The organism is Pseudooceanicola marinus, from assembly GCF_002786295.1.
Classification (GTDB): domain Bacteria; phylum Pseudomonadota; class Alphaproteobacteria; order Rhodobacterales; family Rhodobacteraceae; genus Pseudooceanicola; species Pseudooceanicola marinus.
This window is the reverse complement of sequence record NZ_PGTC01000013.1, coordinates 62,084-117,594: the sequence shown is the minus strand read 5'-3', so window position 1 is coordinate 117,594 and position 55,511 is coordinate 62,084. Positions and strand designations below refer to the sequence as shown.

Here is a 55,511-nt window from a genome sequence, read left to right as displayed (position 1 = left end):
CTCCACCACCTCGGCGATCTGGCGTTCGACGGTCAGCACCGGGTTCAGGGCCGTCATCGGCTCCTGGAAGATCATCGAGATCGCATTGCCGCGCAACTCGCGCATGCGGGCGGGTTTGGCGGCCAGAAGGTCCTCGCCCATCAGGTTGATCGACCCGCCTGAGACGGCGAAGCGGTCAGGCAGAAGGCCCATGGTCGACAGCGCGGTCATAGACTTGCCGCAGCCCGACTCGCCTACCACGCCCAGGGTCTTGCCGGGGGTGAGTTTCAGCGACACGCCATCCAGCACGGACTGCACCTGGCGGCCGGTGTCCACGCCGACCTTCAGGTCGGTAATTTCCAGAACGGGATCCATCAGCGCCTCCGCAGCTTGGGGTTCAGGGCGTCGTTGATGCCGTCACCGACGAGGCTGATCGCCAGGACGGTGATGAAGATCGCCACGCCGGGCAGGGTCACCGTCCACCAGGCGTCCAGCAGATAGTTGCGGTTCTGGCCGATGATCAGGCCCCAGGACATGGTGTTGGGATCGCCGAGGCCCAGAAAGGACATGCCGGCCTCGAAGAGGATCGCGGCACCCACGGCCAGGCCTGCGGCGACCACCAGCGGCGGCAGGGCGGCGGGCAGGATCACGCGGAAGATCAGGTAGGCGTCGCGGGCGCCGGCGGTGCGGGCGGCCTGCACGTAGTCCAGTTTCCGGATCTTCATGAACTCGGCCCGGGCCAGGCGGGCGACCTGCGGCCAGCTGACCGCGCCGATGGCGATGGTGATCGTCACCAGCGTCGCGCCGAAGATCGTCACCAGCACCATGGCCAGCAGCAGTGTGGGCAGGATCTGGAAGAACTCGGTCACCTTCATCAGCGCCGCGTCGATCCAGCCGCCGAAATAGCCGGCGAGCGATCCGATCAGGATGCCGATCACCACCGAGATCACTGCGGCGGCAGCCCCCACGGCGAGCGTCGCGCGGCCCCCTTCGATGATCCCGGCCAGCATGTCGCGGCCCAGGTAGTCGGTGCCAAGCGGCGCATAGTCCCCGCCCGGCGCGACGAAGGGCATGTCGACCATGGAATAGGGATCCACGTCGTAGAAGACCGGGCCGAGGAAGGTGGTGCCCAGCACGATCGCCAGCAGGATCAGCCCGATGATCGCGGACTGGTTGCGGGCGAAGGCGCGCAGGAACTCCAGCGCCGGATGCGCGGGTTTCGGCCCCGTGGCCTCGGGCGCAGCGGTGGTGCGGGCGGAGGTCGTCTCCGTCATTGGGCCGCTCCTTTGGGTTTGGAGGGTTTGCGGCGGCCGCCCCCGATGCGGGGGTCGATGCGCCCGTAGGCCAGGTCGGTCAGGATGTTGGCGACCATGACGAGGATGGCGGAGAAGAAGAGGATGGCCAGGATCGTCGGATAGTCGCGGCGCAGGATGCTTTCATAGGCCAGCCGCCCGAGGCCCGGCCAGTTGAACACCGTTTCCACCAGCACGGCACCGGCGAACAGCTGGCCGAATTGCAGACCCACCATGGTCACGACGGGGATCAGCCCGTTGCGCAGGGCATGGCCGAAGATCACCCGGCGTTCGTTCAGCCCCTTGGCCCGCGCGGTGCGGATATAGTCGGATCCCAGCACGTCCAGCATGGAGGCGCGCGAGAGGCGCGAATAGGTTGCGATGTAGATCGAGGCCAGCGTCACCGAGGGCAGCACCAGGTGGTGCAGCACATCCAGGACGGCACCGATCCAAGTCTCAGACCCGCGCACGTTCTGCATCCCCGAGACCGGGAAGATCGGAAAGACCGAGGCGAAGAGGATCAGCAGCATCAGCCCGGTCCAGAAGACCGGCGCGGCATAGCCCACGAGGGAGAAGATGGTGACGAAATGCGACAGCAGACCTTTCGGTTTGCGCGCCGAATAGATCCCCATCAGCGTACCCACGACCACGGCGATCATCAGTGACGACACGACCAGCAGGATGGTGGCGGGCAGCCGTTGCAGGATCAGGCTCAGCACCGGCTGGTTGAAGTAGTAGGAGTAGCCGAAATCGCCGGTGACGACCTTCGACAGGTAGAGGCCAAGCTGTACGATGACCGGCTTGTCGAGACCGTATTCGGCGCGCAGCCGGGCGATCAGCTCTTCCGAGGCGCCGCCCATCTCGCCGACGATGACCTCGACGGGATCACCCGGCGCCATCTGGATCAGCAGGAAGTTCAGCACCAGCACCGCGACCAGCAGGCCGATGGCGGAGGCAAGGCGTTTGACGAGGGGAGGCATGAAAGCACCTCTGGCAGGGGGAGAAGGCTGGAGTGAGGCACCCGGCCCGCGGGGGAGCAGTCGCGGGCCGGGCAGGGAGCGGGCTTATTCAGTCCACTCGACTTCGTCCCAGGGCGACACGGCGCCCCAGATGGTCTGCGGCAGCCCGGTCAGCCCGTCATTGTAGGCGGTGTAGAAGGGCACCTCGTTGATGAAGAGGATCGGCGCGTCGGCCACGACGATCTGCTGGAACGTCTTGTAGAGTTCCGCGCGGGCCTCCGGGTCGGTTTCCACGGCGGCCTGTTCCAGCAGGGCGTCCACCTCCGGGTTGGAATACCGCTGGGTGTTGGACCAGATCACGCCCTCGCGGATGTTCGAGGTCAGGTAGGTGCGGTGCACCCCGATCACCGGGTCGCCCCAGTTGTAGACGCTGTCCTCGGTCATGTCGAAATCATAGGATGCGATGCGCTGGGCCCAGGTGGGGAAGTCCGGCGCGGTGCGCACCTCCACCTCGATGCCCAGGGGCCGCAGCTGAGTACGCATGTATTCCGCCATGTTGCGGCCCATCTCGGCCATGCCGGGGATGAAGTCCATCGTGGCGGTGAAACGCACGCCGTCGGCGTCGGGCGCCAGGCCGGCCTCATCCAGAAGGGCGGCGGCCTTTTCCAGGTCGAAGTCGTAGGCTTCCACCTCGTCGGTGGCCATGGGCGAGGTCGCGGTGATCGGCCCCACGGAGTCCTTGGCCACGCCGCCCAGCAGGCGTTCCAGGATGAAGTCCTTGTTCATCGCATAGCCGATGGCCTGGCGCACGCGCACGTCGTCGAAGGGCGGCTTCTGGGTGTTGAAGGCGATCCAGTTCAGCGGGCCGATGGCATCGTAGCCGTCATCGGAAACGCTGACGCCATCGGCCTTTTCCAGTCGCTGCACGTCGCGGATGGCGGACATGAAGGGCACCATGTCGACGTCACCGCGTTCGGCCGAGAGGGTCAGGTTGGCCTGGTCGCCGATGATCTGCACGATCACCTCGTCCATCTTCGGCAGACCGTCGAGGAAGAAGTCCTCGTTCTTCTCCAGCCGGTAGAAATCCCCCTGCTGGTATTCGACGAACTTGAACGGACCCGATCCGACGGGCGACAGGTTGGCCGGGTTTTCCTGGATGTTTCCTTCGCCATAGACGTGCTCGGGGATGATCGGCATCAGCGCGGGCGACATGGCCAGCATCAGCGCCGGGTGCGGGTTCGCCAGGTGGATCACCGCGGTCAGGTCATCGGGGGTCTCGACCTCGGTCACCGGGGCCAGCATGGTCTGGAACGGGTGGTTTTCCTTGATCGTCTCGATCGAGAATTTCACATCCGCCGAGGTCAGTGGCTCGCCATCGTGGAAGGTCACGCCGTCGCGCAGGTGCAGGGTGACCGACAGGCCATCCTCGGAGGTTTCCCAGCTTTCGGCCAGGTAGGGTTCGGGGTTCCATTCGGCATCATATTTCAGCGGCGAGGCGAAGACCTGCGCGGTGGCCATGAAGGTGGCGATGCCGGATTGGATGGCGCCGTTGAAATGGCGCGGGGTCTGGGTGGTGCCGACGACCAGCGTGTCGGCGAAGGCCGGGGTGAAACCGGCGCTCAGGCCCAGGGCAAGGGCCCCGGCGAGAGTGGATGTCTTGAGGAGTTTCATGGCTGCGTTCCTGTTGGGAGAGGTTTGTTATTTGGTTTCTTGATTTTAGAGAAGACCCCCGATCCCGCGCAGGGCGGTCACGGCGGCGGTGATACCCAGCAGGCCGATGGCGGCCAGCCGGTATCCGCCCTCGCCCAGCCGGGCGAAGGCACGGCCCCCCGCCCAGGTGCCGACCAGCAGGGCGGGCAGGGCGATCAGGGCCTGGGTGAAGACCTGCACGTCGATATTCTGCGCAAGCCACAGCCCCGGAAGGGCCATCAGGGAGGTCAGGAAGAAGAATACCATGGCCGAGGCGCGGGTGTTCTTCGCGGGCGTGTCGGTGCCAAGGAAATAGGCGATGGCGGGCGGCCCGGGCATGGCGGCGAGGCCCGAGAAGACGCCGGCGGTCAGGCCTGCACCGATGGCCGGGCCGGGCCCGCTGGGCAGGCGGATCTTCAGCAGCAGGGCGGCCAGGCCGATGGCCACGATCACCGCCAGCACCACGCGCATCACGTCCGGCGACAGCTGCGTCAGCCCCCAGAGGCCGAGGGGCGTGCCGACCACTGCGCCGATCGCCATGATCCCAAGCGTGCGGTACATCACCAGCCCCCGTGTGCTGAGGATGTCGCGCAGCCCCACCATGCATTGCAGCAGGATCGCGATGGTCACCGCGCGGGCGGGCGGCAGGAAGAGGCTCAGCGCCGGCACGGCGGCCAGCGCGAAGCCGAAGCCCGTCAGCCCCCTCAGGACCGCGGCGGCGAAGGTCGTCGCGCATATGAGGGCGTAGACCTCCATCAGTCGAAGTTCATCACGATGGTTTTCGACCGGGTGAAATGCGCCAGCATCGCCTCCAGAGAGGCTTCCTTGCCCAGGCCCGACCGCCCGAAACCGCCGTAGGAGACGTTGGGCTGGATGGTCAGGTTCTGGTTCACCTGCACATAGCCCGCGTTCAGCCGCGCCGTGCTGTCCAGCGCCACCGACAGGGATTTTGTCCAGACCGAGGCCGCCAGCCCGTAGTGGGTGGCGTTGGCCTTGGCGATCACGTCCTCGTAGTCGTCCCAGGCGGCGATGAAGGCGACGGGGCCGAAGATCTCGTTCATCACGCAGGGATGATCCTCGGGCAGGTCCAGCAACAGGGTCGGCTGCATGAAGAGCTCCGGCGCCAGGTCCGCGCCCTCGGGCGCGGTGCCGCAACGGATGACCTTCGCGCCCGGGGTCGCTTCGGCCTGCGCCACGTAGTCGGTGATGACCTTCGCCTGCTTGGCGTTGATGATGGTGCCTACGTCCGTTGCCTCGTCCATCGGGTCACCGATCACCAGCTTGTCCAGCTCGGCGGTTAGTTTCTCCATGAAGGCGTCCATCAGGGAGGCATGGACGTAGATGCGGCTGGCGGCGGTGCAGCTTTGCCCCTGCCGGGTGAAGCGCATGCCGGAGATGGCGCCCGCAACGGTTTTGTCGAGGTCTGCATCCTCGCAGATGATCATCGGGGACTTGCCACCCAGTTCCAGCGACACGGGGATGATCTTCTTCGCGGCGGCCTCGTAAACGGTCTGGCCCACGGCCTCGGAGCCGGTGAAGGTGATCTTGGCGACCTTGGGGTGTGCGCAGAGCGGCGCGCCACAGGCCGGGCCGGTGCCGTTGATGACGTTGACCACGCCTGCGGGCAGGTGGCGCGAGAGGATCTCGATCATCGCATAGGTGGCATAGGGTGCCTCTTCCGAGGCTTTCACCACCACGGTGTTCCCGGCGACCAGGGCGGGCGCGATCTTCAGCATCATCAGGACCAGCGGCACGTTCCAGGGCAGGATCGCGCCCACGACACCCAGCGGTTCGCGGGTGGTCATGGTCAGGGACCGGGGGTGGAAGGGCACCGTCTCGCCCTTCAGCTCGGAGCCCAGGCCGGAGTAGAACTCCAGGATGTCGATGGCGGTCTTCACCTCGCCCCGGCATTCGGTGCGGATGGCCTTGCCGGTTTCTCGGGCCAGGGCCTGGGCGATCACCTCGGCCTCTGCCGTCATGGCGCGGGCGGCGGCGCCGACCAGCTTGCCCCGCTCACGCGCCGGCACCTGGGTCCAGGCGGGGAAGGCCGCGGCGGCCACCTCGACGGCGGCGGCGGTTTCCTCGGCCGAGGACGCGGCGGCCTGGCCGATCTCGGCCCCGGTGGCGGGGTTCAGCACCGCCAGGGTGGCGGCGGTGGCGCGTTTCTCGCCGCCCACCAGGTTCACACCGGCGTAGGAGGCGATCAGCGCCTCGGGATCCTGGGGCAGAAGGGGTGTATCGGTCATTCTTTCGTTGTCCTTGGGTCATCTGCCCCCGGCTTGGGCCAGAGGGCGGCATTGCATGGGGCCACGCGGGGCGAAAATGAAAACCGGATGGGGCCAGAGGCGCAATCCGGGGAGTTATTGTCCTGTTTTCAGCGGCTTGCCAGAGAGAAGTCCGGTCAGGTCCAGATCGGGCTGGGTGCCGATGCCGACCAGGTGCGTGCCTGATTCCTGTGCATCTGAACCGGGGATCAGCTCCCATCGGCCGGCGACCCATTGCAGCAGGGCGGGGCCTTCGCCGGTGATGTCCACCCAGCCTTTCAGCCGCAGCAGATCTGCGGGCAGGGCGTCCAGCGCGGCCTCCAGCGCGGGGCGGGGCAGGGGGGCGGTGTCGACCCGGTAACGGTGAAAGACATGATCATGGGCCATCGGATCGCCCTGCGGGGCCGACAGCAGCGACAGGGTGGAACCGGCCAGCAGCTCCATCGGCAGGGCGGCGCGGGTGGTTTCGGCCACGGTCTTGCCCGGGGCAAGGCGGCGCAGGGCGGCGCGGGCCTCGGCCAGGCGGGCGTCACCGGCGGCATCCACGTGGTTCAGCACCACCAGGTCGGCGCCGTCGAACTGGCGCGCCACGGTGTCGCCGATCAGAGGGTCATCAAGCTGCGCCGCCAGCTCCACCGCGTTGGCCATGGTCACCACCATGTCCAGTTTCAGCCCGCGTTCCAGCAGGGCGAATTCGGCCACGCGGCGCGGTTCGCCCACGCCCGAGGCCTCGATCAGGATCTCGTCGGGGCCCTTTTCCATCGCCGCGACCAGGGCGGGTCCGATGCCCTCGGCCATCGAACAGCAGATGCAGCCGCCCGACAGCTCCAGTGTCAGCCCGTCGTCCGAGCGGATCAGCGCGGCATCCACGTTGATGTCGCCGAAATCGTTGACCAGCACGGCGATGCGGGTGGTGGCGGCCGCCAGGATCCGGTTGACCAGCGTGGTCTTGCCGGAGCCGAGGAAGCCGCCGATCACGGTGACCGGGATCAGGCCGGGCGCGGGCCGGGCGGCGACGTTCAGGGGTGGCGTCATGCGGGCACCGGCGCGTCGGGGATCGTGACATCAGGCACCGGCGCCTGATCCAGGGGGATCGCGCTTTGGTACCACTGGCCCGCGCTGATGGTGCCCAGAACACGCACCTCGCGCAGTTTCATCGGCTCCACCTCGGCGGGGTCGCTGTCCAGCACGGCGAAATCGGCGAACTTGCCGACCTCGATCGAGCCCACGAGGTGGTCGAGCTTCAGCTGGTAGGCGGCGCCGATGGTGATCGCCTTCAACGCCTCCTCGACGGGCAGGCATTCCTCCGGCCCCATGATGCGGCCCTCACTGGTCAGCCGGTTGACGGCGCACCAGGCGGTAAACAGCGGGTTCAGCGGCGTCACTGGCACGTCGCAATGGACCGAGAACTGCACCCCTTCAGCCAGGGCCGTGCCGCAGGCATCCATGCGCCGCGCCTTGTCGGGTCCCATGGTGAGCGCATAGTGCTGTTCGCCCCAGTAGAAGATGTGGTTGGCAAAGAGGTTGGCCGAGAGGCCAAGCGCCTTCATCCGCCGGAACTGCGCCCGGTCCGCCATCTGGCAGTGCTGCAGCACGTGGCGGTGGTCCGGGCGCGGGGCCTTGGTCAGCGCCTCTTCCATCACGTCGATCACGAACTCGGACGCCTGGTCGCCGTTGACGTGGCAATGCATCTGCATGCCGGCCTCGTGGTAGGCCAGGATCATCGCCTTCAGCTGCGCCGGCGGCACGTTCCATAGCCCGTTCGGCGCCCCGTTGTGATAGCCCGGCCATTTCAGTCGTCCGGTGAAGCCCTGGATCGAGCCGTCGGTCATGATCTTCACCAGCCCCATGTAGAGCCGGTCATTGCCCTGCGTCTTCAGCTCCCGCGCGCGGGCGATGCCCTCGTCCAGCGCCCACTGGATGGCGCCCAGGGCGGGCACGATGCGGATGGGGAAATCCGCCTCCCTGGTGACCGACAGGAAGGCGGCCAGCGAGTCGTCGTTCAGGCGCTGGTGCAGGTCGGTGGTGGTGGTGACGCCGGCGTTGACGGCGGCGCGACCATAGGTGCGCAGGGTGTCGGCATCGACATCGCGCACCGCCATCGCCTCGCCCACCACGCGGGCGGCCATGTTCATCGCCGCCATTTCCTGCAGCTCACCCGTCTCCACGCCCTCGGCGTCGCGCAGGATGCCCTCGACGTTGCTCTGGCCCAGCATGTTGCCGCGTTCCATGACCGGCGTGTTGACGTTCAGCAGGTGCAGCGAGGCATGCATGATGACGATCGGACGGGTGGCCGAAACGGCATCCAGGTGTCTGCGGGTCATCCGCTCGCTGTAGTAGATCGGGTCGAACCCCCAGGCGACCAGCGCCTGGTCGGGATCGGTCAGCTTCGCCTCCTCTTCCTTCAGCTTCTCGACCACGGCCTCGATGCTTTTCAGCCCGCCCTCGACATGGCCATTGGGCGCTGTGCGCTCGAAGTAGCCGAGGAACAGGTTGTTCCAAAGAGAGCCTTCCATGGTGTGGCCATGGGCCTCGACGAAGCCGGGCATCAGGGTGCGCTGGGCGAAACGCTCATCCAGGGTGCAGTCCCAGGTCGCCTGCCAGGCGGCGCAATCGGTGGCATCGCCCACGGCCAGGATGCGGCCGTCGCGCACGGCCACATGGGTGGCCAGCGCCCGGTTGGGGTTCATGGTGCGGATGCGGGCCGCCTTGAAGATGGTCACGGCGGAGGATGTCGCTGGGGAGGAGGTCATGGGGAGAGAGTCCTGTTGGTCGATTTTTTCTGCAACCTAGGCAGGGGAGGCTGCGCCAGACAGGGCCAGCCCGGTCCCATGGGTTGGGCCAGCGCAAATCCGTTTCATGTCAGGGGTGTGTGCGGATCACAGATCGCGCACGGCGCGGCCCAACTCGGCGAGCCCTGCATCGATCTTGCGCTCGTCGATGTAGGAGATGCCGAGTCGCAGGAAGCGACCCGCCTGGTCCTCGGGCACGAAGGGGTCGCCGGATTCGAACAGCACCCCGCGCGCACAGGCGGCGGTGAACAGGGCCCGGGCGTCGACACCGGGCGGGCATTCCAGCCAGACAGAGGACCCGCCGTGGGTGCCCGCGCGGCGGAAATTGGGCAGGTAGCGGTCGCAGCCCTCGACCACCTTGGTGTGGCGATGGTCCAGCGCGGCCCGCAGGGAGCGTTGCAGGGCCAGGTAGTGCCCTTCGGCCAGGAAGATCCCGGCGGTGCGCTGGTTGTTCAGCGGGGCCGAGCGGTGGATCAGCCGGCGCAGCCAGCGGGCCTCCTCCACCAGGGCGGGGGCGGCCACCATGAACCCCAGGCGCACGCCGGGCGCCAGCACCTTGGACAGCGTGCCCAGGTAGGCGACATGGCCGGAGTTATCGAGGCTTTTCAGCGTGGTCTGGTCGCCGGCGCTGGCCGTTTCGCCCTCGTAGTCATCCTCGATCAGCACGGTGCCATCGCGGCGTGCCCGCGCCAGGGTCGCCAGGCGGCGTTCGGGGGACATGGGCACCATCGTCGGGCAATGATGCGCCGGCGTCAGTACCGCCAGGTCCAGCGGGGTGTCGGGCAGGCGAGCGCCCTCGCCGTCGATGGGCAGGTCGGTGATGTCAGCGCCTTCGGCGGCCATGATGTTGCGGCTGTCGGGATAGCCCGGCATTTCACAGCCCACGCGGGTGCCGGGGCGTGCGAGCAGGCGGGCCAGCAGATACAGCCCTTCCTGCGTGCCCAGGGTGATCAGGATCTCCTCGGGCTTCGCGTAGATGCCTCTCTGCGGCAGGATCTGGGTGCGGATCTGCTCGACCAGCAGCGGATCATCCTCCACCGCGCGGTCGGCGGTCCACCAGTCGATGGCCGACCGGCCAAGCGCGTCGCGGGAACAGGTGCGCCAGGTGTTGATCGGAAAGAGCGAGGGATCGACCTGCCCGTAGACGAAGGGAAAGGCGTAGTCCTGCCAGTTCGAGGGCTTGATGATATGGCGCAGCCGCGAGGGGCGCTGTTTCAGCCGCGCCTCCCAATCCGGGCCGGTGCCGGGGGCGGGCTCGGGCTGGTTCGCCGGTTCGGGCGGCAGGTCGCGGGCGACGAAGACCCCGCGCCGCGGCACGGAATCGAGGTAGCCGCGCGCCACCAGCTCCTCGTAGACCGCCGTGACCGTGTTGCGCGCGATGCCAAGCTGACCGGCCAGCTGCCGCGAGGGGGGCATCTTCTGTCCCAGCTGCATCTGCCCTGAGTGGATCGACTCGACGATCCGGCGCCTCAGCTGCGACTGGATCGGCTCTTCGCTTTCCCGGGTGATGATGGTTAGCATGGGTGTTGGTCCTATCTCGCCGGATCATAGCCGGTGCGGAGGGACATGATACATGACGTTTCGCGCGGGGAAGTTCGCCTGCCAACGGTTTCGCCCAAGATCCGGGCGTGGACAAGTCCGTGGACCCATGTATTCGTGTCGGCTGGACCTGTCGCGAGCGCGCGGCACGCGGCTTTGTGACGGTAAGGACCCAACCGGGAGTTATATTCATGTACGACAACGACATCAGTGATGTGGTGGCCGCCGACAAGGCCCATGTCTGGCACCACCTGACCCAGCACAAACCCTTTGAAACCTCCGATCCGCGCGTGATCGTCGAGGGCAAGGGCATCCATGTCTGGGACGCCAAGGGCACCCGTTACCTCGATGCCGTCTCCGGCGGGGTCTGGACCGTCAACGTGGGCTATGGCCGCGAATCCATCGCCGATGCCGTGCGTGAACAGTTGGTGAAGCTGAACTATTTCGCCGGTTCCGCGGGCTCGATCCCCGGCGCGTTGTTCTCGGAAAAGCTGATCGAAAAGATGCCGGGCCTCAGCCGCGTCTACTACTGCAACTCTGGGTCCGAAGCGAACGAGAAGGCCTTCAAGATGGTGCGCCAGATCGCGCACAAGCGTTATGGCGGCAAGAAGACCAAGATCCTGTTCCGCGAACGCGACTACCACGGCACCACCATCGCCGCCCTGTCGGCCTGCGGCCAGCCGGAACGCCACATGCAGTACGGCCCCCTGACGCCCGGTTTCGTCGAGGTCCCGCATTGCCTGGAGTACCGCAAGCAGTGGGACGTCGAGAACTACGGCGAGCGCGCGGCTGACGCGATCGAGGAGGTGATCCTGCGCGAAGGCCCCGACACCGTCGGCGCCATCTGCCTGGAACCCGTGACCGCCGGCGGCGGCGTGATCGTTCCGCCCAAGGGCTACTGGGAGCGGGTGCAGGAGATCTGCAAGAAATACGACGTGCTGCTGCACATCGACGAGGTGGTCTGCGGTGTCGGCCGGACCGGCACCTGGTTCGGGTACCAGCACTACGGCATCAAGCCCGACTTCGTGACCATGGCCAAGGGCGTCGCCTCTGGCTACGCCGCCATTGCCTGCTGCGTAACCACCGAAGAGGTGTTCAACCTGTTCAAGGACGATGCCGAGGATCCGCTGAACTACTTCCGCGACATCAGCACCTTCGGCGGCTGCACCGCCGGCCCTGCTGCCGCGCTGGAAAACCTGGCGATCATCGAGCGTGAGGGCCTGCTGGAAAACACCACGGCCATGGGCGACTACTGCCTGGAGAAGCTGGAAGAGCTGAAGGACAAGCATGCCGTCGTCGGCGACGTGCGCGGCAAGGGCCTGTTCCTGGGGACCGAGCTGGTCGCGGATCGCGGCACGAAGGAGCCGGTGGCCGAGAAGCTGGCCCAGAAGGTCGTGGCGGAATGCGGCGCCCAGGGTGTGATGATCGGGGTCACCAACCGCTCGCTGCCCGGGTTCAACAACACGCTTTGCCTGTCGCCCGCGCTGATCGCCACGAAGGACAACATCGACGAGATCGTGGGCGCCATCGACGTGGCCCTGACCCGCGTCTTCGGCTGATCCATCCGGGGCTGCGCCCTGTGCTTCGCCCTCCGGCCCTGACGGGCCGGGGGGCTTTTTGCTGCCCGCTCTGCCCCTGCGCAGGGGGCAGGCGCGGCTGGCACACGCAATTCCCCATGGCGGCGGGCCGCGTTTTGCGCGACCCTGCGCGCGACCCCGCCTGACGCGGCACCCGGTCCCGACAGGTCCGGCCACTGGACGCAGGTCCCGAGGGAGAGAACTCACGACACGAGAGGACCGAGATGGCGAACGAGCAAACCCCCGTGACCATCGAACGTATCCGGCATGAGCTGAAGCGGCGCCCGCTGACGCTGCTGGAGAAGGAAGAACTGACCCCGCACATGCTGCGCCTGACCTTCGGCGGCGCGGACCTGGCCGATTTCGCCTCGCCCGGCGTGGACGATCACGTGAAGCTGATCTTCCCCGCGGAGGGCGAGGAGGCGCCGGTGATGCGGGAATACACTCCGCGCAGCTACGACAATGACGCGCAGCGACTGGTGCTGGATTTCGCCGTGCACGAGGCCGGCCCCGCCACCGCCTGGGCCATCGCGGCGCAGCCGGGTGACGAACTGACCGTGGGCGGCCCGCGCGGCAGCCAGGTGGTCAGCGGCCCGCAGGAGTGGCTGCTGATCGGGGATGAGACTGCCCTGCCGGCCATCGCGCGCCGGATCGAGGGGCTGGAGGCGGGCCAAAAGGTTACCGCGCTGATTGCAGTGCCGGGCGCGGCGGACGAACAAAGCTTTGACAGCGCGGCGGAGGTGGAGATTCGCTGGATCCACCGGCCCGAGGACCAGGCGCATCTGGTCGATCCGATTCTGCCCGCCCTGGCGGAGGTCGAGCTGACCGAGGGGCTTTATGCCTGGATCGCCGCCGAGGCGACGGTGGCCCGTGCCCTGCGCAATGTGCTGGAAGAACGGGGTCACCCGCTGACCCGGATGAAGGCCGCGGGCTACTGGACGCGCGGCGTGGCGGACGGGTCGGACAAGAGCATCGCCTGAGCGTCAGCACCTTGGAAAACTGGCGAAGGGCAGGGGGGTATCTCTGCCCTTTTTCGCTGGTGCGCGGGCGCTGTAGACAACAAAAAGCCCCGCGAAACCAAGGGCTTCACGGGGCTTTGAGTAATGGTGCCCAGGAGAGGACTCGAACCTCCACGTCCATACAGACACTAGCACCTGAAGCTAGCGCGTCTACCAATTCCGCCACCTGGGCCGGTGTCGTGAGGGGCGATATATGGGGTGTGTCCGGGGGTGTCAACGAGGTTTTTGAGCATTTTGTGAAAGTGATTTCGACAAAGCTGCCAACCGCCTTGTGTGCAAGGGAAAGCGGGGCTAGGAACGAGAGGAATTCGATCAGCCGGAGGTACGTCCATGCCCAAATCGAAGCTTGTCACCATTTTCGGCGGGTCGGGATTCGTCGGCCGTTACATCGCCCGGCGCATGGCGCAGCAGGGCTGGCGCGTGCGCGTCGCCGTGCGCAACCCCGCGCTGGCGGGTTTCGTGCGCCCCTATGGCGCCGTGGGCCAGGTGGAGCCCGTGTTCTGCAACATCCGCGACGATGCCTCGGTCGAGGTCGCGATGCGTGGCTCTGACGCGGTGGTGAACTGCGTCGGCACCTTCGCCGCCAAGGGAAAGAACAACTTCGACGCCGTGCAGGCCGAAGGGGCAGGGCGAATCGCCCGTGTCGCCGCGGCGCAGGGCGTGGCCAGCCTGGTGCATATCTCCGCCCTGGGTGCCGATGCCGAGGGGGAAAGCGGGTACGCCCGGTCCAAGGGCGAGGGCGAGGCCGCCGTGTTGGCCGCCTACCCCGAGGCGATGATCCTGCGTCCCTCGGTGATCTTCGGCTACGAGGACAAGTTCTTCAACCGGTTCGGCAAGATGGCCAGCCGCGCGCCCGTGGTGCCGGTGATCGGAGCCGACACCAAGTTCCAGCCGGTCTGGGTGGATGACGTCGCCGCCGCCGCCGTGATGGGTGTGCTGGGTCAGGCTCCGGGCGGCATCTACGAGCTGGGCGGCCCGGAGGTGAAGACCTTCCGCGGCTGGATGAAGGAGATGTTCGGCGTGATCCACCGCCGCCGCGGCGTGCTGGCGCTTCCCTTCTGGGTCGGCAGCGTGATGGCCAGCGTCCTGGGTCTGGTGGAATCGATCACCCTCGGCCTGGTGACCAACAGCGTGCTGACCAGCGACCAAGTGAAACAGCTGCGCCACGACAACGTGGTGACCGGCGAGGCCAAGACCTTTGCCGATCTGGGGATCGACCCGGCTGCCCCCGAAGCGGTGCTGCCCGACTACATGTGGGCCTACCGTCCCTCCGGTCAGTACGCGGCGATCAAGGACTCGGCCCAGAACCTCAAGGCCTGATCTGAACGCCTGAACGCGCCAGCGTTCCGACGACATGCGAAAGCCCGGCCACTGGCCGGGCTTTTCCGTTGGCGGGCCGGGGTGGCGTCAGGCGTAGGCCCACCACAGCAGGAAGCTGCCCAGGGCGAGACGGTAGATCACGTAGGGGGTGAAGCTGACCGACCTCAGCAGCCGCATCATCAGCGTCAGGGCCACCAAGGCCGAGAGGAAGGCGAAGACGGCGGCAATGGCGCCGCTGATCGCGGCCTGGCTGTCGGCGGTGGCGATCACCTCGCCCGACAGGTAGGCCGCGCTGGCCAAGATCATCGGGATCGACATCAGCATCGAGATCTTGGCCGCCGCCTGACGCTCGAAGCCGCCGAACAGCGCCCCGGTGATGCAGATGCCCGACCGCGAGGTGCCGGGGATCAGGGCGATGGCCTGCCACAGCCCCAGGACGATCGCATCCTTCAGCGTCCAGTCCGCTGCAGGACGCCCGCTGTCGCCGCGCCGGTCAGCGATCCACAGCAGCACGCCGAAGCCCAGCATCGTCCAGCCGATCACGGCCGCCGAGCGCAGCAGATCGTCAATCCCGGTCATCGCCAGGAACAGGCCGAAGAGGATGCCGGGGATCGTCGCCACGATCAGAAGGAAGGCCAGCCGGCTGCCCGGCGTGTCGGTCCGGCCGCGTATGAGCAGCGGTAGCCCGCCGATGGCGTCGCGGACATCTGCCCAGAAGTAGAGCACAACCGCGCCGAGGGTGCCCACGTGGACCGCCACATCGATCACCTGCCCCTGGTCCTGCATGCCCGACAGCGCGGGCAGAAGAATCAGGTGACCGGAGGAGGAGATGGGAAGAAACTCGGTAATACCCTGAATAATCGCGAGAAGAAGGAGCTGAAGCAACGGCATGGGAAATCCTGGGGAGTACAATCAAGGACAGGATTAACCCGCTGTAAGTGAATGGAAAGCTGTTAAATAGGTCCGGATGTATACCCAATAGAACCTGTCAGATGCGCGCTCGTCCTGCTGAAAGCGCCGTTTGCGCATTAATAGGTCACTAGTTCTGACTTTTCACGCCGCGATCCGTGCTGTAGAAGGCCCCGGAACAAGGTAGCGAAAAGCGTAACGAGGAGTTGGCCGTGGCGAAGCAACCGATGCTGAAATTCGTCTCCGTCGAGCGGGAAACCCCGGAAAAGCGGGATGCGGATGTCCGTGCCCATGACTTCGACGAAATCTATGCGGAATATGCCCAGGCCAAGGCCGAGGAGCAGGCGAGCCGGTGCAGCCAGTGTGGCGTGCCCTACTGCCAGTCCCACTGCCCGCTGCACAACAACATCCCCGACTGGCTGAACCTGACGGCGACGGGCCGTCTGGAAGAGGCCTATGCGATCAGCCAGGCCACCAACACCTTCCCGGAGATTTGCGGCCGCATCTGCCCGCAGGACCGTCTGTGCGAAGGCAACTGCGTGATCGAACAGTCGGGCCACGGCACCGTCACCATCGGCGCGGTGGAGAAATACATCACCGATACCGCCTGGGAAAAGGGCTGGGTGAAGCCGCCCGCGCCCGCGCAGGAGCGCGAGGAAAGCGTCGGCATCATCGGCGCGGGCCCCGGCGGCCTGGCCGCGGCCGACATGCTGCGTCGTGCCGGCGTGCAGGTCACCGTCTATGACCGCTACGACCGCGCCGGCGGCCTGCTGACCTACGGCATCCCCGGCTTCAAGCTGGAAAAGGACGTCGTCATGCGCCGCGTCGAGCAGCTGGAAGCGGGCGGCGTGGAATTCGTGCTGAACTGCACCGTGGGCGACGACATCTCCTTCGATGCGATCCGCGGCAAGCATGACGCCGTGCTGATCGCCACCGGCGTCTACAAGACCCGCGAGCTGACCGGCCCCAATGCCGAGGCCGAGGGCATCGTGCGCGCCATCGACTACCTGACCTGTTCCAACAAGGTCAGCTTCGGCGACGAGGTCGAGGAATATCTGAACGGCGAGCTGAACGCGAAGGGCAAGAAGGTCGTTGTGGTCGGCGGTGGCGACACCGCGATGGACTGCGTCCGCACCGCCATCCGCCAGGGCGCCGAGTCGGTCAAATGTCTCTATCGCCGCGACCGCAAGAACATGCCGGGTTCGCAGCGCGAGGTGCAGAACGCCGAGGAAGAGGGCGTGGAGTTCGTCTGGCTGTCGAACCCCGTCGGGTTCACCACCGGGGTGATCGAACCCGAGGGCGCGGGCGCCGGCGCGGGCCGCGTGCGCCAGGCCTTGGTGCAGCGCATGCGCCTGGGCCAGCCCGATGCGACGGGCCGCCAGTCGCCTGAGGTGATCGAGGGCAGCGACTATGCCGAAGAGGCCGACATCGTCATCAAGGCGCTTGGGTTTGAGCCTGAGGATCTGCCGAAGCTGTGGAACGCCGACGGCCTGGAAGTGACCCGCTGGGGCACCATCCGCGCCGATTTCGGCACCGGCCGCACCTCGCTGGACCGGGTCTATGCCGTGGGCGACATCGTGCGCGGTGCCTCCCTGGTGGTCTGGGCGATCCGCGACGGGCGCGATTGCGCCGCCGCGATCCTCGAAGACCTGGCTGCCCCGGCCTCCGTCGCCGCCGAGTAAGCAAGAGCTCGCAACACCCCGGGCGCGCGTCCCCGCGCGTCCCCCCTTCCCAGCATTTCCCGCGAGGCCCCGAAAGGGCAGGACATGGCAGACGCACTCGACATCACCCCGGTTTCGGACAGCGAGACGCTGAAGGTCTGGCTGTACCGTGGCACCAGCACCCGCCTGGTGCTGTCCTTCTGGGACAGCGAGGAGGGCGGTGCGCCGCTGGCGGCCTTTGCCCATGCGGCCAGCCATGGCGGGCGCGACAACGTGCTTTTCTTCGCCGATCCCGGCAACACCTGGCTGAACGGCGAGGGCCTGATCGAGGAAATCGTCGAATGGGCCGCCGCCTATCGTCGCGAATGCGCCGCCGAGACGGTGATGGTGCTGGGCCAGGGGATGGGCGGTTTCATGGCGCTGGCCATGCCGGCCTTCCTGGAGGTCAAGGTGGCCCTGGCGCTGAGCCCGCTCTTCGCCATGCCCGCCCGCGCCATTCCCGAGGGCAAGGGCCTGGAGGATCTGCGCCTGCACAACCTGGGCGAGGTCCTGGGCCGGTCGGCCGACTACTATCTGATCCACGGCGAGGCGCCGGGCGAGGCCGCCCACCTGGAAAGCTTCCCGTTGCAGCCGAACATCCATCAGTTCGTGCTGCCCTCGGGCGACAAGACCGTGCCGCAGCTGCTGGATGATGCCGGACTGACCGGCGCCGTGCTGGAACGCGCCTTCCTCAACCAGGCGCGCAAGCTGCGCAAGACACTGGAACCGCTGGGCGTCTACCGCCGCGAAGATGCGCTGCCCGAAGAGGGTGGCGAAACCGAAGAGATGACCGGAGAGCAGGGCGCATGACCGCCCCCGCTTTTCCCCGCAACACCGCCATTTCGGCCAAGGGAGACCTGACCATGACCAAGATCGACGCGAATTGGGCCGCAGCCGAGAAAGCCAAGCGCCAGTGGATGGAGGAAAACGGCCTGTTCCGCGAGGAGCATGAGCATTCCTCCTGTGGCGTGGGCCTTGTCGTTTCCATCGACGGGAAGCCGTCGCGCAAGGTGGTCGAGGCGGGGATCACCGCGCTGAAGGCGATCTGGCACCGCGGCGCCGTGGATGCCGACGGCAAGACGGGCGACGGCGCGGGGATCCACGTGCAGATCCCGGTCCCCTTCTTCTATGACCAGATCAAGCGTACTGGCCACGAGCCGCGCGAGGATGAGCTGATGGCCGTGGGCCAGGTCTTCCTGCCGCGCACCGATTTCGGCGCCCAGGAAACCTGCCGGACCATCGTCGAGGCCGAAGTGCTGCGCATGGGCTACTACATCTACGGCTGGCGCCACGTCCCGGTCGAGATCGACTGCCTGGGCGAAAAGGCCAACGCCACCCGCCCCGAGATCGAGCAGATCCTGATTTCCAACATCAAGGGCGTCGACGAGGAACAGTTCGAGCGCGAGCTGTACGTGATCCGTCGCCGGATCGAGAAGGCCGCCGCCGCCGCCGGCATCACCGATCTGTATCTCGCGTCGCTGTCCTGCCGGTCGATCATCTACAAGGGCATGATGCTGGCCGAACAGGTCGCCGTCTTCTACCCCGACCTGATGGACGAGCGTTTCGAGTCGACCTTCGCTCTCTACCACCAGCGCTATTCCACCAACACCTTCCCGGAATGGTGGCTGGCGCAGCCCTTCCGCATGCTGGCCCACAACGGCGAGATCAACACGCTGAAGGGCAACGTGAACTGGATGAAGAGCCACGAGATTCGCATGGCCTCCTCGGCCTTCGGGGACATGGCGGAAGACATCAAGCCGATCATCCCCGGCGGGTCTTCGGATTCCGCCGCGCTGGATGCCGTCTTTGAGGTGCTGGTCCGCGCGGGCCGCAACGCGCCCATGGCGAAAACCATGCTGGTGCCCGAGTCCTGGTCCAAGCAGGCCGAGGAACTGCCCGAAGCCTGGCGTGACATGTATTCCTACTGCAACTCGGTGATGGAACCCTGGGACGGCCCCGCCGCCCTGGCCATGACCGACGGTCGCTGGGTCTGCGCCGGCACCGACCGCAACGGCCTGCGCCCGATGCGCTATGTCGTGACCGGCGACGGGCTGCTGATCGCGGGCTCCGAGGCGGGCATGGTGCCGACGAACGAGGCCACCGTGCGCGAAAAGGGCGCCCTGGGCCCGGGTCAGCTGCTGGCCGTGGATACCTTCGAGGGCAAGCTCTACCACGACGTGGAAATCAAGGACAAACTGGCCGCCGGTCAGCCCTTCGGCGAATGGGTCGGCAAGATTTCCGAGCTGGACGAGGCCTTGGCCCAGGTCGAGGAGAAGCCCCTGTTCGAGGGCGGTGAGCTGCGCAAGCGGCAGATCGCGGCGGGCTATTCCATCGAAGAGCTGGAGAACATGCTGGCGCCCATGGCCGAGGACGGCAAGGAAGCCATCGCCTCGATGGGTGACGATACGCCCTCTGCCGTGCTGTCCAACAAGTATCGCCCGCTGTCGCACTTCTTCCGCCAGAACTTCAGCCAGGTGACCAACCCGCCGATCGACAGCCTGCGCGAATTCCGCGTGATGAGCCTGAAGACGCGCTTCGGCAACCTGAAGAACGTGCTGGATGAGAGCAGCGCGCAGACCGAGATCCTGGTGCTGGATACCCCCTTCGTGGGTAACGCCCAGTTCGACGAGCTGCGCAATCACTTCAACGCCGAGATGGTCGAGATCGACTGTACCTTCCCCGCCACCGGCGAACGCGGCGCTCTGCGCGAGGCGCTGAACCGCATCCGGCGCGAAGCGGAGGACGCGGTTCGGTCCGGCGGCGGTCACATCATCCTGACCGATCAGCATCAGGGCCCCGACAAGGTGGCCATGCCGATGATCCTGGCGACCTCCGCCGTGCACAGCTGGCTGACCCAGAAGGGCCTGCGCACCTTCTGCTCCATCGGGGTGCGCTCGGCCGAATGTGTCGATCCGCATTACTTCGCCGTGCTGATCGCCTCCGGCGCGACCATCGTGAACGCCTACCTGGCCGAGGACAGCATCGCCGACCGCATCAAGCGGGGCCTGCTGGACGGCACGCTGACCGAGAACATGAAGCGCTATCGCGATGCCATCGACCAGGGTCTGCTGAAGATCATGGCCAAGATGGGCATCTCGGTCATTTCCTCCTATCGCGGCGGCCTGAACTTCGAGGCCGTGGGCCTGAGCCGCGCCATGTGCGCCGAGTTCTTCCCCGGCATGCTGTCGCGGATCTCGGGCATCGGGATCTACGGCATCCAGAAGAAGATCGAGGAAGTGCACCGCCTGGGCTGGAAGAACGGCCAGGACGTGCTGCCGATCGGTGGTTTCTACAAGGCGCGCAAGTCGGGCGAGACCCACGCCTGGGAAGCGCAGACCATGCACATGCTGCAGGCGGCCTGTGACCGGGCCAGCTACGAGATCTGGAAGCAGTACAGCGCCCGGATGCAGGCGAACCCGCCGATCCACCTGCGCGACCTGCTGGCGATCAAGCCGCTGGCCAAGTCGATCCCGATTGAAGAAGTCGAATCGATCACCTCGATCCGCAAGCGGTTCGTGACGCCGGGCATGTCCCTGGGCGCGCTGTCGCCCGAGGCGCACAAGCTGCTGAACGTCGCGATGAACCGCATCGGCGCCAAGTCCGACAGCGGCGAGGGTGGCGAGGATCCGGCGCACTTCGTGCCCGAACCTAACGGCGACAACCCGTCGGCCAAGATCAAGCAGGTGGCGTCGGGCCGGTTCGGCGTGACCGCCGAGTACCTGAACCAGTGCGAAGAGCTTGAGATCAAGGTGGCCCAGGGCGCCAAGCCCGGTGAGGGGGGGCAGCTGCCCGGCATGAAGGTCACCGACCTGATCGCCCGCCTGCGCCATTCGACCAAGGGCGTGACCCTGATCTCGCCGCCGCCGCACCACGACATCTACTCGATCGAGGATCTGGCGCAGCTGATCTACGACCTGAAGCAGATCAACCCCACCGTGAAGGTGACGGTGAAGCTGGTGTCGTCCTCCGGCGTCGGCACGATCGCCGCCGGTGTGGCCAAGGCCAAGGCGGACGTCATCCTGATCTCGGGCCACAACGGCGGCACGGGTGCCTCGCCCGCGACCTCGATCAAGTTCGCGGGTCTGCCCTGGGAAATGGGTCTGACCGAGGCGCACCAGGTGCTGGCAATGAACAAGCTGCGTGAGCGGGTCACGCTGCGCACCGATGGGGGCCTGCGCACGGGCCGCGACATCGTCATGGCCGCGATGATGGGGGCCGAGGAATACGGCATCGGCACCGCCGCCCTGATCGCCATGGGCTGCATCATGGTCCGTCAGTGCCAGTCGAACACCTGCCCGGTGGGCGTCTGCACGCAGGACCCGGCGCTGCGGGCCAAGTTCACCGGCACGGCGGACAAGGTGGTGAACCTCATCACCTTCTATGCCCAGGAAGTGCGGGAGATCCTGGCCGAGATCGGCGCTCGGTCCCTGGACGAGGTGATCGGCCGCGCCGACCTGCTGCACCAGGTGTCGCGCGGGGCGGAACACCTCGACGACCTCGACCTGAACCCGCTGCTGATCACCGTCGATGGCGCCAAGGACATCCACTACGACCGTCTGAAGCCGCGCAACGCGGTGCCGGACACCCTGGATGCCGAGATCGTCCGCGATGCCGCCCGCTTCCTGAAGGATGGCGAAAAGATGCAGCTGTCCTACGCGGTGCAGAACACGCACCGCACCGTGGGCACGCGCACCTCTAGCCACATCGTGCGCGCCTTCGGCATGCGCAACGCGCTGCAGCCCGACCACCTGACGGTGAAACTGGAAGGCTCCGCCGGTCAGTCCCTGGGCGCCTTCGCGGCCCCGGGCCTGAAGATCGAGGTCTCGGGCGAGGCCAACGACTATGTCGGCAAGGGTCTGTCGGGCGGCACCGTGGTGGTGCGTCCCTCGATGCAATCGCCGCTGGTGGCTGCCGAAAACACGATCATCGGCAACACCGTCCTTTATGGTGCGACTGACGGCTACCTCTTTGCCGCGGGCCGCGCGGGCGAACGCTTCGCCGTGCGGAACTCGGGCGCCAAGGTGGTGATCGAGGGCTGTGGCTCGAACGGCTGCGAATACATGACCGGAGGTATCGCGGTGATCCTGGGCTCCATCGGCCCGAACTTCGGTGCCGGCATGACCGGGGGCATGGCCTACCTCTATGACCCGGACGGCCGCGCCGAGACGCTGATGAACACGGAAACCCTGGTGACCTGCCCGGTGACCGTGGATCACTGGGAGCAACAGCTCAAGGGACTCATCGAGCGTCACGTGGCCGAAACCGACTCGCGCAAGGCCCGGGACATCCTTCAGCACTGGGATCTGGAGAAGGGCAACTTCCTTCAGATCTGCCCGAAAGAGATGCTGCAACACCTGTCTCACCCCCTGTCGGAGGAAGAAGTCTCTGTTCCTGCGGAATAATTTCCGCCCTAGAAAACGTCACAAAACTTTCAAGAGGGTCTGCCGCTGCGGGCTCTCTTTTTTCGTTCAACCACCCTCAGACAACTTTTTTGAGGCAAAACTAAACTTCTGAGTACTGGGTTTTGTTCAATGAATGAATTGTAAAACATATTAAAATCAAATGGTTGCAGGGCCTCTCATGTTTGTGAGGGCACGATATGCCTCAATGAACCGAGACCTGTGCATAGATGCACTTCCAATGACGGCTCGCCGGGCCTATATCTCTCTCATCGCAAGGACGCAGACAGAAACACACAGCGTCTGAAGCAAAACAAACTAGAGATCTTAGGAGACCAACAATGAAAACCCTCAAAGCACTCGGCGTCGCCGCCCTCGTCGCAGCTTCCGCAACCTCCGCTTCGGCTCAGTTCTTCAACGGCTACAGCGACGACGACGCACGTTCGGGCCTGAACAGCGTTCAGTCCGCACAGCAGGACGTGACCCGCAACTACACCGACACCAACTCGCTGGCCGCTTCCGGCAACGCCGTCGTGGACTACAGCGATGACGACGCTCGCTCGGGCCTGAACGGCACGAACGCCTACGTTCTGCCCGAAGCCAAGTAAGACCGGGGTTCGTTACCTACGCTCCCCGTGGTGACGACCCAGGCATCGGCACCGGCACCAGAAATGGCGCCGGTGCCGTTTTCTTTCAAGATCGCAAGCCCGGCTTCCGGGAGGTGTCCATGACGACCCGCACTGCTTATGTCCCCGCTCTCATCCTGGCCGTCGCCCTGACGGGGGTTGCCCCCGGAACGTCACAGGCGGATTCCGATGAGGGGCCCACCATCCTGTCCAGCCTGCGCAATGCGGCGCGGTCCTCCCGGCTGGAGGATGAATACCGCCGCGATACCTTTGACCTGCACTCCGGCTTCGGGGCCATCGGGGCCGACCGGGGGATGTCTGGCAACAGGATCCCGGGGGCAAGGCGCCCCGATATCTGGCCCGCCGACTGGGCGGGGCAACGCGATTGAATGAAACCGGCCCTGGTGCCGGTTTTTTCTTGCCTGCCAACCGGAAAGGGGCCTGGCAATGACTTTGCTGCCCCGGCTGTCACGCGTATAGCTGGACTCGTGGCAAAGCAGACGAAACCCAAAACGAAGACGCGCAAGACGGCCTCCCGCAAGGGAAAAAAGGCCGCGCGCGGTGGTCCGCAGCCCCTGCGCTGGCTGCGACGCTGGATTTTGCGCGGGCTGGCGGTCGTGGTGATTCTCTTTGCCCTCGTCGTGACCTCTCATTCGGTGATCCGCCCCTGGGGCGGTGCCTACATGCTGCGGGAACGGTTGCGCCTGGGTGAGATAGACCGGCAATGGATTCCGATGGAGGAGATCGCCCCGGTGATGGCGCGCTCGGTCGTGGCGGCCGAGGATGCCAATTTCTGCCTGCACTGGGGGATCGACATGTCCGCGATCCGCGATGCCATTGCCGACGGCGCGGCGCGGGGCGGGTCGACCATCTCTCAACAAGTCGTGAAGAACGTCTATCTCTGGCACGGGCGCAGCTACGTCCGGAAGGCGCTGGAGACGCTGATTACCCCGCTGGTGGAGCTGACCTGGTCGAAGCGCCGGATCCTGGAGGTCTATCTGAACGTGGCCGAGTTCGACGAGGGCGCCTTTGGCATCGAGGCCGGCGCCTGGCGGTATTTCCAGGCACTTCCGAAGGATCTGTCGGCGGATCAGGCCGCGCGCCTGGCGGCCGTGTTGCCCTCGCCGCAAAGCTGGTCGGCCAGCGCGCCGGGTGAATTCGTCTCCCGCCGGTCGGCGGCAATCCGCGACGGGGCCGCGACGATCGCACGGGATGGGCGGGCCGCCTGTTTCGAGGATTGAAATTCCGGGCCTCAGGCGGCAAGACAGGTGACATTTCAGGCCCCGGGGCCCGTTGGCCCGCCGCGCCGTCGTGCGCCAGGCCATTCGTACCAGGACACAACGATGACTTCAGCAGAGCTTTACCACGTTCCCCTGTCTCCCTTCTGCCGCAAGGTGCGCCTGTCGCTGGCCGAGAAGAAGATCGAAGTGAAGCTGATCGAAGAGCGCTACTGGGAGAAGGACACCGATTTCCTGCGTCGCAACCCCGCCGGCAAGGTGCCGGTGCTGCGCCTGGATGGTCACGCCCTGGCCGAAAGCGCGGCGATCTGCGAGTATCTGGAGGAGCTCTATCCCGAGCCCTCGCTGATGCCCTCGGATCCGCTGGCCCGGCATGAGGTGCGCCGCCTGGTGATGTGGTTCGACGACAAGTTCCACCACGAGGTGACCTCGAAGCTGCTTTACGAGCGGGTGAACAAGAAGATCACCGGCCAGGGGTTTCCCAATTCCACCAACGTGATGGCCGGTCTGCGGGCGATCAAGTTCCACATTGATTACATGGGCTGGCTGCTGGATCACCGCCGCTGGCTGGCCGGGGACCGGATGAGCCTGGCGGATTTCGCCGCCGCCGCGCATCTGTCGGCGCTCGACTATATCTCCGACGTGGACTGGGATCGGAACGCGCAGGTGAAGGACTGGTACGCCAAGATCAAGTCGCGCCCCGCGTTCCGCGCCATCCTGATGGACCAGGTGCCGGGCTTCCCGCCGCCCGCGCATTACGCCGACCTGGATTTCTGAACGCGCAGGTCATGCCACAGGCATGACCCGAGGGGCGGCGTGGGACAGTGTGACAGCACAGCCCTGCGCATGGTTGGGCCTGACCCCGGCGGAGGGGCGCAGGCCCTCGGGATCGCGTCACCGCATTTCCCCCATCCCCCGATTTCTGGCACAAGGCCCCCATGACCGAGGCGCTGAAACGCAAACTTCTGGACCAGGCGCGGGCAGAGGGATTCTCTGCCGCCCGTCTTTGCGCGCCCGAGGCCGTGCCGGATGTGGCCGAGCGCCTGCGCGCCTTCCTCGCTGCGGGCTATCACGGGCAGATGTCCTGGCTGGCTGATCGCAGCCATTGGCGCGGTGACCCCTCGGCGCTTTGGCCCGAGGCGCGGTCGATCCTGATGCTGGCCGAAAACTACGGCCCCGATCATGACCCGCTGGAGGTGCTGGGCCATCCCGACCGGGCAGGCATCACCGTCTATGCCCAGAACCGCGATTACCACGATGTGGTGAAGAAGCGGCTGAAGCGGCTGGCGCGCTGGCTGATTGCCGAGGCGGGGCCGCAGGCCGACGGCGAAGCGGCGCAGGTGAAGGTCTTCGTCGATACGGCGCCGGTGCCGGAAAAGGCCCTCGGCCAGGCCGCCGGGCTGGGCTGGCAGGGCAAGCATACCAACCTGGTCAGCCGCGAGCTGGGCAGCTGGTTCTTCCTCGGTGCCATCTTCACCACGCTGGAGCTGCCCCTAGATGATGCGGAGGTGGACCATTGCGGGCGGTGCCGCCGCTGCCTGGACGCCTGTCCGACGGATGCTTTTCCCCAGCCATATCAACTGGATGCCCGGCGCTGCATTTCCTACCTGACGATCGAATACAAGGGTCCGATCCCGGAGGAGCTGCGCGCCAAGCTGGGCAATCGGATCTACGGCTGCGACGACTGCCTGGCGGTCTGTCCCTGGAACAAGTTCGCCGAACGCGCGGCGGAGGTGAAATACCACGCCCGTGATGACCTGCTGGCGCCCCCGTTGGCCGAGTTGGCGGCGCTGGATGATACCGCTTTCCGCGCCCGGTTCTCCGGCTCGCCGATCAAGCGGATCGGGCGCGACCGCTTCGTGCGCAACGTGGCCTATGCCATCGGCAACTCGGGCCGTCCGGATCTATTGCCGGCGGTCGAGGCGCTGACCGGCGATGCCGACCCGGTGGTGGCAGAGGCCGCCGGCTGGGCCGTGGCGCAGCTGCGCGCGAGAAGCTGACGGCAACGGGATGAGGGAAAACGGCGCCCGGGATCTCTCCCGGACGCCGCCCGCCTTCCCTGGTTCGACGCGGTCCGCGCGCCGGTCACACACCCGAAGGGTCGGTCAGACCCGGTCGTCGACGATCAGCCACAGCTTGCCGTCGGTCTTGCGGTAGAAGCCCACCACGTCCGGCGTGGTGTAGCCCCGGCCCTGCAGCCAGCTGGTCAGCGGGCCGTTGGACGCAATGCGTTGGCGCAGGCGGGCGATCCAGCCCTGGGATTCGCGCAGCTGCGCATCGAAGCTGGGGATCGAGATCTCGTCCCGGCGCGCCAGCTGCGTCACCGTCACCAGACCGAAGGCCTGCGGGGGCAGGGTCGCGATGGCCGACATGCCGGAGCCGCTGACAGCGAAGGCCAGATTTTCGGCGTCGGGCATCATGCCGCCATTGGTGCCGCCCCCATTGGAGGCGCCGCCGCCGCCGTTGCCGGAGCCGCCGCCCGAGCCGCCGCCGACGCCCAGGTCGGCGCCGATATCGGCGATGGTCTCGCCGCCGGCGCCCACATCGACGTCTGCGTCTGCGTTGATGCCGTCGCCACCGCCAAGGCCAGCGGTCACGTCAGCATCGGCATTGATGCCATCGTCGCCGCCCACGCCGGCATCGACATCGGCATCAGCCATCACGCCATCGCCGCCTCCGACGCCCACATCTGCATCCGCGTCGGCATTCACGCCGTTGCTGCCGCCGACACCGACATCGGCATCGGCCGTAACATCGAGACCGTCATTGCCACCGACGCCCACGTCTGCATCCGCGTTCACGCCGTCGTCACCACCGACGCCGGCATCAACGCTCACGCCGACCCCGTCGCCATCACTCGCGTCAAGGTCCACGTCCAGGCCCAGTTGTGCCTGTGCCGCGGTAGGGCCGATCAGCGCCAGGGCGGCGAAAACGGCGGTCGTCCGTTTCATCAGTTCCAGGGTCATGGATATTCTCCTCTCGCTATGCTGAATAAACGTGTGCAACCTGCGACAGTTGCACGCATGCCGAGAGTTGGGCGAGTCTTCGCCACTCCGGGAACGTATCATCGCCTTGAAGATAGGGGGTTCGGTGAAAATAAGTATTTGAATCAACAATGAAGTGGTGTCGGCGAAATGTTGCCGATTGACGCCGGATGGCGTCGCCGCAGTGCGGAAGAAACGCAGCCGTGCTGTGCTGCGGCACAGAAAAGGGGCCCGCGATGCGGCCCCCGGGCGTTTTCGGGGGTGTGAAAGGCTCAGTCGCGGTCGTCGATTACCAGCTGGGTGAAGCTCTGGGCCTCCAGCGCAGCGGAAAGGCTGGTACTGGCCGAAATGGCGTCCTGCATCGTCGCAATGGCCAAGGCGTTGGCGCTGATCGAGCCGCCAGCGCCTGCACCCAGCGACAGCTGCGCCCATGCGGCGGAGGTGGAGGCGGCGGCAATCACGGCGGCCAGGGCGAAGGAACGGGTTTGGACAGCCATCTGCATCTCCTGCAATCGGTCCCGGACAGGCCTCGTCTGGCGGACCCCGAAATGGGCAACGAGGGCGGGGCAAAACGCTTTCACCCGTGTGTTCCGGTGCGGAAACAGGCGACCGGCTGTCGGTTGCGCCCCTGTATCGCGGCGGGTCCGTGCCGGTTCGGGGGGTACGCAAGAACGTGAAAGCTCCCGAGACTTCGCCCGAAGGACCCGCATACATGAAGTTAACCGACTGTCGCGGCGCTCGCAGAGACCCGTGTAAAAGCTGTGTCGGCCGTACCCCTTTCCTTTCCGGCCGGCCTTCCCCACATTGAGGGCAAGCAACGGAGGAACATATGTCCGAGTATCGCAAGACAGACGAAGCCATCGCGCGGCTGACCCCGGAGCAGTTCCACGTGACCCAGGAAAGCGGCACCGAGCGGCCCTTCACCGGCCCCCTGCTGGAGAACAAGCGGGTCGGGATCTACGTCGACGTGGTCTCCGGCGAGCCGCTGTTTGCCAGCGCGGCGAAGTATGAGAGCGGCTGTGGCTGGCCCAGCTTCGTGAAGCCCATCGAGGAAGACAATATCGTTAACCTGCGGGACGAAAGTCACGGCATGGTGCGGGTCGAGGTGCGGTCGAAACACGGTGACAGCCACCTGGGCCACGTCTTCCCCGACGGGCCGACGGACCGTGGCGGGCTGCGCTACTGCATCAACTCGGCCTCGCTGCGCTTCGTCCCGAAGGAAGAAATGGAGGCCGAGGGCTATGGCCAATACATCGACCAAGTGGAGGAACTGTGATGAGTGAAGAACGCGCCGTTCTCGCCGGGGGTTGTTTTTGGGGCATGCAGGACCTGATCCGCAAGCTGCCCGGGGTGAAACGCACCCGCGTGGGATATACCGGGGGCGACGTGCCCCATGCGACCTATCGCAACCATGGCACCCATGCGGAGGGGATCGAGATCTTCTTCGACCCCGATGTGATTTCCTATCGGCGGATCCTGGAGGTCTTCTTCCAGATCCACGATCCGACCACGCTGAACCGGCAGGGCAACGACATCGGCCTGTCCTACCGTTCGGCCATCTACTACGTCGATGACGTGCAGAAGGCGGTGGCCGAGGAGACCATCGCGGATGTGGAGGCCTCGGGCCTCTGGCCCGGGCGCGTGGTGACAGAGGTCGAACCGGTGGGTGATTTCTGGGAGGCCGAGCCGGAGCACCAGGATTACCTGGAGCGGATCCCCAATGGCTACACCTGCCACTTCCCGCGCCCCGACTGGGTCCTGCCGAAGCGCAGCACGGCAGCGGAGTAACGCAGGGCCTAGGCCCCGGCGCCGCCCGGCACGGGGTCGGCCAGCACGAAGGCCAGCATCAGGATCAGGATCGCGGCGAGCCAGCTGGCCGCGATACGCAGCGCGAGGCCCGGGATCGGTCCGGGTAGCCGCGTCAGCAGCAGGTCCGCGATTTCCGCGATCAGCAGCGCCGTCACCGCCAACACGCCCATCGAGCCAAGCGCCATCAGTGCGGGCGCCGAGGCGCTGCCGCCGTGGTAGAGAGCGGCCATGATGAGCGCGGGCAGGACGAACCCCATCCCGTGGCGCAGCATTCCCGGCAGCGGCGGCCCCTTCAGGGCCAGTACCGCGCCCGCCAGCGCCCCCGCGCCCAGCGACAGCGCCGTGGCGGCCTCGCCCAGTAGATCAGCGCCCAGCAGTCCCGCCCCGAGCCCCGCCAGCCCGGCGATCAGCGGGCGTTGCCCGCCGGCCAGCGCTAGCCCGAGCACCAGCAGGGGCAGAAGGGCTTCCGGGTAGAGGAAGGGCAGGCGCAGGCCCAGCGTCAGGGCGGCCATTGCTTCCGCTGGCAGGCCCGGCACATGGGCCAAGGCCGGGGCGGGTAGCAAGGCCAGCCAAATGCAAAGGCCCGGGGCCAGCGCCCGGGCCGTTGGTAGTGTCACGACGGCTGCGCGGCGCCGGGCCAAGGGATCAGGCGATCCCGGCCAGGAAGGCGCCGCCGACCACGGCAATCAGGCCCCCGGCCAGGCGCACGACGATCCGCCCGGCGGGTTTCGCCGTCAGCAGGCCCAAGGCGATGCCGGCCATGTGCAGCAGCCCGGTGCCCAGGACGAAGCCCACGCCATAGGCCAGCGGATTGGCCGCTGCGGGCAGTTCGGTTCCATGGGCGTGGCCGTGGAAGATGGCGAAGACGCCGACGACCACCGCGGCGATCGGCAGCGGCGCGCGCACCGCCAGCGCCACGGCGAGGCCCAGCACCACGCCCGACAGCGCAATGCCCGTCTCCACGGCCGGCAGTGGCACGCCGAGGATGCCGAGCGCGGCGCCGAAGGCCATGACCAGCGGGAAGACCACCGGCAGGATCCAGATCGCGGGCTTGCCCAGGACCGCGCCCCAAAGGCCCACGGCGACCATGGCCACCACGTGATCCCAGCCGAGGATCGGGTGGCTGAACCCGCTGACGAAGCCGCCGGCGTGGCCCGCACCGGTATGGGCCTGGGCCGCAGCGGCCAGCAGCATCAGCGGCAGGGCAAGGGGAAGGGAGCGGGCCATCGGGCGCAGAGCTGGGGTCATCGGGCAAAGGTCCTTTTCGACATCGGGAGATCTGGCTTGGCACCCATGGGGGCCTGGCTCCGGGGGTCTGCCCATTATACGCGCGGGCAGGCCCAAGGCCAGAGCCCCGCGCGATGCGGTCCTGTCCTGTCCCGTCCTGCGGGGCCTGCCGCCCGCCGCTGCGACAGCGGGTATGCGCCCCGCGCCGTTGACCCCGCGACAGGGGCGGGACAGAAGGGTCGGGTGGCGCCCCGCCCTGGAGACGGGCGCGGGAAGTTACGACGCGAAAGGGGCCGGCATGCAGCCGCTCAAGGGGATTGTCCTGAAACTGGTGGCGGTGACCTGCTTCATCACCATGACCTCTCTCATCAAGGCGACGGCGGGCCATGTGCCGCCGGGCCAGTCGGTCTTCTTCCGCTCCTTCTTTGCCCTGCCGGTGATCCTTGGGTGGCTGGCGGTGCGCGGCGATCTGAGGACGGGTTGGCGCACGCAGCGCCCGATGGCCCATGTCTGGCGCGGGCTGATCGGCACCACCGCCATGGGCTGCGGCTTTGCCGGGCTGGCCTTCCTGCCGCTGCCCGAGGTGACGGCCCTGCAATACGCCACGCCCATCCTGGTGGTGGTCTTCGCCGGCATGTTCCTGAACGAGAAGGTGGGGGTCTTCCGTCTCAGCGCCGTGGGCCTGGGCATGGTGGGCGTGCTGATCGTGCTGGAGCCGCGGGTGACCACCCTGGGCGCCGATACGGTGGCGGTGACCGAGGCCGTGGGTGCGATGATCGTGATCTTCGGGGCCACCTGCGCCGCCCTGGCCCAGGTCCACATCCGCAACATGGTGCGCGAGGAACAGACCTCGGCCATCGTGTTCTGGTTCACCATCACCTCGACCCTGCTGTCGCTGCTGACCCTGCCGTTCGGCTGGGCCTGGCCCTCGGGCGCGGAGGCGGGGATGCTGATCCTGGCCGGGGTGCTGGGCGGTTTCGGTCAGATCTTCCTGACGTCGTGCTACCGCTTCGCCGATGCCTCGGTGGTGGCGCCCTTCGATTATGCCTCGATGATCTTTGCCCTGGCGATCGGCTATTTCATCTTCGCCGAGGTGCCGACGCCGCAGATGTTGCTGGGCGCGGGGATCGTGATCCTGGCGGGCGTCATCATCATCCTGCGCGAACGCCACCTGGGCCTGAAACGCGGCAAGGCGCGGGCGGCGAAGTCGATCGAAAGCTGAAGGCCGGGGGCGCTGCCCCCGCCCGCCTGCGGCGGACTCCCCCGGAGTATTTATGGCTGTCGGATGGGCAGGGGCGCGGCGCCTTGTTTCATCCGACAGTCATAAATACTCCCGCCGGAGGCCATCGCCCGCCAGGGCGATACGCTCCCTTCAAAGATCGAAGAGCCGCGCCTGGGTGTACTCGGCGGCCAGGAGCAGGCGCCGGAAGCGGCCCAGCGGGAAGCGGGGCGGCGGGGCGCGGAAGGAAGCGGGCAGGATCTCCGAGGGGTCTTCGTCGCGGGCCAGCTCTGCCATGCGGGCGCCCAGGTAGCTGCCCATGGCGACACCGTTGCCATGGTAGCCGAAGGCGGTGAAGGCGCCGGGCAGGCCGGGGACCGGGCCGCAATAGGGCGTCAGAGAGGCCGTCAGGCAGACCATCCCGGACCAGTAGTGCGGTGTCTCGACGTGGGACCAGGCCGGGAAGGCGCGGTCGAAATCGGCGCGCACCAGTTTTGCCAGCTTCGCCTCGGTCGCCGGCGACGACAGCAGCCCGCCGCGCTGGCCGAAGACCATCCGCCCGTCGGGTGTCAGGTGGAAGTAATGCAGCAGGCGCCGGTCTTCATAGGCCATCTGGCGCGACCAGTAGCCCTGGGCCTGCATCTCCGCCTCGGTCAGCGGGCGGCTGGCGATGGCCGAGCTTTGCGCGGGCAGGGTGCGCCCCCGGAACCAGGGGGCCAGGTTTTCCGCCGTGTAGCCATTGGTCGCGACCAGCACACGGTCGGCGGTGACTGTACCCCGGGGCGTGGTCACGGAAAGGGTCCGGCCCTGCTGTTCGATCGCCAGGGCAGGCGTTTCGCCATGCACCGTCACACCGGCCGCCAGCGCCGCGCGAAGCAGGCCAGCAGCATATTTCCGGGGGTGCAGGGCGAAGCCCAGCGGATTGTGCAGCCCGCCGTACCAGGTGGGACCATCGAGGCCCTCGATGGCCAGGTCGGCCTTGGAAAGCACCCGCATCTCGGTGCCGTAGTCGGCGCTGTAGCTTTCCGCGCTGGCGGCGAGTTTCTCCATGGCCTTCGGCGAATGCGCCAGGATCGTCTCGCCCGTCGAATGGCGGTCCACGTCGATCCCGTGGACGCGGGTCAGCCGGTCCACATGGGCGATGGAGGCCGCCTCGGCCCGGCGCAGATCGGCGGGCGCCTCGGGGCCGAAGCGGCGGCGCAGCTGGCCGTCGCTGGCCCGGGCCGAGCCGAGACAGCAGAAACCGCCGTTGCGCCCCGAGGCGCCGAAGGCGGGGAAGGCGGCGTCGATCAGCGTGACCTGGCGGCCTGCCTGTGCCAGCGACAGCGCGGCGTTGAGGCCGGTGTAGCCGCCCCCGATCACCAGCGCCTCGACCCGGGCGGGGCCGGGCAGCGGCGGGGCGGCCAGCGCCGCCTCGGGCACGGCCTCGGCCCAATAGCAGCGCTCGATCGGTGCGCGCGTGTAGGTATAGTCCGGGTAGATCCGGCGTGGTGTCTTCGTCGTCATGGGGTGGTCCTATGCCTCGGCACGGGCGGCGTCACGCTCTTCCTGCTGCTGGCGGATCATGGTGCGTTTCGACATCAGCGAGAAGAGGATCACCCCCATGGCGACGATGCCGATCATGATGGTCGACAGCGCGTTGATCTCCGGGCTGACGCCCAGGCGCACGGCGGAGAAGATCTTCATCGGCAGGGTGGTCGAGGATGGGCCGGCGGCGAAGGAGGCGATCACCAGATCATCCAGCGATAGCGTGAAGGCCAGCAGCCAGCCGGAGATCACCGCGGGCGCGATGATCGGCAGGGTCACCAGGCGGAAGCTCTGCCAGGGCGTGCAGCCCAGGTCGAGGGCGGCTTCCTCCAGCGAGGTGTCGAAGGAGGCGAGCCGCGACGACACCACCACCGAGACGTAGCACATGGAGAAGGTGGTATGAGCCAGCACGATGGTCAGGATCCCCCGGTCCAGGTCGATGCCGATGAACAGCAGCAGCAGCGACAGGCCGGTGATCACCTCTGGCATCACCAGCGGCGCATAGATCATCCCCGAAAACAGTGTGCGTCCCAGGAACCGCCCCGAACGGACCAGGATCCAGGCCGCCATGGTTCCCAGCACCGTGGCGATGGTGGAGGAGATCAGCCCCACCTTCAGAGTCACCAGCGCCGCGTCGAGGAAGGCCTCGTCCCGGATCAACTCGCCGTACCACTGGGTGGAGAACCCGGCCCAGACCGTCACCAGCTTCGAGGCGTTGAAGCTATAGATGACCAACACCACCATCGGCAGGTAAAGGAAGGCCAGCCCGAAGGTCAGCGACACGATGTTGAACCCGCTCATCCGTCTCATTGGCCGGCCTCCCGGTTCTTCTGCTCGTTCCGCTGGAACAGCACGATGGGGATGATGAGGATGGCCAGAAGCACCACCGCCACGGCGGAGGCGACGGGCCAGTCACGGTTGTTGAAGAACTCTTCCCAGAGCACCTTGCCGATCATCAGCGTGTCCGATCCGCCCAGGAGCGAGGGGATGACGAACTCGCCGATGGCGGGGATGAAGACCAGGAAGCAGCCGGCGATGATGCCGGGTTTCGACAGCGGCACCGTCACCAGCCAGAAGGCGGAGGTGCGCGAACAGCCCAGGTCCTCCGCCGCTTCCAGCAGCGAGCCGTCGAGCTTTTCCAGCGTCGCGTAGATCGGCAGGATCATGAAGGGCAGGTAGGTATAGACGATGCCGATGTAGACGGCGATTTCCGTGTTCATGATGGTCAGCGGCTCGGAAATCACCCCGGTCCACAGCAGGAAGGTGTTCAGAAGCCCGTTCTGGCTGAGGATGCCCATCCAGGAATAGACCCGGATCAGGAAGCTGGTCCAGAAGGGCAGGATCACCAGCGTCATCAGCGTCGGACGCCATTCGGGACGAGCCGAGGCCATGCCGTAGGCGACCGGGAAACCGATCAGCAGGGTCAGCAGGGTGGAGATCAGCGCGATGCGCAGCGAACTGAGGTAGGCCTTCCAGTAGAGGTCGTCACTGGCCAGGAAGGCGAAGTTCTCGAAGTCGAGTTCGGTGAAGAAATCGCGGATCGCCGCCCAGCCTCCGGACAGGTCGAGCTGCGGGAAATAGGGCGGGCGGGCGAGCGCCACGTCCGACAGTGAGATTTTCACCACGATCAGGAAGGGCACCAGGAAGAGCGCCAGCAGCCAGAGGTAGGGAACGAGGATCAGGATCAGGCGGCGCATGCGGGGCCTCCCGTTGTGCGGGCTGCGGAGGAGGGGGCCAGGTGGGCAGGCAGAGGGGGGCGCTGCCCCCCGTCTCCGTCCCGGAGACTCCCCCCGGAGTATTTGGAACGAAGTGAAGACAGGGCCCGGCGCCCGATGACCGCGCGCGGCGCCCCTGCTTCATCTCGTCGGAAATACTCCCGCCGGAGGCATCCGACAGGGGCCTGGGGGCGCAGGGGGCGGGGCAGGGCGCCGGCCATCCTCAACGCTCCAGCAGGACGGCGGCGGTGTCCGACCAGCTGAGCCAGACCTTGTCTTCCCAGGTGAAGTTGCGCCGCGACAGGCGCCGGGTGTTGGTCGATTGAGCCTTCACCATGTGCCCGGTGGGCAGCTTCACGTGGTAGGTAGAGATATTGCCGAGATAGCCGATGTCGATGATCTCGCCGTGCACCTTGTTGGTGGTCTCGGGCTCCTCGGCGGTGATGGTGATCTTCTCGGGCCGTATCGCCAGGTAGCAATGCTGGTCCTTGGTCAGCATCGCGGTGGAGGTGGCGACCAGGGGCGAGGCGCCCTCTGCCCAGGTGACCAGCACCTTGTCGCCGGACTGGCTGGCGGCGCCCTCGATGATGTTCACGTCGCCGATGAAGTCGGCCACGTAGACCGAGTTGGGGTATTCGTAGATCCGGTCGGGGGTGGAGACCTGCACCAGCTGCCCCTCGTCCATCACCGCTACGCGGGAGGCGACGGTCATCGCCTCTTCCTGGTCGTGGGTGACGATGACGAAGGTGGTACCGGTCTTCTCCTGGATGTCCATCAGTTCGAACTGCGTCTCTTCGCGCAGCTTCTTGTCCAGCGCGCCCAGCGGTTCGTCCAGCAACAGCAGCTTCGGCGCCTTGGCGAGCGAGCGGGCCAGCGCCACCCGCTGGCGTTGCCCGCCCGAGAGCTGATGCGGCTTGCGGCGCGCGAATTTGTCGAGCCGCGTCAGGCGCATCATGTCGGCCACGCGGGTGGCGATCTCATCTTTCTCGCGGCCTTCGCGTTTCAGGCCGAAGGCGACGTTTTCCCAGACCGAGAGGTGGGGGAAGAGCGCGTAGCTCTGGAACATCATGTTCACGGGGCGCTTGTTCGGCGGCGTGGCGGCGATGTCCTCGCCGCCCAGCAGGATCTTTCCGGTGGTCGGTGTCTCGAACCCGGCCAGCATCCGCATCAGGGTCGTCTTGCCACAGCCCGAGGGGCCGAGCAGCGCAAAGAATTCGCGCGTGTATATATCGAGGTCGATGGACTGGATCGCGGTGAAGTCACCGAATTTCTTGGTGACGTTCTGAAACCGGATCAGCGGTTTCTCATCGGGATCTTCCCAGGGGGCAAAGACGGTCTGGGGCATGGGCGCGCGCGAACTCCGGGACGTGACAAGGCCCGCGCCGCGCGGGGCGCGACGCGGGATCGCTTTCGGCGGGTATCAGGTGCCCGATTTCACCCGGGTCCAGAGGCGGGTCAGCAGGCGCTGTTCCTTGGGCCCGAAGGGGGTCACGGTGTAGAGGTTGTCCAGCGTTTCCTGATCCGGGTAGATGGCGCCATCGCCGATCACGTCCTCGTTCAGGTAGTCCTGCGAGGCCTTGTTGCCGTTGGCGTAGTAGACGTAGTTCGACGCCGCGGCCATGTTCTCGGCATCCATGATGAAGTTCAGGAACTGGTGGGCCGCGTCGGGGTTCGGCGCATCGACCGGGATCGCCATCTGGTCGAACCACATCAGCGCGCCCTCGGAGGGAATGTAGTATTCAACGCTGACGCCGTTGTCGGCCTCCGCCGCGCGGTCACGGGCGATCAGAACGTCACCGGACCAGCCGAAGGCGACGCAGATGTCCCCGTTGGCCAGCGCGTTGATGTATTCCGAGCTGTGGAACTTGGTGATGTAGGGGCTGATCGCGGTCAGCACCTCCTCGGCCTTGTCCAGCGCCTCTTGCGACTTGTCGTCGGGGTTGTCCCAGCCGGCATAGGTCAGCGCGGCGGGCACGGTCTCGGTGGGGGCGTCCAGCATGTAGATGCCACACTCCGAAAGCTTCTCGGCATTGGCCGGATCGAAGATCAGCGACAGCGAGTTCTGCGCAACGTCCTCGCCCAGGACCTCGGCCACCTTGTCGGTGTTCACGCCGATGCCGGTGGTGCCCCACATGTAGTTGATCGAATAGTCCCCGCCCGGGTCGTAGACATCGGTGCGGTCCTGGATCACGTCCCACATGTTGTCGATGTTGGGCAGCTTGGACTTGTCCAGCGGCTGGAAGGCGCCGGCCATGATCTGCCGCTGCAGGAAGGTGCCGGTGGGCACCACCACGTCGTAGCCGGACCCGCCGGCCAGCATCTTGGTTTCCAGCAGTTCGTTGCTGTCGAAGACGTCGTAGATCAGATCGATGCCGGTCTCGGCCTCGAATTTCTCCAGCAGGCTCTCGTCGATGTAGTCGGACCAGTTGTAGACGTGGACCTCTTCCGCCTGGGCCGCAGCCGCACCTAGTGCGAGGGTCGCGGCCGTCAGGCCGAGGATGGAACGTTTCATGAATGCACTCCCGTTGTTTCGCCTGGGGTCTTTCGCCCCTTGATCCCCGATTTGATCAAAAGGCGGGGAACCTGGCAACATGAAGATGTTTTCATGGCCGCCCTGACCGTGCAAGATGGCGTGGTGCCCGGGTGGGTCAACGTGAGGTGATTATTTTGCAGGCATCGGACACGCAGGGTGGCGCCGCCGGGGCGGTGCCCCCGGTCGAGGCGCGGTCGGAAGGTGAAAAGCAGGGCGCAGGCCAGGGGGCCGGGCTGCCCGCGCATGAGGTGGTCTATCGCACCCTGCGGGCGCGTGTCCTTTACGGGCAGTTCGAACCGGGGCAGGCGGTGACCATCCAGGGCCTGGTGGCCGAGCTGGGCGCGGGCATGACCCCGGTCCGCGAGGCGCTGCGCCGGCTGATGGCCGAGGGCGCGCTGGAATTCCAGGGAAACCGCCGCATTTCCGTGCCCCTGCTGGGCGCGGCGGAGATCGAACAACTGCTGGTGGCCCGCCGTGCGCTGGAGCCGGAACTGGCCCGCCGGGCCTGCGCCCGCATCGCGGTCGAGGGCATCGCGGCGATGGAACGGATCGACGGCGCGCTGGATGATGCCATCCGCCGCGGCCATGTGCACGACTACCTGGTGGAGAACCACAAGTTCCACGCCCGGCTGAACGCCGCGGCCGAGGCGCCGATCCTGTCGGGGCTGGTCGAGGGGCTGTGGCTGCGCTTTGGCCCGTCGCTGCGGGTGGTCTGCGGCGCCTTCGGCACCCGCAACCTGCCCGACATGCACAAGGATCTGATCATCGCCTTGAAAACAGGCGATGCCGAGGGGGCCGCCCGGGCGATGCAGGGTGATCTGGAGCAGGGGATGGAGATGATCCTGCGCGCCCTCTGAGCGTCTCCGCGATTCGATTGACAGCGCGGGATTTGATCATATCCTCTGAGCCAAGCGCCCCTGAGCGGGCGGACAGCCGAGGATTTCGTCATGACCAAGATCTCCAACCACCTGCCGACGGCAGAGCTTCAGGCGCTGGACGCGGCGCACCACGTCCATCCCTTCACCACCCAGACCGAGTTGGCCGAGCGCGGCGCCCGGGTCATCACCGGCGCCCAGGGCTGCTGGCTGACCGACAGCGAGGGGCACAGCATCCTCGATGCCATGGCCGGGCTGTGGTGCGTCAACATCGGTTATGGCCGCACCGAGCTGGCCGAGGTCGCTGCCCGCCAGATGACCGAGCTGCCCTATTACAACACCTTCTTCATGACGACCCACGCCCCGGTCATCGCCCTGTCGAAGAAGCTGGCCGAGCTGGCGCCGGAGGGTCTGAATAAGGTGATGTTCGCCTCCTCCGGGTCCGAGGCGAATGACACCAACATCCGCCTGGTGCGCACCTACTGGGCCGAGAAGGGCAAGCCCGAGAAGCAGACCATCATCTCGCGCTGGAACGCCTATCACGGGTCCTCCGTCGGCTCCGGCTCCCTGGGCGGCATGAAGGGGATGCACATGCAGGGCGGCCTGCCGATCCCCGGCATCCATCACATCGACCAGCCCGACTGGTGGTCCGAGGGTGGCGACATGAGCCCCGAGGACTTCGGTCTGGAGCGCGCGCAGCAGCTGGAAAAGGCCATCCTGGAGCTGGGCGAGGAGAACGTCGCGGCCTTCATCGCGGAACCCGTGCAGGGCGCCGGCGGCGTCATCGTGCCGCCCGAAACCTACTGGCCCGAGATCCAGCGCATCTGCGACAAGTACGAGATCCTGCTGATCGCGGACGAGGTGATCTGCGGCTTCGGGCGTACCGGCCACTGGTTCGGCAGCCAGGCCGTGGGCATCCGCCCCGACATCATGACCATCGCCAAGGGTCTGTCGTCCGGCTACCAGCCGATTGGCGGCTCGATCCTGTCGGACGAGGTGGCCGAGGTCATCGGCGCGACCGAGTTCAACCACGGCTACACCTACTCCGGCCACCCCGTCGCCTCGGCCGTGGCGCTGGAGAACCTGCGGATCCTTGATGAGGAAGGCGTGGTGGAAACCTTCGGCAGCGTCACCGCGCCCTACCTGAAGGAAAAGTTCGAGGGCCTGGCCAGGCATCCGATGGTGGGCGAGGCGAAGATCGTGGGCGGCATGGGCTCCATCGCGCTGACGCCCGACGCGGAAAGCCGGGCGAAGTTCAAGGCCCCCGGCGGCACGGTGGGCTACATGGTGCGCGAGCGCTGCTTCGCCAACAACCTGGTGATGCGCCACGTGGGCGACCGGATGATCATCTCTCCGCCGCTGGTGATCTCGAAGGAAGAAATCGACACGCTGATCGAACGCGCCTGGACCAGCCTCGATGAGGCGATGGCCCAGGTGAAGGCCGAGGGGCTGTGGGAAGCGGCGTGAACCACCGCCGCAGGGCCTGACGAACCGAGGAGGAGCCCTCGCCCTTTGGCGGGGGCTTCGTCGTTTGCGGGGAAAGAGCATTGATGCGCCTGACCGCGGGGGAACCCCCGCCCCCCTTGCCGCGTTTCTCCCGATAGCCCGTATCAGGACTCTCCCCCGTGACCGATCTTTCCGAGCCGAAGCACCCCCACCACGACGCCACCGAACAGAGCTCCCAAAAGGACCACGAACCAGACCTCGAGGATCTGGAGGAAAAGCTGCCCTCCACTGCCGCAGCCGTGCATGAGGTCATCCGGCGCGAAGGCGACAAGGAGATGGCGCGGGACGGGCGGGCCCTGCTGTGGTCGGCCATTGCGGGCGGGATCACCATGGCGACCTCCTACATGGCGCGGGGGTTGTTGCACGCGCATCTGCCCGATACGGAGATCGCCTTCCTGGTGGAGTCCATGGGCTATACCCTGGGCTTCATCTTCGTCATCTGCGCCGGGCAGCAGCTGTTCACCGAAAACACCGTGACGCCGGTGCTGCCGGTGATGTCCGACCCGACGAAACGCAACGTGGGGCGGGTGCTGCGGCTCTGGGCGATCGTGCTGGCGGGCAACACCGCCGGGGGCGCCATAGCGGGGGCGGTGCTGGCCTTCATGCCGCTCTTCGACAGCGACACCACCTCTGCCTTCGTCGAGATCGGGCGCCACCTGATCGGCAAGCCCGCGCCGGAGATGTTCTCCGGCGGGGTGATCTCCGGTTGGCTGATCGCCACGCTGGTCTGGGCCATGGCGGCGGCGCCGCAGGCGCGGCTCTGGCTGATCTTCCTCGCCACCTGGCTGGTCTCGGTGGGGGACTTCCCGCACGTGATCGCGGGCACCACGGAGGTCCTCTACCTGGTCTTCCTCGGTCAGGCGGGTCTGGGTGCGGCGGTGCTGGAATTCTGGCTGCCGACGCTTCTGGGCAACGTCATCGGCGGCACCTTCATCTTCGCCCTGATCGCCCATGCCCAGGTGCGCGCCGATGTCGATGACAAGGTCAGCCCGCGCAATCGCTGACCTGGCTCGCCGCGGTCCCGCGGTCCCGCCCCCTTGAACCTGGCGGCCCGGAAGCGCATCACCGGGCCAGGGACGCGCCAGACGGAGGGCAGCAGATGCACGGCGAATACAAGGTGGTGGGCGGCAAGATGGTCGTCGCCGATCTGGAGGTGCGCGACGGCAAGCTGGCCGATGTGCGCATCTCGGGCGATTTCTTCCTCGAACCGGCGGAGGCGTTGACCGACATCACCGCCGCGCTGGAGGGGCTGCCTGCCGGTTCCAGCAGCGAAGACATCATCACGGCGCTGGACCAGGGCATTCCCGCCGGCACCGCGCTGGTCGGTTTCAGCGTCGAGGCCATCGCCATCGCCGTGCGCCGCGCGCTTGGCGTCGCCAAGGGCTGGCGCGACTATGAATGGCAGGTGATCCGCACCGACCCCCTGGCCCCGGCGATGCACCTGGCGCTGGACGACGTGCTGGCGCGTGACGTGGCGGCCGGAAAACGCCCGCCCACCCTGCGGTTCTGGGAATGGGATCGCCCGGCGATCATCATCGGCAACTTTCAGTCCCTGTCGAACGAGGTCGACCTGGAGGCCTGCGACCGCCTGGGCGTGCAGGTCGTGCGCCGGGTGACGGGCGGCGGCGCGATGTTCGTCGAACCCGGCTCGGCCATCACCTACTCTCTCTATGCGCCCGGCGAGCTGGTCGGGGACATGGATTTCGCCGCCTCCTATGCCTTCCTCGACAACTGGGTGCTGCAGGGGCTCAAGGACGTCGGCATCGACGCCTTCTACAAACCGCTGAACGACATCGCCTCGCCCAAGGGCAAGATCGGCGGCGCCGCGCAGAAACGCTATGCGGGCGGGATGGTGCTGCATCATGTGACCATGTCCTACGACATGGACGCGGCGAAGATGATGCAGGTGCTGCGCATCGGGCGGGAGAAGATCTCCGACAAGGGCATCACCTCGGCGGCGAAGCGGGTGGATCCGGTGCGCAGCCAGACAGGCCTGCCGCGCGAGGAGGTGATCGAACGCCTCGTGAGCACCTTCAAGGCGATGAACGGCGGCACCGACGGCGGGCTGAGCGAGGACGAGCGCGCCCGCGCCGAGGCCCTGGCGGCAGAGCAGTTCGAGACCGACGCCTGGCTGCACAAGGTGGGCTGAGGGGCTTTCGCGGTTTCCTCCGTCTCCGCGTCGGGGCATGATCCCGGCGCAAGAGGAGGAAAAAGACCATGACCCTGCGTGACCGCCTGACCGCCCCCGATGCCCGCCTGCGCGGCATCTTCCAGGACCTGCCCAGCCCGGCGGTGACCGAGGTGCTGTGCCTGGCTGGCGTGGATTTCCTCTGTGCCGACAGCGAACATTCCAGCTTTCGAGGTGAGGTCCTGTCGAATGTCCTGCGCGCCGCCGGCTGTCACGGCACGCCGGTGCTGGTGCGGGTGGCCGATGCGGTGCCGCACCTGATCGCCGAGGCGCTGGATGCGGGCGCCGCCGGGGTCATGGTGCCGCGCGTCAGCGATGCCGAGACTGCCCGCGCCTGCGTCGCCGCTGCCCGCTTCCCGCCCCAGGGCGTCCGCGGTGCAGGGCCGGGGCGCGGCGCGGGGTATGGCTATCGCATGGCGGAGGTCATCGAGGCGCCCGCGCCGCTGATCGGCGTGCAGGTGGAAACCCTGGGGGCGCTGGACACGCTCGACGAGATCCTGGCGATCGAGGGGCTGGACTACCTGATGATCGGCCCGGCGGACCTCGGCCTGGCCCTGCGCGCCGGACGCCCCGCGCTGTCGCTGGAGGGGGCCATCGCGCGGGTGCGCGACGCCTGCGCCGCCGACCGCATGCCCCTGGGCATCTTCGCCGCCGATCGCGCGGCGGGGGATGCGGCGCTGGACTGGGCGCAGTTCGTCCTTCAGGGCACCGATGCGATGCTGCTGGCCGCCGCCACCGAGGCCGCCTTCCGCTGAGCGGCGGGCCCCGGCGGCGCGAAGGTTACAGCCGCGCCAGGTGGTCGGCCACCAGCGCCTTCAGCTCCAGCCCCTCGACGGTCTCGAAGACAAGGTCGGTGGTGCCCAGATAGCTTTCCTGGTTCATCGCCGACCAGCCGTTCATCGCCAGCCGGTAGGTGGCGCTGTCGTCCAGGTCCGGGTCGGCCACGTGCATGTAGTCGCCCGTCCGCGCGTCGAGGTCGGCGGCGCGGAACTGGTTTGCGCGCGTCAGGATCTTGCGCAGCTGCGCGCCGGTCACCTCGGTCACCGAGATGCCGCCGCCGAAGCGGATGAAGGCGTCGAAGTCGTATTTCGTCAGCGGCCCCGCGGCCAGCGGCGCGCCGAAGGTGGTGTGGCCCAGCATGGCGACATCGGCCTGCGCGGCGGCACGCACCGCCTCGGCGGCCAGCAGGATCGAGCCGTGGATGTCCAGGCTTTCGGGGATCTCGGCGATGACCGCGCTATCGTCCTGGGACAGATGTTCAGCCTTCAGCGCCTCGATCATCCCCAGCAGGGCGGCATCGCCGCCGCCGGCGGGCACGGGCAGGGCGCGGTAGTCGGCGGTCACCGCTCCGCCGTCGCGGCGCAGGGTGACGACCCCCAGCTCGGTCCCCCAGCAGGCGCCGTGGAAATAGGTGACGTGGTCGACATCCATGTCGAAGCTCAGGTGGTCATGGCCGCCCTGCATCACGGTGCCGGCGGGCAGGCTGCCGATATAGGCCTTGTCGGGGGTGACGCCGGCGTGGGTCATGATGACGGCCAGATCCGTGCCTTCGGCCACTCCGGGCAGCTCCGCCGCGACGGTCTCGGCGGCCTCGGTGAAGCCCAGGGTTTCGCGCGTCTTCTCGGGGTAGGTGAAGGGTGCGGTGACCCCGAGCCCGAGGATCCCGAGGGTGATCCCGCCCAGTTCCAGCGTCGTGGCAGGGTCGGCGAAGGGCGCGCCGTTGCGGGTGTCGGTGAGGTTGGAGATCACCGTGATCCCGGCGTCGCGCGCCAGGCGCACGGTCTCGGCCATGTCGAGGGTGAAGTCGGGCTCATGGTTGCCCAGGTTCAGGACGACGGGCATCTCGGCGGCCAGCGCCTCGACAAAGGCCCAGTCGGCGGCCCCGCCCGAGCGCAGGCCGACCACATTGCCGGTCTCGAACAGGTCGCCATTGATCAGCAGGGCGGCGGGGACCCCGGAGGCGTCGCGCTCGGCGCGGATCATCTCCAGCAGTTTCGACAGGCGGGCGTAGGCGCAATGCAGGTCCGCCAGGGTGAAGAGCAGCGCCTCGGCGCCCCCGGACTGCGCACGGGCCGACAGCGGCAGCGCGGCCAGCGCGGCGGAGGCGGCGACGCCTTGCAGCATCAGGCGGCGGTTGAGGGCAAAGGTGGCGTGAAAGCTCATGTCCGGCATCCTTGGTCGGGGTGGGAGAAGGGCGGCGCGCGGGCCGTCATCGCCGCCTCCCTAGGCACCGATGATGACGCCCGCGTGACGGGTGACACGTAGAGGGGCGTGGTGGCTCTGCCCCCCTTGAGCCCTCGCGGGCTCAATTCCCCCCGGGATATTTCTGGCCAACAAATAGAGAAGGGCGGGGCATGGCAAGGGAAACGTCCGCCAACGGGTGCCCATGGTCGCTGTCGCGCCAGTTGGCGGACGTGGCAGGCGGGGAACGGGTGGGGCTTTCGGGTGCGCCCGTCTTGCGCCTCTCCTTGCCGGAAACATCCCCGCCGGAGGCATCGCCCGGCACCCAAGGCAAAGGGCCCGCCGCTTGCGCGGGGGCCCTTCGGGTCGTCTTGCACTGGCGGTCCGGTTCAGGCGCGGACCAGTTTCTCGTAGGTCTCGACCATGTCCTTGGCCAGGGCGCCCACCTCGAAGGTGTAGTCGCCGATCTGGCCCACGGGGGTCACTTCGGCGGCGGTGCCGGTCAGCCAGCACTGCTCGAAGCCCTCCATCTCGTAGGGTTCGATGTGACGTTCGTAGACCTTGATGCCCTTTTCCTTCAGCAGGTCGATCACCGTCTGGCGGGTGATGCCGTTCAGGAAGCAGTCGGGCAGCGGCGTGTGCACTTCGCCGTCCTTGACGAAGAAGATGTTGGCGCCGGTCGCCTCGGCCACGTAGCCGCGGTAATCCATGAACAGCGCGTCGGAACAGCCCTTGGCCTCCGCCGTATGCTTGGACATGGTGCAGATCATGTAGAGGCCGGCGGCCTTGGCGTGCACCGGGATGGTCTCAGGCGAGGGGCGCTTCCACTTGGCGATGTCGAGCTTGGCGCCCTTCATCTTCGCATCACCGTAGTAGTTGCCCCATTCCCAGCCGGCGATGGCCAGGCGCACGGGGTTCTTCATCGAGCTGACGCCCATGTCCTCGCCGGCGCCGCGCCAGGCCACGGCGCGCACATAGGCGTCGGTCCAGCCGTTGGCCTCCAGCATGGCGTATTTCGCCGCCTCGATCTCCTCTACCGAGTAGGGAATCTCGAAATCCAGCATCTCTGCGGACTTCCGCAGGCGCTTGGAATGCTCCACCCCCTTGAAGATCTTGCCGTTGTAGCAGCGTTCACCTTCGAAGACGGAGGAGGCGTAATGGAGCGCATGGGTCAGCAGGTGTACGTTGGCATCTCGCCAGTCCACCAGTTTCCCATCCATCCAGATCTTGCCGTCGCGGTCTTCATAACTCGACATCGCGAACCTCCTGACATCAGATTTTTTCCATATGTTGCGTCGAAATGGTCCGAACCGGACATAAAATTGCGTCGCAGCATCGGACAGGTAGCTTTTGATTCTTGGAATGTCAACAAGTCTGACTTAGTTTTGCACTGCAGCGACTGGGCTGCGGGTGCAGCGAGGGGCCGGGCCCGGCGGTTGCCTGTGCCGCGCGCGGGCCGGCGATGTCTTGGCTAATCGCCCTCGACCGCCTATCGTCGCGCTGCTTTGGTAATGGGAGGCGTCATGTCGGAAGGTCAGGTCGGAGACTCTTTGCTGTTTCTGACGGATGAGCAATTGCGCCAGGGGATCGAGGCAATGTTCTTTGCCTATCGGGGGTTTACCGCCGGTCCCGACCATCTGCTGGAGGGGACGGGATACGGCCGCGCCCATCACCGGGCGCTGCATTTCATCGCCCGGGCGCCGGGGATGAACGTCAACCGGCTGCTGGCGATCCTCGGGGTGACCAAGCAGAGCCTGAACCGCGTGCTGCGCACCCTGATCGCCGACGAGATGGTGGAAAGTCGCATCGGTCGCGCCGACAAGCGGGAACGCCACCTTTACCTGACGGAGAAGGGGGCGGCGCTGGAGGGGCAGCTGTCGGATGCGCAGCGCAAGTGGATGCGCGACGCCTACCGCAAGGCCGGCCCCGATGCCGTCGCCGGGTTCCGGCAGGTGCTGGAGGCCTTGATGGATAGCGACATCCGCAAATCCTACAACGCCCTGCGCGAGGCCGGTGCATGAGTGATCCGGATCCGCACCTGCTGATCGTCGATGATGACGAACGGATCCGTGACCTGCTGGCGCGGTTCCTCAAGCGCAGCGGCTTCCTGATCTCGACTGCCCGCGACGCGGCCCATGCCCGGCGCCTGCTGTCGGGGCTGGAGTTCGACCTGATCGTGCTGGACGTGATGATGCCGGGCGAGGACGGGATCTCCCTGACCGAGAGCCTGCGTGCGGGCGGGTTGCGCACGCCCGTCCTGCTGCTGACGGCCCGGGGCGAGACCGAGGATCGCATTCGCGGGCTGGAGGCTGGGGCGGATGATTACCTCGTGAAACCCTTCGAGCCGCGCGAACTGCTGCTGCGGATCAATGCCATCCTGCGCCGGGTGCCGGACATGCCGGTGCAACGGGTGCTGCCCAAGGTGCTGCATCTTGGCGAGGTGCGTTACGACATCGACCGGGGTGAGCTTTGGGCCGGGGATCAGCCGGTGCGCCTGACCGCCACCGAGGTGCAGCTGATGCGGATCTTCTCCGCCCATCCGGGCGAGCCGCTGTCGCGGTTGCAGCTGGTGGAGGAGCTGGGCCGGGGCGGGCAGGGCGACACCGGCGGGGCGCAGGAGCGTGCCGTCGACGTGCAGATCACCCGCCTGCGGCGCAAGATCGAGGCCGATCCGAAGCAGCCGCGCTACCTGCAGACGGTGCGCGGCGCGGGCTACATGCTGGCGCCGGACTGAGGCCCTAGTCCCTCAGCAGGTCGCGCAGGTCCTCGAACATCGCTTCGGACAGGTCTACCGTATGGCGGATGCGCGGCCCCGGCATGTCGGGATGTTCGACCCGGACCAGCAATTCGTGACAGAGGAAGAAGGGCAGGTCACCGGTCAGCTCTTCTTCCGTCAGGGCGAAGGCCCGGGCGAAATCCGCGAGGCCGCCCGCGTCCACGCCAAAGCGGCGCTGGCCCGAAGGCAGCATGCCGCGCCGGGCGGCGTGCACCAGGAAACGCGCGATGTCGCGGTAGATCGGCGCGCGGTTGGACGCGCCCAGGTCGATCCCCCAGGTGACGCCATCCGCATCCCGTATCAGGTTGTTGGGGTGGAAATCCCCGTGGCCCAGGGCGCTGCGCCAGGTCGTGACGGGGCGCAGGCGGCGCGACAGGGCGTGCATCTTTTGCAGTACGCGCGCCTCGATCCCCTTCAGCCGGTCATGGGTCTGACGGGCCTGGCCGGCCACTGCCCATTTGCGCCAGGGGCCGCGGTTGACCGGGCGATCCTCCAGCGTGGGCGCGGCATGGGCGGCCAGCCAGCCCGCGCCGCTGGCCTGAAGGGCGGGGCGGTCGGGTTTGTCGGCCTGCCACAGCGCGTCCAGAAGGGGTGTGCCGCTGATCGCTTGGGTCACCGCCACGCGGTCGCCGGCGATCAGGCGGATCGGTTCGGGCACCCGGAAGGGGCCGTCGCCCATATAGCCGTGCACGCGGGTCTGCTCGTCGTGGCGGGCGCGGAACCCCGCGACCTCCTCGGGGGCCAGGGCCAGGTGGAACACCACCGCCCGGCCCAGCCAGTGCCCGGCAAAGACCGCGCGGCGCCCCGGCACCAGGCGCAGGATCTCCTCCGGCGCCGCATCGAGGCCCGCCAGCAGCTCTTCCAGGGTGCCGGCGGCGCGGGCGGCGGCGGCGGGATCGGCCTGGGCGGTGTTTTCCAGCAGCGCGTTCATGGGCGCATCCTGCGCTGTCCCGCCCAAGCCCGTCAACGCGCCAGAAGCCGAATTGAACCACCGGGAAGGGGGCGCTAAGGTGCGCCCGAACTCGCCCCATGTAGGAGTCCGCCATGAGCGATACCCCGATCTCCGAGATGTCCTTCGAAGCCGCCATGAAGGAGCTGGAAACCGTCGTTGGCCAGCTGGAACGCGGCGACGTGGAGCTGGAGGCGTCGATCAAGCTGTACGAACGCGGGGCCGAGCTGAAGAAGCACTGTGAGACCAAGCTGAAAGAGGCCGAAGAGAAGGTCGCGGCGATCACCCTGGACGGCGAGGGCAACCCCGCCGCGCTGAAACCGGTCGAGGGGCTCTGATCTTGTTCCAGAACGCCCTGGCCGAGGCGGGCGCGGCTGTTTCCGACCATCTGGACGATGTGCTGGCCCCCTTCGAGGGCGAGCTGGGCGCGGCCATGCGCTATGCCTGCGGCGGCGGCAAGCGGCTGCGCGCCTTCCTGGTGCTGGAAAGCGCGCGCCTGCATGGCGTGGCGCGTTCGCCCGCGCTGGACGCGGCGGCGGCGATCGAGGCGGTGCATGCCTATTCGCTGGTCCATGACGACATGCCCTGCATGGATGACGACGACCTGCGGCGCGGGCTGCCCACCGTCCACGTGAAATGGGACGAGGCGATGGCTGTCCTGACAGGTGATGCCCTGCAGGCCGTGGCCTTCGAACTGGTGACGGATGCCGATCTGCCGGACATGGCGCGTCTGTGCCTGGCGCGGGGCCTGGCCCGCGCAGGCGGCGGGCACGGCATGGTCTTGGGCCAGGTCCTGGACATCGCCGCCGAAACCGCCGCCACGCCCCTGACGCTGGACCAGATCAAGCGGTTGCAGGCGTTGAAGACCGGCGCGCTGTTTGAATGGTCGGCCACCGCGGGCGCGGTCATGGCCGGCGCCGACCCCGCCCCGCTGGCGCGCTACGCCGAGGCCTTCGGCCTGGCTTTCCAGATCGCCGACGACATCCTGGACGTCGAGGGTGACGAGGCGCAGACCGGCAAACGCGTCGGCAAGGATGCCGCTGCGGGAAAGGCCACGTTTGTCTCCCTCATGGGTCTGGACGGCGCCCGGGCCGAGGCGCAGCGCCTTGTCGACTTGGCCTGCGACGCCCTGGCCCCATATGGTGAGGCAGCCGGGAACTTGCGGGAGGCCGCCCGCTTCGTTATCTCCCGGCAAAGCTGAACGCGCGGGGTCTCCCCCTGTCATCCCGCCCGAGCCCGAGAGCCAGACCATGACCCAGATCCCCGCCGAGACCCCGCTTCTTGACCGCGTCGTCACGCCGGCCGACATGAAGGGCCTGTCGGATGCCGAGCTGCGGCGCCTGGCCAATGAGCTGCGCACGGAGACCATCGCCGCCGTGTCCGAGACCGGCGGCCACCTGGGCGCGGGTCTGGGCGTGGTGGAACTGACCGTGGCCCTGCACGCCATCTTCGAGACGCCGCGCGACAAGATCATCTGGGACGTCAGCCACCAGAGCTATCCGCACAAGATCCTGACCGGGCGCCGCGACCGCATCCGCACCCTGCGCCAGAAGGACGGGCTGTCGGGCTTCACCAAGCGCTCTGAGAGCCCCTATGACCCCTTCGGCGCGGCGCACAGCTCTACCTCCATCTCTGCCGCCCTGGGCTTTGCCGTGGCGCGCGATCTTGGCGGGCAGGTGCCCGAGGGGCTGGGCGATGCGATTGCCGTGATCGGCGATGGCGCCATGTCCGCCGGCATGGCGTTTGAGGCGATGAACAACGCCGGCCACCTGAACAAGCGGATGATCGTCATCCTCAACGACAACGAGATGTCGATCGCGCCGCCCGTGGGCGCGCTGTCGTCCTACCTGTCGCGTCTCTACGCCGGGGATCCTTTCCAGAGCTTCAAGGAAGCCGCCAAGGGCGCCGTGTCGATGCTGCCCTCGCCCTTCCAGGCAGGGGCGAAACGGGCCAAGGAAATGCTGAAGGGGATCGCCGTGGGCGGCACCCTCTTCGAGGAGCTGGGCTTCAGCTACATCGGGCCGCTCGATGGCCACGACATGAGCCAGCTGTTGCCGGTGCTGCGCACCGTGAAGGCGCGCGCCGACGGGCCTGTACTGATCCATATCGTGACGCAGAAGGGCAAGGGCTATGCCCCCGCCGAACGCGCCAGCGACCGCGGCCATGCCACGGCGAAATTCGACGTGGTGTCCGGCAAGCAGAAGAAGTCGCCCAGCAACGCGCCCAGCTATACCTCCGTCTTCGGTGAGGAACTGGTCCGTCTGGCGGGCGAGGACAGCCGCGTCTGCGCCGTCACCGCCGCCATGCCCGATGGCACCGGGCTGCAGCTGATGGCGGAACGGTTCCCGTCGCGCACCTTTGACGTGGGCATCGCCGAACAGCATGGCGTGACCTTCTCCGCCGCGCTGGCCGCCGGCGGGCTGCGCCCCTTCTGCGCGATGTATTCGACCTTCCTGCAGCGCGGCTACGACCAGGTGGTGCACGACGTGGCGATCCAGCGCCTGCCGGTGCGTTTCGCCATCGACCGCGCGGGCCTGGTGGGCGCCGACGGCGCAACCCACGCGGGCAGTTTCGACGTGGCCTTCCTTTCCAACCTGCCGGGTTTCGTGGTCATGGCCGCCGCCGACGAGGCGGAGCTGAAGCACATGGTGGCCACCGCCGCCCAGCATGACGAGGGTCCCATCGCCTTCCGCTATCCGCGCGGCGAGGGCGTGGGCGTCGAGATGCCCGCCCAGGGCGTGCCGCTGGAAATCGGCAAGGGCCGGATGATCCGCGAAGGTGGGCGCGTGGCGCTGCTGTCCTTCGGCGCGCGTCTGAAGGAGGTCATGGAGGCCGCCGAGGCGCTGGAGGCGCGCGGCATTTCCCCCACCATCGCCGACGCCCGGTTCGCCAAGCCGCTGGATCGCGACCTGATCCTGCAACTTGCCCGCGATCACGAGGCGCTGATCACCATCGAGGAAGGCGCCATCGGCGGTTTCGGCAGCCACGTGGCGCAGCTTCTGGCGGAGGAAGGGGTGTTCGACAGCGGCCTGAAATACCGCTCCATGGTGCTGCCCGACATCTTCATCGACCAGTCCAGCCCCGCCGACATGTATGCGACCGCCGGTCTGAACGCCGAGGACATCGAGGCCAAGGTGCTGGACGTGCTGGGCGTGGAACGCCTGGGCAAGCGCGCCGGCGCCTGAGCTGCGACCCGGGGGGGCGATCAGCCCCCCGAGCCGCCCGTCACCAGCCACAGGATCAGCGTCGCGCTGAGCCCGATCCAGATGTAGCCGATCAGGGTGAACAGCCCGTCGCGGGTCAGCAGCCCGACGGCGAAGAAGGAGATCGCCAGGGCGAAGAAGGAGGTGACGAAGGGCAGCAGCTCCAGCACCGGGATGACCAGGCAGATCGCCAGGATCACCAGGATCGTCACCAGGTTCGCCGGGCGCGAGACCAGCCCCGTCAGGCGGGTGTGGGTGCGCCGGTCGACCCAGCCGCAGGGTTTGCGCAGCCAATCCAGCGCCTTCTGCAACTTGTCCTCCCCCACCTCGCGGCGGCGCAGGAACTGGGGGATCCAGACGTTGGACCGGCCAATGGCCTTCTGGATGGTGATGAGGAAGATGAAGATCGCCCCGATGGTCGGCAGCCCGAAGATGCCCGACAGCGGCGAGATCAGGATCAGCGCCGGCACCAGGATGATCGGGGCGAAGGCACGGGTGCCCACCTCGTCCACCACGTTGCCGAGCGAGACCCGCCCGTCATGGGGCGCCTTTTCAAGCGCGTCTAGGATATCGGTTAGGGAGCGCAGCCGTTGTGCGTCGTCCTTGCCATGCTGCGGGTCTGTCCCGTCCATCTGTTCCGCCATGCTTGTCATGCCTCTTCAACGCATGCGGGCACCGAAAGTTCACTGCTGCGAACGCTCGTCTGCCCGGGCCTGTTCCTCGTCCAGCAGGGCGGCAAGCCCGGCGCGGTAGTCGGGGTAGCGCAGGCACACCCCCAGTTCGTCCTTGATCCGGTCGTTCCGCACCCGCTTGCTCTCGGCGTAGAAGGAGCGGGCCATGGGGGTCATCTCGGCCGTCTCGAAGGCCTCGACCGGCGGCGGGGGCACGTCCAGCAGCGCGGCGGCATGGGTGATCACGTCCTGTGGCGGGGCCGGGTCGTCATCGCAGATATTGTAGGCCGCGCCGGGGTTGGGCCGCGCGATGGAAGCGGCCAGCACCTGGGCGATGTCCGCCACGTGGGTGCGCGAGAAGACCTGGCCGGGCTTCACGATCCGCCGGGCGCGGCCCGCGCGCACCTTGGCGAAGGGGCCGCGCCCGGGGCCGTAGATGCCCGCCAGGCGGAAGATGTGCAGGGGCAGGCCGGGGATGGCGCGCCACTCGGCCTCCGCCGCCGCGCGCCACTTGCCGCGCCGGGTGGAGGGGGTCAGGGGCGTTGCCTCGTCCACCCATCCGCCCTGGTGATCGCCGTAGACCCCGGTGGTGGACAGGTAACCGACCCAGTCGTAGCGCGCCGCATTGCGCGTGATCGCCTCTCGGTAGCTGCGCAGCACCGGATCGCCCTCGGCGTCCGGCCCGGCGGAGATCAGCAGGTGCGTGGCCCGCTCCAACAGCGGCGTCAGGTCCTCGCCGGGCATAAGGTGGGGGGTGACGCCTGTGGCGGCGATCTCCTCCGCCTTGTCGGCGCTGCGCGTGGTGCCATGGATCTGCCAGCCGCCGTCGGGCAGCAGGCGGGCGAGGGCGCGGGCCGAATAGCCGTGGCCGAAGGAAAGAAGCAGTCGGGTCATGCCCCAGAGATGCGGTGTGCGGCGGCCCGTGGCAAGGGGCGGCGCGATCTTCCTTTTCCGTCCGGTCCGGCTTGCATGGACGGCGCCGGCACCGCAGAAAGGGCGGAAAGGAGTGCCCGCATGACCGACGAGATCCTCAGCCCCGACGCTGGCCCGGCCCAGCGTTTCACCGATGCCGGCAAGGCGGTGGACCATCTGGCCGCTCTCTATGACCAGGCCGCGGCCTTCCTGCGCGATCATTTCCTGGTCGCCATGGCCGAGGGGCGCCCCGCGACCCGCATCCGCGCCTACTACCCGGAGATCCGGCTGACCACGTCCAGTTTTGCCCAGATCGACAGCCGCCTCAGCTTCGGCCACGTGCCTATGCCGGGGGTCTATGCGGCGACGATCACGCGGCCCGACCTGTTCCGCAACTACCTGCTGCAGCAGATCGGCCAGCTGATCGAGAACTATGAAACCCACGTGGAAATCGGCCCCTCGGACACGCCGATGCCGGTGCATTTCGCCGTGGCCAACGCGGGCATCACCGTGCCCCAGGAAGGCGCGGCCAGCTTCATCCTGCGCGATGTCTTCGATGTGCCGGACCTGACGACGACCAACGACGACATCGTCAACGGCGTCTACCAGCCCGGCCTCGACGGTGCCGGCCCGCTGGCGCCCTTCACCGCGCAGCGCGTCGATTACTCGCTGGCGCGGCTGTCGCATTACACCGCGACCGATGCCGAGCATTTCCAGAACCACGTGCTGTTCACCAACTACCAGTTCTACGTCAGCGAGTTCGAGGCCTATGCCCGGCGGATGCTTGCCGATCCCGAAAGCGGGTACACCAGCTTTGTCTCCACCGGAAACGTCGAGATCACCGATCCCGTGGCGGAGATCCCGCCCTCGCCCAAGATGCCGCAGATGCCCAGCTATCACCTGAAGCGCCCGGGCGGCGGTGGGATCAGCCTGGTCAACATCGGCGTGGGGCCGTCGAACGCCAAGACAGCGACGGACCACATCGCCGTGCTGCGCCCCCATGCCTGGATCATGGTCGGCCATTGCGCGGGCCTGCGGAACAGCCAGAACCTCGGGGATTTCGTCCTGGCCCATGCCTACCTGCGCGAGGACAAGGTGTTGGACGACGACCTGCCGGTCTGGGTGCCGATCCCCGCGCTGGCGGAAATCCAGGTCGCCCTGGAAGAGGCGGTGGAGAAGGAGACGCAGCTGGAAGGCTATGATCTTAAACGGATTATGCGGACCGGCACCGTCGCCACCTTGGACAATCGCAACTGGGAACTGCGCGACCAGCGCGGCCCGGTGCAGCGCCTAAGCCAGTCCCGCGCGGTGGCGCTGGACATGGAAAGCGCGACGATCGCCGCCAACGGCTTCCGCTTCCGGGTGCCCTACGGCACGCTGCTGTGCATTTCCGACAAGCCGCTGCATGGCGAGTTGAAACTGCCCGGCATGGCGACGGATTTCTACACGACCCAGGTCGGCCGGCACCTGATGATCGGCATCCGCGCGATGGAGGCGCTGCGCGACATGCCGCTGGAACGCCTGCACAGCCGGAAGCTGCGCAGCTTCGACGAAACAGCCTTTCTCTGAGGCGGCGGCCCTCGGCGGAAAACCCCGGCGAGGGCCGAAAAAGGCAAGAAAACTTGCGTTATTCCACACTCTATTGATTGTGCCGCCCAGCTACATCCGGTTATATGCGGCGCACGAGGCCCAAGACATCGGGCAGTGAATATGGCCCAGGACATCGGGCACAAGAAGGAGACCTTGAATGGCAAAGCCGATGACGAAGACCCAGCTCGTGGCCGCACTGGCCGAGGAAATGGGCGAAGACAAGAAGACCGCCTCCGCCGCGCTGGACGCCGTGGTTGCTGTCATCACCAAGGAAGTGTCCGAAGGCGGCGCAGTGACCCTGCCGGGCGTCGGCAAGATCTACTGCCGTGAGCGCCCCGAGCGCATGGTGCGCAACCCCGCCACCGGCCAGCAGATCAAGAAAGAGGCCGACAAGGTGGTCAAGATGACCATTGCGAAGGCTCTGAAGGACAGCGTCAACGCCTGATCGGCGATGACGGTCCAGGGGGATATGCCCCCGACCCGAATTACGGAAAGGCTGCCTTCGGGCAGCCTTTTTCGTGTCTTGGGTCGGGATTTGTGGGGGCTGCCCTGTGGTCTTGCGACTTTCAGGACGGGCGGGCGGCGCGGTCGATATGCACCACCACCGACAGGCCGGGCACCAGCTCTGTCGTGCCGGGCTGATCCGGGTCGATGGCGATGCGCACCGGCAGGCGTTGTGCGATCTTGGTGAAGTTGCCCGTGGCGTTCGAGGCCGACAGCACCGAGAACTCCGACCCGGTCGCCGGGGCGAAACGTTCCAGATGCCCGTTGAAATGGCGCCCCGCCAGGGCGTCGACGGTGAAATCCACCGGCTGGCCCGGCTGCATGCCCGCCACCTGGGTTTCCTTGAAATTGGCGATCACCCAGGTTTCGGGCGAGACATGGGACATCAGCGTCGTGCCGGCGGAGATGAACTGCCCCACCCGGGCGGACACCTGGCCCAGCCGGCCGGCCTCGGGGGCGCGGATCACCGTGTTGTCCAGATCGATCCGGGCGCGGGCCAGCGCCGCCTCGGCGGAAGCGACGGCGGCGGTCAGGCTGTCCTGCTGAAGGCGCGCGCTGGCCAGCGCCTCGGTCGCCACCGACACTGCGCTTTCCGCCTGGTCCACTCCCGCCTCGGCCTGGCGCAGCGAAAGGGTGGCCTGGTCATAGGCGCTGGTGGAGACGACGTCGTGATCCTTCAACCGCTGGTACCGGTCGAAACTGGCCTTGGCGGTGTCGCGCGCCGCCTCCGCCGAGGCCAGGGCGGCGCGGCGGGCGTCGATGGTGGCCTCGGCCGAATGGATCGCCTGGGCATTGCCGGCCAGGTTGGCGCGCGCGGTGTCCAGCGCCGCCTCCGCCTGG

At 67.1% G+C, this 55,511-nt stretch carries 51 protein-coding genes and 1 tRNA gene (2 of these 52 running past the window's edge); 26 read left to right on the top strand and 26 right to left on the bottom strand.

The annotated features are described in order from the left end of the window. The 9 genes from CVM50_RS08665 to CVM50_RS08625 form a co-directional block, all read right to left on the bottom strand. Nucleotides 1–354, bottom strand: the 5' portion of a protein-coding gene (locus CVM50_RS08665) for an ABC transporter ATP-binding protein (RefSeq protein WP_085889607.1). 648 nt of this gene lie to the left of the window's left edge; 354 of the gene's 1,002 nt are visible here — the first part of the coding sequence; its start codon is at nt 352–354; its stop codon lies beyond the left edge, outside the window. Then, complete coding sequence (locus tag CVM50_RS08660; protein WP_085889608.1) at nt 354–1,253, bottom strand: ABC transporter permease; 900 nt, start codon at nt 1,251–1,253, stop codon at nt 354–356. The genes CVM50_RS08665 and CVM50_RS08660 overlap by 1 nt, the downstream gene beginning before the upstream one ends. Further along, complete coding sequence (locus CVM50_RS08655) at nt 1,250–2,251, bottom strand: ABC transporter permease (RefSeq protein WP_085889609.1); 1,002 nt, start codon at nt 2,249–2,251, stop codon at nt 1,250–1,252. The genes CVM50_RS08660 and CVM50_RS08655 overlap by 4 nt, the downstream gene beginning before the upstream one ends. An 84-nt stretch (nt 2,252–2,335) precedes the next feature. Continuing rightward, nucleotides 2,336–3,901: an ABC transporter substrate-binding protein gene (locus CVM50_RS08650; protein WP_085889610.1), complete on the bottom strand. Its 1,566-nt coding sequence runs from the start codon at nt 3,899–3,901 to the stop codon at nt 2,336–2,338. A 45-nt stretch (nt 3,902–3,946) separates the two neighbouring features. Then, on the bottom strand, nt 3,947–4,675 hold the full coding sequence (locus CVM50_RS08645; protein WP_085889611.1) for a sulfite exporter TauE/SafE family protein: 729 nt from the start codon (nt 4,673–4,675) through the stop codon (nt 3,947–3,949). Then, complete coding sequence (locus tag CVM50_RS08640) at nt 4,675–6,165, bottom strand: aldehyde dehydrogenase family protein (RefSeq protein ID WP_085889612.1); 1,491 nt, start codon at nt 6,163–6,165, stop codon at nt 4,675–4,677. The genes CVM50_RS08645 and CVM50_RS08640 overlap by 1 nt, the downstream gene beginning before the upstream one ends. 114 nt (nt 6,166–6,279) lie before the next feature. After that, a complete protein-coding gene (locus CVM50_RS08635; protein WP_085889613.1) occupies nt 6,280–7,218 on the bottom strand; it encodes a CobW family GTP-binding protein in 939 nt (312 codons plus the stop codon). Then, nucleotides 7,215–8,936, bottom strand: a complete 1,722-nt coding sequence (locus CVM50_RS08630; RefSeq protein WP_085889614.1) for an amidohydrolase — start codon at nt 8,934–8,936, stop codon at nt 7,215–7,217. The genes CVM50_RS08635 and CVM50_RS08630 overlap by 4 nt, the downstream gene beginning before the upstream one ends. A 126-nt stretch (nt 8,937–9,062) precedes the next feature. Beyond that, a complete protein-coding gene (locus tag CVM50_RS08625; protein WP_085889615.1) occupies nt 9,063–10,496 on the bottom strand; it encodes an aminotransferase-like domain-containing protein in 1,434 nt (477 codons plus the stop codon). A 209-nt stretch (nt 10,497–10,705) separates the two neighbouring features. Here CVM50_RS08625 and CVM50_RS08620 point away from each other — a divergent pair, with 209 nt between their 5' ends. Both CVM50_RS08620 and CVM50_RS08615 read left to right on the top strand, forming a co-directional pair. After that, nucleotides 10,706–12,073 (top strand): aminotransferase family protein, encoded by a 1,368-nt coding sequence (locus CVM50_RS08620; protein WP_085889616.1) that lies wholly within the window; start codon nt 10,706–10,708, stop codon nt 12,071–12,073. Nucleotides 12,074–12,315: 242 nt separating this feature from the next. Further along, nucleotides 12,316–13,071: a siderophore-interacting protein gene (locus tag CVM50_RS08615; RefSeq protein ID WP_085889617.1), complete on the top strand. Its 756-nt coding sequence runs from the start codon at nt 12,316–12,318 to the stop codon at nt 13,069–13,071. Nucleotides 13,072–13,195: 124 nt separating this feature from the next. Here CVM50_RS08615 and CVM50_RS08610 read toward each other — a convergent pair. Then, a tRNA-Leu gene (locus tag CVM50_RS08610) sits at nt 13,196–13,282 on the bottom strand. Nucleotides 13,283–13,440: 158 nt separating this feature from the next. Between CVM50_RS08610 and CVM50_RS08605 the strand changes: the two genes are divergently transcribed. After that, nucleotides 13,441–14,430 carry a complex I NDUFA9 subunit family protein gene (locus tag CVM50_RS08605; RefSeq protein WP_085889618.1) on the top strand — a complete coding sequence of 330 codons (990 nt, stop codon included), beginning with the start codon at nt 13,441–13,443 and terminating at the stop codon, nt 14,428–14,430. Between the two features lie 87 nt (nt 14,431–14,517). On the opposite strand, the gene CVM50_RS08600 is transcribed toward CVM50_RS08605, so the two are convergent. After that, nucleotides 14,518–15,321, bottom strand: a complete 804-nt coding sequence (locus CVM50_RS08600) for an undecaprenyl-diphosphate phosphatase (protein WP_085889619.1) — start codon at nt 15,319–15,321, stop codon at nt 14,518–14,520. 230 nt (nt 15,322–15,551) lie between these two features. On the opposite strand from CVM50_RS08600, the gene CVM50_RS08595 reads away from it, so the two are divergent. The 8 genes from CVM50_RS08595 (at nt 15,552) to queG (ending at nt 26,302) form a co-directional block, all read left to right on the top strand. Next, nucleotides 15,552–17,021, top strand: a complete 1,470-nt coding sequence (locus CVM50_RS08595; RefSeq protein ID WP_085889620.1) for an NAD(P)-dependent oxidoreductase — start codon at nt 15,552–15,554, stop codon at nt 17,019–17,021. 84 nt (nt 17,022–17,105) lie between these two features. Next, entirely contained in the window at nt 17,106–17,849 is a 744-nt protein-coding gene (locus CVM50_RS08590; RefSeq protein ID WP_085889621.1) for a hypothetical protein, read from the top strand. Between the two features lie 53 nt (nt 17,850–17,902). Beyond that, complete coding sequence (gene gltB / locus CVM50_RS08585; RefSeq protein WP_085889714.1) at nt 17,903–22,441, top strand: glutamate synthase large subunit; 4,539 nt, start codon at nt 17,903–17,905, stop codon at nt 22,439–22,441. Between the two features lie 338 nt (nt 22,442–22,779). Continuing rightward, complete coding sequence (locus tag CVM50_RS08580; protein WP_085889622.1) at nt 22,780–23,046, top strand: hypothetical protein; 267 nt, start codon at nt 22,780–22,782, stop codon at nt 23,044–23,046. A gap of 119 nt (nt 23,047–23,165) precedes the next feature. Beyond that, a complete protein-coding gene (locus tag CVM50_RS08575) occupies nt 23,166–23,453 on the top strand; it encodes a hypothetical protein (protein ID WP_085889623.1) in 288 nt (95 codons plus the stop codon). A 99-nt stretch (nt 23,454–23,552) separates the two neighbouring features. Continuing rightward, complete coding sequence (gene mtgA / locus CVM50_RS08570; RefSeq protein WP_232618193.1) at nt 23,553–24,305, top strand: monofunctional biosynthetic peptidoglycan transglycosylase; 753 nt, start codon at nt 23,553–23,555, stop codon at nt 24,303–24,305. Between the two features lie 102 nt (nt 24,306–24,407). Then, entirely contained in the window at nt 24,408–25,079 is a 672-nt protein-coding gene (gene fzlA, locus CVM50_RS08565) for an FtsZ-binding protein FzlA (protein ID WP_085889624.1), read from the top strand. 161 nt (nt 25,080–25,240) lie between these two features. Next, a complete protein-coding gene (gene queG, locus CVM50_RS08560; RefSeq protein ID WP_085889625.1) occupies nt 25,241–26,302 on the top strand; it encodes a tRNA epoxyqueuosine(34) reductase QueG in 1,062 nt (353 codons plus the stop codon). A 105-nt stretch (nt 26,303–26,407) separates the two neighbouring features. On the opposite strand, the gene CVM50_RS21325 is transcribed toward queG, so the two are convergent. Continuing rightward, on the bottom strand, nt 26,408–27,268 hold the full coding sequence (locus CVM50_RS21325; RefSeq protein ID WP_085889626.1) for a hypothetical protein: 861 nt from the start codon (nt 27,266–27,268) through the stop codon (nt 26,408–26,410). Nucleotides 27,269–27,558: 290 nt separating this feature from the next. Next, complete coding sequence (locus CVM50_RS08545) at nt 27,559–27,783, bottom strand: hypothetical protein (RefSeq protein WP_085889627.1); 225 nt, start codon at nt 27,781–27,783, stop codon at nt 27,559–27,561. A gap of 332 nt (nt 27,784–28,115) precedes the next feature. Between CVM50_RS08545 and msrB the strand changes: the two genes are divergently transcribed. Then, nucleotides 28,116–28,562 (top strand): peptide-methionine (R)-S-oxide reductase MsrB, encoded by a 447-nt coding sequence (msrB, locus tag CVM50_RS08540; RefSeq protein WP_085889628.1) that lies wholly within the window; start codon nt 28,116–28,118, stop codon nt 28,560–28,562. Continuing rightward, nucleotides 28,562–29,074 (top strand): peptide-methionine (S)-S-oxide reductase MsrA, encoded by a 513-nt coding sequence (msrA, locus tag CVM50_RS08535; protein ID WP_085889629.1) that lies wholly within the window; start codon nt 28,562–28,564, stop codon nt 29,072–29,074. The genes msrB and msrA overlap by 1 nt, the downstream gene beginning before the upstream one ends. An 8-nt stretch (nt 29,075–29,082) precedes the next feature. On the opposite strand, the gene CVM50_RS08530 is transcribed toward msrA, so the two are convergent. After that, a complete protein-coding gene (locus CVM50_RS08530; protein WP_085889630.1) occupies nt 29,083–29,607 on the bottom strand; it encodes a hypothetical protein in 525 nt (174 codons plus the stop codon). Nucleotides 29,608–29,740: 133 nt separating this feature from the next. Further along, entirely contained in the window at nt 29,741–30,343 is a 603-nt protein-coding gene (locus CVM50_RS08525; RefSeq protein WP_085889631.1) for a HupE/UreJ family protein, read from the bottom strand. 277 nt (nt 30,344–30,620) lie between these two features. Between CVM50_RS08525 and CVM50_RS08520 the strand changes: the two genes are divergently transcribed. Further along, complete coding sequence (locus tag CVM50_RS08520; RefSeq protein WP_085889632.1) at nt 30,621–31,544, top strand: DMT family transporter; 924 nt, start codon at nt 30,621–30,623, stop codon at nt 31,542–31,544. A 150-nt stretch (nt 31,545–31,694) separates the two neighbouring features. On the opposite strand, the gene CVM50_RS08515 is transcribed toward CVM50_RS08520, so the two are convergent. The 5 genes from CVM50_RS08515 to CVM50_RS08495 all read right to left on the bottom strand — a co-directional run bounded on the left by CVM50_RS08515 (nt 31,695) and on the right by CVM50_RS08495 (nt 37,295). Continuing rightward, complete coding sequence (locus CVM50_RS08515; protein ID WP_085889633.1) at nt 31,695–33,047, bottom strand: NAD(P)/FAD-dependent oxidoreductase; 1,353 nt, start codon at nt 33,045–33,047, stop codon at nt 31,695–31,697. A gap of 9 nt (nt 33,048–33,056) precedes the next feature. Further along, nucleotides 33,057–33,878 carry an ABC transporter permease subunit gene (locus CVM50_RS08510; protein WP_085889634.1) on the bottom strand — a complete coding sequence of 274 codons (822 nt, stop codon included), beginning with the start codon at nt 33,876–33,878 and terminating at the stop codon, nt 33,057–33,059. Continuing rightward, complete coding sequence (locus CVM50_RS08505) at nt 33,875–34,765, bottom strand: ABC transporter permease subunit (protein WP_085889635.1); 891 nt, start codon at nt 34,763–34,765, stop codon at nt 33,875–33,877. The genes CVM50_RS08510 and CVM50_RS08505 overlap by 4 nt, the downstream gene beginning before the upstream one ends. Before the next feature lie 241 nt (nt 34,766–35,006). Continuing rightward, nucleotides 35,007–36,128, bottom strand: coding sequence for an ABC transporter ATP-binding protein (locus CVM50_RS08500; protein ID WP_085889636.1), 1,122 nt, complete (start codon nt 36,126–36,128; stop codon nt 35,007–35,009). Nucleotides 36,129–36,203: 75 nt separating this feature from the next. Then, the gene (locus CVM50_RS08495) at nt 36,204–37,295 is read right to left on the bottom strand and encodes a polyamine ABC transporter substrate-binding protein (protein WP_085889637.1); all 1,092 of its coding nucleotides are present in this window, start codon (nt 37,293–37,295) and stop codon (nt 36,204–36,206) included. Between the two features lie 194 nt (nt 37,296–37,489). Between CVM50_RS08495 and CVM50_RS08490 the strand changes: the two genes are divergently transcribed. The 5 genes from CVM50_RS08490 to CVM50_RS08470 all read left to right on the top strand — a co-directional run bounded on the left by CVM50_RS08490 (nt 37,490) and on the right by CVM50_RS08470 (nt 42,640). After that, nucleotides 37,490–38,173 (top strand): GntR family transcriptional regulator, encoded by a 684-nt coding sequence (locus CVM50_RS08490; protein WP_100148470.1) that lies wholly within the window; start codon nt 37,490–37,492, stop codon nt 38,171–38,173. Nucleotides 38,174–38,263: 90 nt separating this feature from the next. Next, complete coding sequence (locus CVM50_RS08485) at nt 38,264–39,658, top strand: aspartate aminotransferase family protein (protein WP_085889639.1); 1,395 nt, start codon at nt 38,264–38,266, stop codon at nt 39,656–39,658. A 158-nt stretch (nt 39,659–39,816) separates the two neighbouring features. Beyond that, entirely contained in the window at nt 39,817–40,701 is an 885-nt protein-coding gene (locus CVM50_RS08480; protein ID WP_085889640.1) for a formate/nitrite transporter family protein, read from the top strand. 95 nt (nt 40,702–40,796) lie between these two features. Next, complete coding sequence (locus CVM50_RS08475; RefSeq protein ID WP_085889641.1) at nt 40,797–41,846, top strand: lipoyl protein ligase domain-containing protein; 1,050 nt, start codon at nt 40,797–40,799, stop codon at nt 41,844–41,846. Between the two features lie 68 nt (nt 41,847–41,914). Next, nucleotides 41,915–42,640: an HpcH/HpaI aldolase family protein gene (locus tag CVM50_RS08470; RefSeq protein WP_085889642.1), complete on the top strand. Its 726-nt coding sequence runs from the start codon at nt 41,915–41,917 to the stop codon at nt 42,638–42,640. A 25-nt stretch (nt 42,641–42,665) separates the two neighbouring features. On the opposite strand, the gene CVM50_RS08465 is transcribed toward CVM50_RS08470, so the two are convergent. Both CVM50_RS08465 and CVM50_RS08460 read right to left on the bottom strand, forming a co-directional pair. Beyond that, nucleotides 42,666–44,048 (bottom strand): 5'-nucleotidase C-terminal domain-containing protein, encoded by a 1,383-nt coding sequence (locus CVM50_RS08465; RefSeq protein ID WP_159457067.1) that lies wholly within the window; start codon nt 44,046–44,048, stop codon nt 42,666–42,668. Nucleotides 44,049–44,455: 407 nt separating this feature from the next. After that, entirely contained in the window at nt 44,456–45,322 is an 867-nt protein-coding gene (locus tag CVM50_RS08460) for a branched-chain amino acid aminotransferase (RefSeq protein ID WP_085889644.1), read from the bottom strand. A 267-nt stretch (nt 45,323–45,589) separates the two neighbouring features. On the opposite strand from CVM50_RS08460, the gene CVM50_RS08455 reads away from it, so the two are divergent. Continuing rightward, nucleotides 45,590–46,087, top strand: a complete 498-nt coding sequence (locus CVM50_RS08455) for a MarR family winged helix-turn-helix transcriptional regulator (protein ID WP_085889645.1) — start codon at nt 45,590–45,592, stop codon at nt 46,085–46,087. Next, complete coding sequence (locus tag CVM50_RS08450; protein ID WP_085889646.1) at nt 46,084–46,800, top strand: response regulator; 717 nt, start codon at nt 46,084–46,086, stop codon at nt 46,798–46,800. Before CVM50_RS08455 ends, CVM50_RS08450 begins: the two co-directional genes overlap by 4 nt. Before the next feature lie 4 nt (nt 46,801–46,804). On the opposite strand, the gene CVM50_RS08445 is transcribed toward CVM50_RS08450, so the two are convergent. Then, nucleotides 46,805–47,773 carry a phosphotransferase gene (locus CVM50_RS08445; RefSeq protein WP_085889647.1) on the bottom strand — a complete coding sequence of 323 codons (969 nt, stop codon included), beginning with the start codon at nt 47,771–47,773 and terminating at the stop codon, nt 46,805–46,807. A gap of 113 nt (nt 47,774–47,886) precedes the next feature. On the opposite strand from CVM50_RS08445, the gene CVM50_RS08440 reads away from it, so the two are divergent. The 3 genes from CVM50_RS08440 to dxs are packed head-to-tail and all read left to right on the top strand — an operon-like array spanning nt 47,887 to nt 50,976. Beyond that, entirely contained in the window at nt 47,887–48,129 is a 243-nt protein-coding gene (locus CVM50_RS08440) for an exodeoxyribonuclease VII small subunit (protein ID WP_085889648.1), read from the top strand. Continuing rightward, nucleotides 48,129–48,992: a polyprenyl synthetase family protein gene (locus CVM50_RS08435; RefSeq protein WP_085889649.1), complete on the top strand. Its 864-nt coding sequence runs from the start codon at nt 48,129–48,131 to the stop codon at nt 48,990–48,992. Before CVM50_RS08440 ends, CVM50_RS08435 begins: the two co-directional genes overlap by 1 nt. A 49-nt stretch (nt 48,993–49,041) precedes the next feature. Further along, complete coding sequence (gene dxs, locus CVM50_RS08430; protein WP_085889650.1) at nt 49,042–50,976, top strand: 1-deoxy-D-xylulose-5-phosphate synthase; 1,935 nt, start codon at nt 49,042–49,044, stop codon at nt 50,974–50,976. Nucleotides 50,977–50,996: 20 nt separating this feature from the next. Here the strand turns inward: dxs and CVM50_RS08425 are convergent, their stop codons facing one another. Then, nucleotides 50,997–51,647, bottom strand: coding sequence for an exopolysaccharide biosynthesis protein (locus tag CVM50_RS08425; protein WP_232618192.1), 651 nt, complete (start codon nt 51,645–51,647; stop codon nt 50,997–50,999). 30 nt (nt 51,648–51,677) lie between these two features. Continuing rightward, nucleotides 51,678–52,559 carry an SDR family oxidoreductase gene (locus CVM50_RS08420; protein WP_085889651.1) on the bottom strand — a complete coding sequence of 294 codons (882 nt, stop codon included), beginning with the start codon at nt 52,557–52,559 and terminating at the stop codon, nt 51,678–51,680. 120 nt (nt 52,560–52,679) lie between these two features. Between CVM50_RS08420 and CVM50_RS08415 the strand changes: the two genes are divergently transcribed. Next, a complete protein-coding gene (locus CVM50_RS08415; RefSeq protein ID WP_085889652.1) occupies nt 52,680–54,146 on the top strand; it encodes an AMP nucleosidase in 1,467 nt (488 codons plus the stop codon). A gap of 178 nt (nt 54,147–54,324) precedes the next feature. Further along, entirely contained in the window at nt 54,325–54,612 is a 288-nt protein-coding gene (locus tag CVM50_RS08410; RefSeq protein ID WP_010141693.1) for an HU family DNA-binding protein, read from the top strand. A gap of 121 nt (nt 54,613–54,733) precedes the next feature. Here the strand turns inward: CVM50_RS08410 and CVM50_RS08405 are convergent, their stop codons facing one another. After that, nucleotides 54,734–55,511 carry the 3' portion of an HlyD family secretion protein gene (locus CVM50_RS08405; RefSeq protein WP_085889653.1) on the bottom strand. 269 nt of this gene lie beyond the right edge of the window, so only the last 778 of its 1,047 coding nucleotides appear in the window; the start codon falls outside the window, past its right edge; the stop codon is at nt 54,734–54,736.

What these genes read in the sequence shown, in the direction of transcription:
- CVM50_RS08630 (WP_085889614.1), bottom strand. Translation starts at nt 8,936, where the DNA reads ATGACCTCCTCCCCAGCGACATCCTCCGCCGTGACCATCTTCAAGGCG.
- CVM50_RS08650 (WP_085889610.1), bottom strand. Translation starts at nt 3,901, where the DNA reads ATGAAACTCCTCAAGACATCCACTCTCGCCGGGGCCCTTGCCCTGGGC.
- CVM50_RS08545 (WP_085889627.1), bottom strand. Translation starts at nt 27,783, where the DNA reads ATGGCTGTCCAAACCCGTTCCTTCGCCCTGGCCGCCGTGATTGCCGCC.
- CVM50_RS08635 (WP_085889613.1), bottom strand. Translation starts at nt 7,218, where the DNA reads ATGACGCCACCCCTGAACGTCGCCGCCCGGCCCGCGCCCGGCCTGATC.
- CVM50_RS08620 (WP_085889616.1), top strand. Translation starts at nt 10,706, where the DNA reads ATGTACGACAACGACATCAGTGATGTGGTGGCCGCCGACAAGGCCCAT.
- CVM50_RS08455 (WP_085889645.1), top strand. Translation starts at nt 45,590, where the DNA reads ATGTCGGAAGGTCAGGTCGGAGACTCTTTGCTGTTTCTGACGGATGAG.
- CVM50_RS08505 (WP_085889635.1), bottom strand. Translation starts at nt 34,765, where the DNA reads ATGCGCCGCCTGATCCTGATCCTCGTTCCCTACCTCTGGCTGCTGGCG.
- CVM50_RS08655 (WP_085889609.1), bottom strand. Translation starts at nt 2,251, where the DNA reads ATGCCTCCCCTCGTCAAACGCCTTGCCTCCGCCATCGGCCTGCTGGTC.
- CVM50_RS08465 (WP_159457067.1), bottom strand. Translation starts at nt 44,048, where the DNA reads ATGAGCTTTCACGCCACCTTTGCCCTCAACCGCCGCCTGATGCTGCAA.
- CVM50_RS08445 (WP_085889647.1), bottom strand. Translation starts at nt 47,773, where the DNA reads ATGAACGCGCTGCTGGAAAACACCGCCCAGGCCGATCCCGCCGCCGCC.
- CVM50_RS08625 (WP_085889615.1), bottom strand. Translation starts at nt 10,496, where the DNA reads ATGCTAACCATCATCACCCGGGAAAGCGAAGAGCCGATCCAGTCGCAG.
- gltB (WP_085889714.1), top strand. Translation starts at nt 17,903, where the DNA reads ATGACCAAGATCGACGCGAATTGGGCCGCAGCCGAGAAAGCCAAGCGC.
- CVM50_RS08600 (WP_085889619.1), bottom strand. Translation starts at nt 15,321, where the DNA reads ATGCCGTTGCTTCAGCTCCTTCTTCTCGCGATTATTCAGGGTATTACC.
- CVM50_RS21325 (WP_085889626.1), bottom strand. Translation starts at nt 27,268, where the DNA reads ATGACCCTGGAACTGATGAAACGGACGACCGCCGTTTTCGCCGCCCTG.
- CVM50_RS08495 (WP_085889637.1), bottom strand. Translation starts at nt 37,295, where the DNA reads ATGAAACGTTCCATCCTCGGCCTGACGGCCGCGACCCTCGCACTAGGT.
- CVM50_RS08460 (WP_085889644.1), bottom strand. Translation starts at nt 45,322, where the DNA reads ATGTCGAGTTATGAAGACCGCGACGGCAAGATCTGGATGGATGGGAAA.
- CVM50_RS08415 (WP_085889652.1), top strand. Translation starts at nt 52,680, where the DNA reads ATGACCGACGAGATCCTCAGCCCCGACGCTGGCCCGGCCCAGCGTTTC.
- CVM50_RS08515 (WP_085889633.1), bottom strand. Translation starts at nt 33,047, where the DNA reads ATGACGACGAAGACACCACGCCGGATCTACCCGGACTATACCTACACG.
- CVM50_RS08590 (WP_085889621.1), top strand. Translation starts at nt 17,106, where the DNA reads ATGGCAGACGCACTCGACATCACCCCGGTTTCGGACAGCGAGACGCTG.
- CVM50_RS08520 (WP_085889632.1), top strand. Translation starts at nt 30,621, where the DNA reads ATGCAGCCGCTCAAGGGGATTGTCCTGAAACTGGTGGCGGTGACCTGC.
- queG (WP_085889625.1), top strand. Translation starts at nt 25,241, where the DNA reads ATGACCGAGGCGCTGAAACGCAAACTTCTGGACCAGGCGCGGGCAGAG.
- CVM50_RS08525 (WP_085889631.1), bottom strand. Translation starts at nt 30,343, where the DNA reads ATGACCCCAGCTCTGCGCCCGATGGCCCGCTCCCTTCCCCTTGCCCTG.
- CVM50_RS08580 (WP_085889622.1), top strand. Translation starts at nt 22,780, where the DNA reads ATGAAAACCCTCAAAGCACTCGGCGTCGCCGCCCTCGTCGCAGCTTCC.
- CVM50_RS08450 (WP_085889646.1), top strand. Translation starts at nt 46,084, where the DNA reads ATGAGTGATCCGGATCCGCACCTGCTGATCGTCGATGATGACGAACGG.
- CVM50_RS08425 (WP_232618192.1), bottom strand. Translation starts at nt 51,647, where the DNA reads ATGACAAGCATGGCGGAACAGATGGACGGGACAGACCCGCAGCATGGC.
- CVM50_RS08605 (WP_085889618.1), top strand. Translation starts at nt 13,441, where the DNA reads ATGCCCAAATCGAAGCTTGTCACCATTTTCGGCGGGTCGGGATTCGTC.
- CVM50_RS08510 (WP_085889634.1), bottom strand. Translation starts at nt 33,878, where the DNA reads ATGAGACGGATGAGCGGGTTCAACATCGTGTCGCTGACCTTCGGGCTG.
- fzlA (WP_085889624.1), top strand. Translation starts at nt 24,408, where the DNA reads ATGACTTCAGCAGAGCTTTACCACGTTCCCCTGTCTCCCTTCTGCCGC.
- CVM50_RS08660 (WP_085889608.1), bottom strand. Translation starts at nt 1,253, where the DNA reads ATGACGGAGACGACCTCCGCCCGCACCACCGCTGCGCCCGAGGCCACG.
- CVM50_RS08485 (WP_085889639.1), top strand. Translation starts at nt 38,264, where the DNA reads ATGACCAAGATCTCCAACCACCTGCCGACGGCAGAGCTTCAGGCGCTG.
- msrA (WP_085889629.1), top strand. Translation starts at nt 28,562, where the DNA reads ATGAGTGAAGAACGCGCCGTTCTCGCCGGGGGTTGTTTTTGGGGCATG.
- CVM50_RS08640 (WP_085889612.1), bottom strand. Translation starts at nt 6,165, where the DNA reads ATGACCGATACACCCCTTCTGCCCCAGGATCCCGAGGCGCTGATCGCC.
- CVM50_RS08470 (WP_085889642.1), top strand. Translation starts at nt 41,915, where the DNA reads ATGACCCTGCGTGACCGCCTGACCGCCCCCGATGCCCGCCTGCGCGGC.
- CVM50_RS08440 (WP_085889648.1), top strand. Translation starts at nt 47,887, where the DNA reads ATGAGCGATACCCCGATCTCCGAGATGTCCTTCGAAGCCGCCATGAAG.
- CVM50_RS08420 (WP_085889651.1), bottom strand. Translation starts at nt 52,559, where the DNA reads ATGACCCGACTGCTTCTTTCCTTCGGCCACGGCTATTCGGCCCGCGCC.
- CVM50_RS08410 (WP_010141693.1), top strand. Translation starts at nt 54,325, where the DNA reads ATGGCAAAGCCGATGACGAAGACCCAGCTCGTGGCCGCACTGGCCGAG.
- CVM50_RS08530 (WP_085889630.1), bottom strand. Translation starts at nt 29,607, where the DNA reads ATGGCCGCCCTGACGCTGGGCCTGCGCCTGCCCTTCCTCTACCCGGAA.
- msrB (WP_085889628.1), top strand. Translation starts at nt 28,116, where the DNA reads ATGTCCGAGTATCGCAAGACAGACGAAGCCATCGCGCGGCTGACCCCG.
- CVM50_RS08615 (WP_085889617.1), top strand. Translation starts at nt 12,316, where the DNA reads ATGGCGAACGAGCAAACCCCCGTGACCATCGAACGTATCCGGCATGAG.
- CVM50_RS08475 (WP_085889641.1), top strand. Translation starts at nt 40,797, where the DNA reads ATGCACGGCGAATACAAGGTGGTGGGCGGCAAGATGGTCGTCGCCGAT.
- CVM50_RS08575 (WP_085889623.1), top strand. Translation starts at nt 23,166, where the DNA reads ATGACGACCCGCACTGCTTATGTCCCCGCTCTCATCCTGGCCGTCGCC.
- CVM50_RS08645 (WP_085889611.1), bottom strand. Translation starts at nt 4,675, where the DNA reads ATGGAGGTCTACGCCCTCATATGCGCGACGACCTTCGCCGCCGCGGTC.
- dxs (WP_085889650.1), top strand. Translation starts at nt 49,042, where the DNA reads ATGACCCAGATCCCCGCCGAGACCCCGCTTCTTGACCGCGTCGTCACG.
- CVM50_RS08500 (WP_085889636.1), bottom strand. Translation starts at nt 36,128, where the DNA reads ATGCCCCAGACCGTCTTTGCCCCCTGGGAAGATCCCGATGAGAAACCG.